General features: G+C 30.0%; 52 protein-coding genes and 1 other RNA gene. 25 read left to right on the forward strand and 28 right to left on the reverse strand.

What is annotated here, in order from left to right; translation table 11 throughout:
• Window positions 1-128 precede the first annotated feature (128 nt).
• From AC1XJX_RS09650 to AC1XJX_RS09660, 3 genes are all read right to left on the reverse strand, one after another.
• Complete coding sequence (locus AC1XJX_RS09650) at window positions 129-1,571, reverse strand: leucine-rich repeat domain-containing protein (protein ID WP_482003774.1); 1,443 nt, start codon at window positions 1,569-1,571, stop codon at window positions 129-131.
• Window positions 1,543-2,106, reverse strand: a complete 564-nt coding sequence (locus AC1XJX_RS09655) for a leucine-rich repeat domain-containing protein (protein WP_482003775.1) — start codon at window positions 2,104-2,106, stop codon at window positions 1,543-1,545. The genes AC1XJX_RS09650 and AC1XJX_RS09655 overlap by 29 nt, the downstream gene beginning before the upstream one ends.
• Window positions 2,107-2,196: 90 nt before the next feature.
• On the reverse strand, window positions 2,197-3,603 hold the full coding sequence (locus AC1XJX_RS09660; protein ID WP_482003776.1) for an Lcl domain-containing protein: 1,407 nt from the start codon (window positions 3,601-3,603) through the stop codon (window positions 2,197-2,199).
• Between the two features lie 279 nt (window positions 3,604-3,882).
• On the opposite strand from AC1XJX_RS09660, the gene AC1XJX_RS09665 reads away from it, so the two are divergent.
• The gene (locus AC1XJX_RS09665; RefSeq protein WP_482003777.1) at window positions 3,883-6,441 is read left to right on the forward strand and encodes a ligand-binding sensor domain-containing protein; all 2,559 of its coding nucleotides are present in this window, start codon (window positions 3,883-3,885) and stop codon (window positions 6,439-6,441) included.
• 106 nt (window positions 6,442-6,547) lie between these two features.
• Here the strand turns inward: AC1XJX_RS09665 and AC1XJX_RS09670 are convergent, their stop codons facing one another.
• Together AC1XJX_RS09670 and AC1XJX_RS09675 are read right to left on the reverse strand one after the other, a co-directional pair.
• Window positions 6,548-7,051, reverse strand: a complete 504-nt coding sequence (locus AC1XJX_RS09670) for a CIA30 family protein (RefSeq protein ID WP_482003778.1) — start codon at window positions 7,049-7,051, stop codon at window positions 6,548-6,550.
• Between the two features lie 90 nt (window positions 7,052-7,141).
• Window positions 7,142-7,768 carry a hypothetical protein gene (locus AC1XJX_RS09675; protein ID WP_482003779.1) on the reverse strand — a complete coding sequence of 209 codons (627 nt, stop codon included), beginning with the start codon at window positions 7,766-7,768 and terminating at the stop codon, window positions 7,142-7,144.
• Window positions 7,769-8,081: 313 nt separating this feature from the next.
• Between AC1XJX_RS09675 and AC1XJX_RS09680 the strand changes: the two genes are divergently transcribed.
• Both AC1XJX_RS09680 and AC1XJX_RS09685 read left to right on the forward strand, forming a co-directional pair.
• Window positions 8,082-9,272: a pyridoxal phosphate-dependent aminotransferase gene (locus AC1XJX_RS09680; RefSeq protein WP_482003780.1), complete on the forward strand. Its 1,191-nt coding sequence runs from the start codon at window positions 8,082-8,084 to the stop codon at window positions 9,270-9,272.
• Window positions 9,272-10,378, forward strand: coding sequence for an AEC family transporter (locus AC1XJX_RS09685; RefSeq protein WP_482003781.1), 1,107 nt, complete (start codon window positions 9,272-9,274; stop codon window positions 10,376-10,378). The genes AC1XJX_RS09680 and AC1XJX_RS09685 overlap by 1 nt, the downstream gene beginning before the upstream one ends.
• 131 nt (window positions 10,379-10,509) lie before the next feature.
• Here AC1XJX_RS09685 and AC1XJX_RS09690 read toward each other — a convergent pair whose 3' ends face one another.
• The 7 genes from AC1XJX_RS09690 to AC1XJX_RS09720 all read right to left on the reverse strand — a co-directional run bounded on the left by AC1XJX_RS09690 (window position 10,510) and on the right by AC1XJX_RS09720 (window position 17,169).
• A complete protein-coding gene (locus tag AC1XJX_RS09690; protein ID WP_482003782.1) occupies window positions 10,510-11,361 on the reverse strand; it encodes a dienelactone hydrolase family protein in 852 nt (283 codons plus the stop codon).
• A gap of 18 nt (window positions 11,362-11,379) precedes the next feature.
• Window positions 11,380-12,426, reverse strand: coding sequence for a glycosyltransferase family 9 protein (locus AC1XJX_RS09695; RefSeq protein ID WP_482003783.1), 1,047 nt, complete (start codon window positions 12,424-12,426; stop codon window positions 11,380-11,382).
• Between the two features lie 13 nt (window positions 12,427-12,439).
• Window positions 12,440-13,267: a DMT family transporter gene (locus AC1XJX_RS09700; RefSeq protein ID WP_482003835.1), complete on the reverse strand. Its 828-nt coding sequence runs from the start codon at window positions 13,265-13,267 to the stop codon at window positions 12,440-12,442.
• A gap of 16 nt (window positions 13,268-13,283) precedes the next feature.
• Window positions 13,284-14,198, reverse strand: coding sequence for an EamA family transporter (locus AC1XJX_RS09705; RefSeq protein WP_482003836.1), 915 nt, complete (start codon window positions 14,196-14,198; stop codon window positions 13,284-13,286).
• A gap of 29 nt (window positions 14,199-14,227) precedes the next feature.
• The gene (ppk2, locus tag AC1XJX_RS09710; RefSeq protein WP_482003784.1) at window positions 14,228-15,013 is read right to left on the reverse strand and encodes a polyphosphate kinase 2; all 786 of its coding nucleotides are present in this window, start codon (window positions 15,011-15,013) and stop codon (window positions 14,228-14,230) included.
• A 30-nt stretch (window positions 15,014-15,043) separates the two neighbouring features.
• Entirely contained in the window at window positions 15,044-15,496 is a 453-nt protein-coding gene (locus AC1XJX_RS09715; RefSeq protein WP_482003785.1) for a cold-shock protein, read from the reverse strand.
• 116 nt (window positions 15,497-15,612) lie between these two features.
• Entirely contained in the window at window positions 15,613-17,169 is a 1,557-nt protein-coding gene (locus tag AC1XJX_RS09720) for a DEAD/DEAH box helicase (RefSeq protein WP_482003837.1), read from the reverse strand.
• A gap of 166 nt (window positions 17,170-17,335) precedes the next feature.
• Between AC1XJX_RS09720 and mgrA the strand changes: the two genes are divergently transcribed.
• Complete coding sequence (gene mgrA, locus AC1XJX_RS09725) at window positions 17,336-18,349, forward strand: L-glyceraldehyde 3-phosphate reductase (RefSeq protein WP_482003786.1); 1,014 nt, start codon at window positions 17,336-17,338, stop codon at window positions 18,347-18,349.
• Here the strand turns inward: mgrA and AC1XJX_RS09730 are convergent.
• The 3 genes from AC1XJX_RS09730 to AC1XJX_RS09740 all read right to left on the reverse strand — a co-directional run bounded on the left by AC1XJX_RS09730 (window position 18,346) and on the right by AC1XJX_RS09740 (window position 19,794).
• The gene (locus tag AC1XJX_RS09730) at window positions 18,346-18,438 is read right to left on the reverse strand and encodes a hypothetical protein (RefSeq protein WP_482003838.1); all 93 of its coding nucleotides are present in this window, start codon (window positions 18,436-18,438) and stop codon (window positions 18,346-18,348) included. The two genes, mgrA and AC1XJX_RS09730, sit on opposite strands and share 4 nt — an antisense overlap.
• A 12-nt stretch (window positions 18,439-18,450) precedes the next feature.
• A complete protein-coding gene (locus AC1XJX_RS09735; RefSeq protein WP_482003787.1) occupies window positions 18,451-18,774 on the reverse strand; it encodes a T9SS type A sorting domain-containing protein in 324 nt (107 codons plus the stop codon).
• A gap of 345 nt (window positions 18,775-19,119) precedes the next feature.
• A complete protein-coding gene (locus tag AC1XJX_RS09740) occupies window positions 19,120-19,794 on the reverse strand; it encodes a hypothetical protein (RefSeq protein WP_482003788.1) in 675 nt (224 codons plus the stop codon).
• Window positions 19,795-20,395: 601 nt separating this feature from the next.
• Between AC1XJX_RS09740 and AC1XJX_RS09745 the strand changes: the two genes are divergently transcribed.
• Window positions 20,396-20,674 (forward strand): ExbD/TolR family protein, encoded by a 279-nt coding sequence (locus AC1XJX_RS09745; protein WP_482003789.1) that lies wholly within the window; start codon window positions 20,396-20,398, stop codon window positions 20,672-20,674.
• Between the two features lie 281 nt (window positions 20,675-20,955).
• On the opposite strand, the gene AC1XJX_RS09750 is transcribed toward AC1XJX_RS09745, so the two are convergent.
• A complete protein-coding gene (locus tag AC1XJX_RS09750) occupies window positions 20,956-21,300 on the reverse strand; it encodes a 3D domain-containing protein (RefSeq protein ID WP_482003790.1) in 345 nt (114 codons plus the stop codon).
• 104 nt (window positions 21,301-21,404) lie between these two features.
• A complete protein-coding gene (locus AC1XJX_RS09755; protein ID WP_482003791.1) occupies window positions 21,405-23,381 on the reverse strand; it encodes an alpha-ketoacid dehydrogenase subunit alpha/beta in 1,977 nt (658 codons plus the stop codon).
• Between the two features lie 151 nt (window positions 23,382-23,532).
• On the opposite strand from AC1XJX_RS09755, the gene AC1XJX_RS09760 reads away from it, so the two are divergent.
• From AC1XJX_RS09760 to AC1XJX_RS09790, 7 genes are all read left to right on the forward strand, one after another.
• Window positions 23,533-24,483, forward strand: a complete 951-nt coding sequence (locus AC1XJX_RS09760; protein WP_482003792.1) for an isopenicillin N synthase family dioxygenase — start codon at window positions 23,533-23,535, stop codon at window positions 24,481-24,483.
• A 4-nt stretch (window positions 24,484-24,487) separates the two neighbouring features.
• Window positions 24,488-24,817, forward strand: a complete 330-nt coding sequence (locus AC1XJX_RS09765) for a translation initiation factor (protein ID WP_482003793.1) — start codon at window positions 24,488-24,490, stop codon at window positions 24,815-24,817.
• A 4-nt stretch (window positions 24,818-24,821) separates the two neighbouring features.
• Entirely contained in the window at window positions 24,822-25,763 is a 942-nt protein-coding gene (locus tag AC1XJX_RS09770; protein ID WP_482003794.1) for a DUF1835 domain-containing protein, read from the forward strand.
• Window positions 25,753-26,631 (forward strand): nucleoside phosphorylase, encoded by an 879-nt coding sequence (locus AC1XJX_RS09775; RefSeq protein ID WP_482003795.1) that lies wholly within the window; start codon window positions 25,753-25,755, stop codon window positions 26,629-26,631. Before AC1XJX_RS09770 ends, AC1XJX_RS09775 begins: the two co-directional genes overlap by 11 nt.
• A 4-nt stretch (window positions 26,632-26,635) precedes the next feature.
• Window positions 26,636-27,490 carry a substrate-binding domain-containing protein gene (locus AC1XJX_RS09780; RefSeq protein WP_482003796.1) on the forward strand — a complete coding sequence of 285 codons (855 nt, stop codon included), beginning with the start codon at window positions 26,636-26,638 and terminating at the stop codon, window positions 27,488-27,490.
• Between the two features lie 69 nt (window positions 27,491-27,559).
• Window positions 27,560-28,606, forward strand: coding sequence for a TlpA family protein disulfide reductase (locus AC1XJX_RS09785; protein WP_482003797.1), 1,047 nt, complete (start codon window positions 27,560-27,562; stop codon window positions 28,604-28,606).
• A gap of 99 nt (window positions 28,607-28,705) precedes the next feature.
• Window positions 28,706-32,077, forward strand: coding sequence for a S8 family serine peptidase (locus AC1XJX_RS09790; RefSeq protein WP_482003798.1), 3,372 nt, complete (start codon window positions 28,706-28,708; stop codon window positions 32,075-32,077).
• A 45-nt stretch (window positions 32,078-32,122) separates the two neighbouring features.
• Here AC1XJX_RS09790 and AC1XJX_RS09795 read toward each other — a convergent pair whose 3' ends face one another.
• On the reverse strand, window positions 32,123-33,673 hold the full coding sequence (locus AC1XJX_RS09795; RefSeq protein WP_482003799.1) for an NAD(P)H-hydrate dehydratase: 1,551 nt from the start codon (window positions 33,671-33,673) through the stop codon (window positions 32,123-32,125).
• Between the two features lie 340 nt (window positions 33,674-34,013).
• Between AC1XJX_RS09795 and thrA the strand changes: the two genes are divergently transcribed.
• From thrA to AC1XJX_RS09840, 9 genes are all read left to right on the forward strand, one after another.
• Window positions 34,014-36,458 carry a bifunctional aspartate kinase/homoserine dehydrogenase I gene (thrA, locus tag AC1XJX_RS09800; RefSeq protein WP_482003800.1) on the forward strand — a complete coding sequence of 815 codons (2,445 nt, stop codon included), beginning with the start codon at window positions 34,014-34,016 and terminating at the stop codon, window positions 36,456-36,458.
• Window positions 36,459-36,461: 3 nt separating this feature from the next.
• Complete coding sequence (locus tag AC1XJX_RS09805; RefSeq protein WP_482003801.1) at window positions 36,462-37,382, forward strand: homoserine kinase; 921 nt, start codon at window positions 36,462-36,464, stop codon at window positions 37,380-37,382.
• Between the two features lie 85 nt (window positions 37,383-37,467).
• Window positions 37,468-38,760, forward strand: a complete 1,293-nt coding sequence (gene thrC / locus AC1XJX_RS09810) for a threonine synthase (protein ID WP_482003802.1) — start codon at window positions 37,468-37,470, stop codon at window positions 38,758-38,760.
• Window positions 38,761-38,794: 34 nt separating this feature from the next.
• Window positions 38,795-39,310, forward strand: a complete 516-nt coding sequence (locus AC1XJX_RS09815; protein WP_482003803.1) for a GNAT family N-acetyltransferase — start codon at window positions 38,795-38,797, stop codon at window positions 39,308-39,310.
• Between the two features lie 343 nt (window positions 39,311-39,653).
• Window positions 39,654-41,126 (forward strand): vanadium-dependent haloperoxidase, encoded by a 1,473-nt coding sequence (locus AC1XJX_RS09820; RefSeq protein ID WP_482003804.1) that lies wholly within the window; start codon window positions 39,654-39,656, stop codon window positions 41,124-41,126.
• A 360-nt stretch (window positions 41,127-41,486) separates the two neighbouring features.
• The gene (gene gcvT / locus AC1XJX_RS09825; RefSeq protein WP_482003805.1) at window positions 41,487-42,578 is read left to right on the forward strand and encodes a glycine cleavage system aminomethyltransferase GcvT; all 1,092 of its coding nucleotides are present in this window, start codon (window positions 41,487-41,489) and stop codon (window positions 42,576-42,578) included.
• Window positions 42,579-42,751: 173 nt separating this feature from the next.
• On the forward strand, window positions 42,752-43,582 hold the full coding sequence (locus tag AC1XJX_RS09830) for a sugar nucleotide-binding protein (RefSeq protein ID WP_482003806.1): 831 nt from the start codon (window positions 42,752-42,754) through the stop codon (window positions 43,580-43,582).
• A 52-nt stretch (window positions 43,583-43,634) separates the two neighbouring features.
• Window positions 43,635-43,928, forward strand: a complete 294-nt coding sequence (locus AC1XJX_RS09835) for a 4a-hydroxytetrahydrobiopterin dehydratase (protein ID WP_482003807.1) — start codon at window positions 43,635-43,637, stop codon at window positions 43,926-43,928.
• An 84-nt stretch (window positions 43,929-44,012) separates the two neighbouring features.
• Window positions 44,013-44,732 (forward strand): YebC/PmpR family DNA-binding transcriptional regulator, encoded by a 720-nt coding sequence (locus AC1XJX_RS09840; RefSeq protein ID WP_482003808.1) that lies wholly within the window; start codon window positions 44,013-44,015, stop codon window positions 44,730-44,732.
• Window positions 44,733-44,767: 35 nt separating this feature from the next.
• Here the strand turns inward: AC1XJX_RS09840 and AC1XJX_RS09845 are convergent, their stop codons facing one another.
• Window positions 44,768-45,505, reverse strand: a complete 738-nt coding sequence (locus AC1XJX_RS09845) for an NYN domain-containing protein (protein ID WP_482003809.1) — start codon at window positions 45,503-45,505, stop codon at window positions 44,768-44,770.
• Window positions 45,506-45,666: 161 nt separating this feature from the next.
• Here AC1XJX_RS09845 and AC1XJX_RS09850 point away from each other — a divergent pair, with 161 nt between their 5' ends.
• On the forward strand, window positions 45,667-48,258 hold the full coding sequence (locus AC1XJX_RS09850; protein ID WP_482003810.1) for a zinc-dependent metalloprotease: 2,592 nt from the start codon (window positions 45,667-45,669) through the stop codon (window positions 48,256-48,258).
• A 90-nt stretch (window positions 48,259-48,348) separates the two neighbouring features.
• On the opposite strand, the gene AC1XJX_RS09855 is transcribed toward AC1XJX_RS09850, so the two are convergent.
• From AC1XJX_RS09855 to AC1XJX_RS09885, 7 genes are read right to left on the reverse strand one after another with little or no spacing between them, the layout of a single operon-like run.
• Window positions 48,349-48,897 carry a 1-acyl-sn-glycerol-3-phosphate acyltransferase gene (locus AC1XJX_RS09855; RefSeq protein WP_482003811.1) on the reverse strand — a complete coding sequence of 183 codons (549 nt, stop codon included), beginning with the start codon at window positions 48,895-48,897 and terminating at the stop codon, window positions 48,349-48,351.
• A 1-nt stretch (window position 48,898) separates the two neighbouring features.
• Window positions 48,899-49,981 carry an iron-containing alcohol dehydrogenase family protein gene (locus AC1XJX_RS09860; protein ID WP_482003812.1) on the reverse strand — a complete coding sequence of 361 codons (1,083 nt, stop codon included), beginning with the start codon at window positions 49,979-49,981 and terminating at the stop codon, window positions 48,899-48,901.
• Window positions 49,982-50,022: 41 nt separating this feature from the next.
• Window positions 50,023-50,727, reverse strand: a complete 705-nt coding sequence (locus AC1XJX_RS09865; RefSeq protein WP_482003813.1) for an HAD family hydrolase — start codon at window positions 50,725-50,727, stop codon at window positions 50,023-50,025.
• Window positions 50,718-51,446 (reverse strand): 3-deoxy-manno-octulosonate cytidylyltransferase, encoded by a 729-nt coding sequence (gene kdsB, locus AC1XJX_RS09870; protein WP_482003814.1) that lies wholly within the window; start codon window positions 51,444-51,446, stop codon window positions 50,718-50,720. Before kdsB ends, AC1XJX_RS09865 begins: the two co-directional genes overlap by 10 nt.
• A gap of 17 nt (window positions 51,447-51,463) precedes the next feature.
• Window positions 51,464-52,096, reverse strand: coding sequence for a hypothetical protein (locus tag AC1XJX_RS09875; RefSeq protein ID WP_482003815.1), 633 nt, complete (start codon window positions 52,094-52,096; stop codon window positions 51,464-51,466).
• Between the two features lie 33 nt (window positions 52,097-52,129).
• Window positions 52,130-52,699, reverse strand: a complete 570-nt coding sequence (locus AC1XJX_RS09880) for a DUF4126 domain-containing protein (protein WP_482003816.1) — start codon at window positions 52,697-52,699, stop codon at window positions 52,130-52,132.
• Between the two features lie 19 nt (window positions 52,700-52,718).
• Window positions 52,719-54,143 carry an ATP-dependent DNA helicase gene (locus AC1XJX_RS09885; protein WP_482003817.1) on the reverse strand — a complete coding sequence of 475 codons (1,425 nt, stop codon included), beginning with the start codon at window positions 54,141-54,143 and terminating at the stop codon, window positions 52,719-52,721.
• 129 nt (window positions 54,144-54,272) lie between these two features.
• Here AC1XJX_RS09885 and AC1XJX_RS09890 point away from each other — a divergent pair, with 129 nt between their 5' ends.
• Genes AC1XJX_RS09890 through AC1XJX_RS09900 form a run of 3 tightly spaced genes read left to right on the forward strand, consistent with a single transcriptional unit; the run spans window position 54,273 to window position 56,354 of the window.
• The gene (locus tag AC1XJX_RS09890; protein WP_482003818.1) at window positions 54,273-55,007 is read left to right on the forward strand and encodes a hypothetical protein; all 735 of its coding nucleotides are present in this window, start codon (window positions 54,273-54,275) and stop codon (window positions 55,005-55,007) included.
• Window positions 54,955-55,812 (forward strand): DUF3822 family protein, encoded by an 858-nt coding sequence (locus AC1XJX_RS09895; RefSeq protein WP_482003819.1) that lies wholly within the window; start codon window positions 54,955-54,957, stop codon window positions 55,810-55,812. The genes AC1XJX_RS09890 and AC1XJX_RS09895 overlap by 53 nt, the downstream gene beginning before the upstream one ends.
• On the forward strand, window positions 55,812-56,354 hold the full coding sequence (locus AC1XJX_RS09900; protein WP_482003820.1) for an RsmD family RNA methyltransferase: 543 nt from the start codon (window positions 55,812-55,814) through the stop codon (window positions 56,352-56,354). The genes AC1XJX_RS09895 and AC1XJX_RS09900 overlap by 1 nt, the downstream gene beginning before the upstream one ends.
• A gap of 34 nt (window positions 56,355-56,388) precedes the next feature.
• On the opposite strand, the gene rnpB is transcribed toward AC1XJX_RS09900, so the two are convergent.
• Window positions 56,389-56,706, reverse strand: an RNA gene (gene rnpB, locus AC1XJX_RS09905) — RNase P RNA component class A.
• A gap of 257 nt (window positions 56,707-56,963) precedes the next feature.
• Window positions 56,964-57,368 (reverse strand): hypothetical protein, encoded by a 405-nt coding sequence (locus tag AC1XJX_RS09910; protein ID WP_482003821.1) that lies wholly within the window; start codon window positions 57,366-57,368, stop codon window positions 56,964-56,966.
• Between the last annotated feature and the right edge of the window lie 303 nt (window positions 57,369-57,671).

Raw genomic sequence — 57,671 nt, forward strand, 5'->3', positions numbered from 1 at the left:
TTATATTTTTGTTTTAAATTACTATAAGAAACATCATTTTTTAAAAATCTATAATAGCTTTTTAATATATTAAAAAAACCCAAAAGTGTGAGAGTACTTTTGGGTTAATAAAACACTGTTTTTATTTTTTAATTTATAGCAATCTTTTTAGTAATTGTTCCATTATCAAAATCAAGTTTTAAAATATAAATATTCGAAGCTAAAAAGTTAGTAGATAATGTATTAATTTTTCCTTTAGAAACTTCAGCACCAAAAATATTGTAAAGCGTATATTTTTCAAATTGAATAGTATCAGAATATATTATTTTAATTTCATTGGCACTTGTTATAACTTTTATGTTGTTATTAAATTCAAAATCTGAAGTACTTAATGCCGCATCTTCAGCTACCGAATTAAAGTTTATCCATAACGCACCAGGGTTTGTTACATAAACTCCTGTTGTGCCAACAGGTATGTGCAAATTAATGCCACTACGGTCTCCAGTAATATTGAAAGTATCATTTGTACCTGTAGTAATTGTTGGTGGTGTTGTTGCTAATGAAGTAACATCTGTTAATGGATTTGCAGCAAAAGCTATGGAGCCAATATTTGTAACACTACTAGGGAAAGTAATACTGGTTAAATTGTTATCTACAAAAGCACCAAATTCAATATTTGTAACATTATTACCTAGGGTAAGACTCGTTAAGGAATTTGTTACAAAAGCTTGAGAACCTATAGTAATTACACTATCCGGAATAGTTAAACTAGTTAGGTTATTAGTATTAAAAGCTGAAGTTCCAATATTAGTAACACCATTAGGAATTGAAACACTCGTTAACCCTTTGCTAAAAAAAGCACCATCTCCAATTTTTGTAACAGTATATGTTTCAGCAACATCTGTAATAGTAGCAGGAATGGTAACATTTGTTCCACTTACAGAATTATAGTTTGTAACCACAAGGTTATTAGTTGAAGTAATTATTTCAAATACCATTTTAAAACCTGTCCATAAAGCGCCAGAGTTTGTAACATAAGTATTTGTATTAGCATTTGGTATTATTAGATTAATATTACTTCGATCATTATTAAAAGAATCAATACTTCCTCCTGTCGTTATTGTTGGAGGTGTTGTAGCCAACGAAATAACGTCTGTTAATAATAGGTTATTTTGAAATGCAGATTCACCAATATTTGTTACACTAGCAGGAATAGTAATACTAGTCAAATCATTGGTGTTAAAAGCTAGATTTCCTATGGTGGTAACATTATTTCCAATAATCACATCTGTTAAGTCATTTCCTGCAAAAGCTAATTCACCTATACTCGTAACACTATTTGGTATCACTACATTGGTTAAGTTATTCTGAAGAAAAGCGTTAGCACCAATACTAGTAACTGAATTTGGTATAGTAACACTAGTAATATTATTATAACTAAAAACATGATCAGTCAAACTAGTAAGACTATTGCCAATAACTAAATTAGAAATAGCATTAGATGAAAAAGCATATGAACCTAAACTGGTAACACTATCTGGAATTGTAACACTAGTTAAACCACTAAAACGAAAAGCGTATACTGGTAACACTACTTCCTATAACCACACTAGTCATATTATTATTTTGAGAAAAAGAACCATCTCCAATACTAATAACGCTATCAGGTATTGTAACACTTGATAAATTATTAAATGCAAAAGCTGAATTACCTATACTAATTACACTGTTTCCTATAACCAAACTAGCTAAATTATTATTCTGAGCAAAAGCATTAGCACCAATGGTGGTAACGCTATTAGGAATTGTAACAGGAGTATTTATAGAATTATTAGAAAATGCACTTGCACCAATAGTAATAACACTATCAGGAATATCTACACTCGTTAGTTGATTGTTTAAAAAAGCATTATTTGCAATTGCTGTAACAGTATATGTTACAGAATTATAATTTACTGTGGCTGGAATATTTACCACAGAACCACCAGCTGTATCATAATCTGTGGCTTGAACGGTGTTATTTGTTGTTGATGTAATAGCATAGGTAACAAAATTATCTACAAACGTTTGCGAATAACCTATTGCAACTGTAAATAGAGTAATTAAAAAAAGTAATGTTTTTTTCATGATTATGGGTTTTATTAAATTATTAGATTAATAGGTTTTAAATAAAATAGCCACTCATAATTTAAATTATAAGTGGCTTTTAAATATTACTTAAAAACTTCTTACTGCTCTAACATACGAAGTATTTAACTTATTGTTAATACCTTGACTTCCACTTTGAAAAAACTGTATCCAAGCAACATTAGTATTACTAGTTGCTTGTGTAGATGACCAATAAAATATCGCAAACGAATTACCACCATTTGCTGTAGCTACAGTGTTTATTATTGGATTATTAATAAACATTTCATTTAGTTCATCTTTAGATGGTAAATACCAATCTGAGTAGCCATTTAATGTTAAATTATCACATAAACTTGCAGCATAATTACCAGCTCCTTGTGTATTGATAATAGCATTTGTGTTAGCTTGACCAGTTCCAATAGCTGTTGCATTCGCACCTGTAGCTTGATATTCTATACCATTACCCCATTGTATTTGTGCTCCGGAATTTAAATCACTTATGGTGCAAACTAATCCACCACCATTTCCATCTAGCCAAAAAATAACACCTCCATGGTTAAAATCTCCAATTTCATTAATATTATTAAGGTTTATAGTTAATGTCGTTGGATTTATAGCATCATCTGTGGTGATAGTAGCTGATACTGTTGTATTTGTTTCAAAGTCAAATAAAGCAGCGTTAGAGACAGTCAATTCTCCAGTATTTGCATTAATACTTACTGCTCCTGCTGGAGTTTGTGATGTTATACTAAAATTTAACGGTGTACCACCTGTAGTTTGAACCGTACCTATAGATTGACCATTTGATGGGTTTTCATCAATATTCAAATCTGAATTTTGAATGGTTATTTCATTTATATTAGTTAGGCTAATAGTAACAGTTGCTGGATTTACTGATTCACCATCTGAGATTGAAGCTGTTATTACTGGGTTTGTTTCAAAGTCAAATAAAGCAGCATCCGCAACGGTTAATTCACCTGTGGATGCATCTATACTTAAAGCACCTAAGGGTGTTTGTGTATATATGCTAAAATTCAAAATACTACTACCACTAGTTTGTATGGTACCCACACTTTGTCCGATAGTTGGATTTTCATCCATAGTTACTGATAAATCTTGAGTTGCTAATTCAATGTTTAAAAGGTTTATAGTTACATTGGCTGTATTTATAGCTCCTTCAGCTGAAACAGTTGCCACAAGTGTAGGGTTTCTTTCATAATCGAATAAAGCAGCTTCTAGAACAGTTAATTCACCTGTTGTTGCATCTATACTTAATGCCCCTTCTGGTGATTGAGAGGTAATGCTAAAAATTAATGATCCGCTTTCGCTAGATTGAATGGTTCCAATAACTTGACCAATAGATGGATTTTCATCAATGATTACTTCTAAGTCTTCAAGGCTTATCTGAATAGTTTCATCATCTTTATTACAAGCAGTAGTTGTAAGCAAAATTGAAAGCATTGATAAGTAGATTAATTTTAATGTTTTTTTCATGTTTTTAGATTTTTTGGGTTAAAAATTTGAAGCAAAATTATTTTAGTTTATCAATAAATTATTCTTAAAAAGAATGTTTGTGACCAACAGGGTATGAAATAGTGATAAACTATATTTTTGTTTTAATTATAAAATTCAGTTTTCAAAACCATCTTTAACCCCTCCTAAAACCTTACTGTAGAATAGTTTGTGACGAATTTGCTTATAATAGTGACGAACATAAAAAGCAATCTATTAGTCATAATTTAAATAATATTACATTTGTTAAAAACAATACTATTGAAATTACATAGTTACCTATTCGTTTTGTTTTTCACAGTTCAAATAAGTTATTCTCAAACGCATATTTACAAGCATTTTGGGGTAGATGATGGGTTACCTACCTCTGAAGTTTATGATACTTATCAAGACAAACAAGGTTATGTTTGGTTTGCTACAGATAAAGGTTTATCTCGATTTAATGGCTATGAATTTAAAAACTTCACAATACAAGATGGTTTACCTGATAACACTATATTAGATTTTTATCCTCAAGAAAACGGACAAGTATGGTGTTATGGCTACCAAAGCCAAAAGCTTTTTTATTTTAACGAAGTATTTGATGGTTTTAAAACCTACGCTTTTAATGATGTTTTAAAAACGCAACTAATTACAAAAAGCATTGTTAAAAGTGTTGTTTTTGATGGAAATGAAGATTTATATGTAGGCGGACATTACTTAAATGGTTTAATAAAAATTACTAACAAAGGTGATCTAGAGACTCAATTTGACTTAAATACAAATATTTTAAAACCAAAAGAAAAACACAATGTTGGTTTAGGTATAGAAACAAATAAAGGTGTCTTTTTTAATGTTTATGATAGTAACTATAAATCGAAAGAAAATATATTTATTTTTTTTCCTAACAACACTCCAACGTCTCGAGTTGACATTATATTCTTAAATGATAAACAAACTGTTTTTATAGATACCAAACTAGGTGTTCTATCAAAAAACGATGACATTAAATATTTTGAAACAGAGCAATATCCTATAGGTGTAAAACGAATTAACGACTCTTTATTTTTTGTAGGCTATTATAATAATGGTGCAGAAATAAGAGGAGCATCCGGACAAATTATTAAAAAATTCTTACCAAAAAAGTCTGTCACTGATTTTTTGATAGATGCAGAAGGTAGCTATTGGTTTACAACTTTAGATGAAGGTGTGTTTTACTTAAAAAACCCAAGCATAGAGGTTTATATGGAAGAGCATATGTCATCTTTAGTTAAGGATAATAACAATAAATTATACGCAGGATTAAATAATGGCAATATTGTCAGCATTTCAAAAATGAAAATAGACACCTTATATGAAGGGTTAAAAAATAGCAAAGCAACTGTTGAATTTGATAGAAAACATAACCATTTATATGGCTACAGTGACGGTTTATTCATTAATTACACGAAGCGGGAAAAGATGCCCGAAATGGATTTTATTACAAATATCCCTGAAGATATTGGAGACAACCAATTATTAGTCCCCAATAATAATTCATTTAGTGTAAAAGAAAATAATCAAATAAAGAAATATGACTTGAAATATAATGTTCATGACGTGTGTAGATATAAAGAAACCATTTTTATAGGCACTTCTTCCGGATTATTAGTTCAGAAAGATGGAGTTATTAAAACACATTATGAGTCATTAGATATTTTAAAGTATAGAATAGATGATTTAGATGTAAACACAAAAACCAATTCAATTTACATAGCCACTCAGGGCGCAGGTATTGTTGTTTATAAAGATGATAATTATTACAGCATAAATAAAGAAAATGAGCTAACTAACAATATTGTTAGCGAAGTACATATTGAAAATGATTCTGTTGTTTGGGCTTGCACCAACTCTGGCTTAAATAGGATTTCTTTTAAAACAAACAATATTTTTGATGTCACAACCATTACCAAAGAAGATGGTTTACTAAGTAACGACATTAATGATGTTGAGATTATTAACGATACTATTTGGGTGGCAACAAAAAAAGGTTTATGCTTTTTTAAGAAAGAATTTTTACTAGAAAAAAGAAAATCAAAAATTATATCACTCACATTAAAAGATATATCCGTAAACAATACTTCAATCAAGAGCGAACACAAAAAACTAAAACACAATCAAAATACTATAGATTTCACACTACAAGGAATTTCTCAAAGAAATACAAATAAAATTACTTATTTATACCGCTTAAAAGAAATAGATACTAATTGGACAACAACTAAAAATAGAAGTATTCATTTTACATCTTTATTACCAGGCAATTATACATTTGAGGCTAAAGCACAAATACTAAACTACGAAAATAATAACTTAATCACTTATTCATTTAAAATACTACCACCTTTCTGGAGAAGTTGGTGGTTTTACACTATTTGTGCACTCTTATTTATTGGTCTAATTTATTTGTTTTTTAAAATCCGTGTTTTAACATATAATAAAGATATAATAAGAGAGTTGATGCGATTGGCGATTAAACGATTAAAACGGAAAGAACAATTTTATAGTTTTAGATCTAATGGAGAAGATTTTAAAATTCCTACCCATCAAATTCAATATATTAATTCGCAAGGAAATTATTTAGACATCGTTACAGATAAAAAAACATATACTTTTCGCTGTAAAATAAATGATTTTGTTAAAACAACACCTGATAGTTTAGAATATTTAAGAGTGCATAGATCTTACATTATTAGAATAGACCAAGTTTCGAGTAAAGGCAAAAATTGGGTGGTTATTAAAGATCAAAAAATACCAGTAGGTGAAACTTATTTATATCAGTTAGAAAAAATACAATTTTAGGTAAACTAAATCTGTGTTGAAATTTAGTATTACTTTATCAATCACCTACTCTATTTTTTAAAACTAAAAATAAGTTATGACTGATTACAATTTGAATTTCAAAAACTTAAGCCTCCAAAAAAATACTTTCTATTTCTAGACTAAAGGATTCTTTGGTTTTATTTCCTATTAAGAAACCTATTTCTTCCATGGTATCACCAGAAAAATTAGGCATATCTAGTTTTTTACCCCTAAAAGTTGGGTAAAAATCATTTAAAGGAATTTTTATAGTTTCACATACTCCAGAAGTTTTAAAGGTTTTTACATAAGAATAACGATGCGATATATCATCTTTAATTCTGAACTGATAGCATTTTCCATCACCTTTTACTATTAAAACAAGATATTTAAACACTGAAATACCCCTTTTATTAGAGGTGTACTTAATTGAAGAAAAACCACCATAGTTATCGGTACTTACAAAACCTTTAAAAATGGTATTGCCGGTTTCACTACTACCTACATAACCCTCTGATAAACCACCCATAACACCATCATTTATAACTTGCCAATTGGTATTATCGGATAGGTTGCTTTTAGTATAAATAATAGATATGTCTTGTTTGTGCATATTTTCATTTAATGAGATTTAAAAGTATAAAAAAAAGAGCTATTTAATTTTAAATAACCCTTTTTTTGTAGTTTAATTTTGAATTTAATGTTATTGTAAATTCACTATATCTTTAGATAGTTTGATGTTTTTTTCTGCTACAAACATATCCCCTTCTTTATCTAATCTAAGCATACTTTGAACCGCTTTTGCACGACAAGCAAGAGTTAACTCTGGAATTAATGGATCGTTGTTAAAAAAGAAAGAACTTATTTCATATTCAGGTTTTCCTGGCTCTTTAATAACACGATGTATTTGTTTAAGTTCTTTAGAGCGTTCATATTTACCAGGTATAAACGTATATAACGTATAACGGCCATCATCATTCGTTTTTACCCAACCTCTGTGGTTAACATAACGCTTTTTAAGTTCATCTTTTTTTAAGTCGTAATCACCATTTTCATCAGGCTGACAAACATAAAGGATGACATCTTTAGCAGGTGTAACTCCATCTTCTTGATAAATAATACCTGTAATTTTTAATTTATTAGGTTTAGAATTAAAATCTGGAATTGTATCTGTGTTACTTAATTCAGTTTCTGAATAATCGTAAATAGCATGTCGTTTTTTATAATTGCTTGGGATTTTATCAAAAATAGAAGCGATTTCTTGAGCATTAATGATATTAAAATTATTGGTAAAGTAGGAAATTAATAGAATGGCGATTATTTTTCTCATGGGGTATTTTTTTTAATCATTTCAAAATTAATTAACTACACCCATAGTCCTTAATAAATTCGTTTTAACAGATGAATTCTTCGTTGAATAGATAAAACACACTAATAATAATGCTAATCAAAAAAATAGATTTCAATAAGGTTATTAACAAATGTTTAGAAGATATTCACTAAAAACTCATTATTACTTGATAATAATGAGTTAAAATCATATTTTATCTATAATTATTTAAAAATAAACCATAAATTAGAACCAACATTCTAATCAAATCAAACTATTATTGATTTTAACTAACCACAAAAAATTAAAAAAAATGAATACCTCACAAATTAGCAGAAGAAATTGGTTAAAAAAGGGTGCATTAACTATGGCTGGTATGGCTATGATTCCTCAAGATTTTTGGGCAAATGCAGTTGAACAAGCTCAATTAGAAAACCGTACGTTTATTTTTAAAACATCAAATACTTTTAATGAGTTTACACCTCCAATATTTGAAGAACCAAAATTAAAAGCTATTCTTAGAGCAAACGAGAATCCATACGGACCACCACCATTAGCAGCTAAAGCTTTTCAAGATGCTGTTTTTTCTGGTAATCGTTATGCTTGGGGGACTTTAAATAATTTAATAGAAATGATTTCTGAAAAGGAAAATGTGAAACCTGAGCAAATATTGATGGCTCCCGGTTCTTCTGATATTTTAGAGAAAGTAGCTATGGTATTTTTTCAAAAAGGTGGTGATGTTATAAGTGCAGATCCAAGTTACATGTCGTTAATGAATGTTTCAGAATCTGTTGGTGGAAAATGGAAATCTTATAAACTATTAAGTGATTCTCAACACGATTTGGACGCCATGGAGGCTGGAATTGACCAAAACACAAAACTCATATATATATGCAATCCAAATAACCCAACAGGATCAATAACTGATGCAAAAAAATTAAAAGATTTTTGTAGTAGAGTTTCAGAAAAAGTTCCTGTTTTTATTGATGAAGCTTATATTGAGCTTTCTACTAATGGTATTAGTGATAGTATGGTAAGTTTAGTTAGTGAAGGTAAAAATGTTATGGTTGCGCGTACGTTCTCAAAAATACATGGTATGGCAGGTTTACGTATTGGATATCTTGTTGGAAAAGAAGAAACCTTAAAAAGAATTAATGATATTACTCGTGGTGGTATGGGTATTACTGGCCCTTCTATAATGGCTGCTACTACCAGTCTTAAAGGAGAAGACTTTTTAACCATGTCTAAAACTAAGATAGCTGAAGCTAGGTCTTATACTAAAGCTTATTTAGATGCTAAAGGTTACGCCTCTTTACCATCAGAAACTAATTTTATAATTTTTGAAATTCCAATGGATGGAAAAGCTTTTTTAGAAAAAATTTATAACAAGCAAGTTGGCGTTAGAGCTTTTAATTTTTGGGATAAAAATTGGTGTAGAGTGAGTATGGGTACTATGGAAGAAATGAAGCTATTTACCAATGCTATGGATGAAATTTTTGCTTAATGGCGGATGGTTTTGTAAAAGCACTTTCATTTATTTTATTTATTGTTATTGGTATTTTACTCAAACGGAAATTCACTTCCAATGATGAAGTAAATGGTCTAAAAAAAATTATTTTACTACTTGCCTTACCATCTACAATATTTATTGCTCTATTAAAAATAAAAATAGATTTTAATTTATTTTTATTGCCATTAATAGCGTTAGGGTTTAACGTCTTTTTATACCTAGTCACACCAATAATTTTAGTGGTTTTAGGTATAACAGAAAAATCTCAAATTAATACAGCAAAACTTTTAATACCCTCTTTAGCTCCTGGTTTATCTTGTTTCCCTTTTATTCTTGAATTTTTAGGTGAAGATTATTTAGCTAAGGCTGCTATGGCAGATTTGGGTAATAAATTTTTTGTTTTATTCATTCTATATTTAATAGCCATAAAATGGTATTATAATAATCAATCTATAAGTAAAAAACCTATAGAAACAAGAATAACATCTTTAGGTAAAACCATGCTTTTTGAGCCTGTAAACTTATTTATAATTACAGCTTTAGTGCTAGTTTTTTTTGGAATGAAACTTAATAATTTACCAACATTTGCTCAAGAGATTTTAAATAGATTAAGTTATATTATGACGCCTTTAGTGCTTATTTTTATTGGTTTATCTGTTAAAATTAAAACAAAACAGTTTTCTAAAATATTTTCAATGCTCATGCTCAGAGCTTCATTAACTATTTTAGTAATTACAACAATTGCCACAGTTTTTAAATTAGGTATAAAAAATGATATATTATTTTATATTGTTTTTGCATTAAGTGCATGTAGTTTTTGGCCATTTGCCCATATTTGTAATGTCGCAGAGAAGGAAGCTCATGCAGTTAAAAATAAAACAACATTTAATATGGATTTTGCATTAGCAATATTGGCTTTATCACTACCAATATCTGTAATTATTATCTTAACTATTTTATCTGCTCGAAATACCTTTTCAGATACTAATAATTTGTTATTACTTGGAGTATTATTGTTTTTCTTAGGAATTCTGATACCATTATATGAGTGGTCTAAAAAAGGAGCTCAAATTAAAGATAGATTTAAAAACGCGAAGTAAATATAAATTAGTTTTTTACCTAAAAAATCAAATAAACTTTTAAGTAGAATACCATGAAAAAGTCCAGTATTTTTAATGCTAGACTTTTTTTTTATGAATTTTGTAAACTAAAATCTAAATATAAACTAAACCTATTTAGTTTTAAAAGTGTTGTGTAATAATTCTAATAAAGCTTCCCAGGACTTTGCATCCGCTTCCTCATTATACTCCAATGGTAAATTAAATTTTTCACCTAAAGCTGTTGCTCCCTTACTTGTGTATGCATGTTTTGCTCCTTGGTAAGAAATATATTGGTAATCTGCATGGATACTATCCATTTCTTTTTTAAAGTTAACTATAGATTCTGGAGACACAAACGGGTCATCAGCACCATTTGCTACTAATACCTTCGCTTTCAATTTATTGTTTGGCATTATAGGTAATTGTACACCACTATGAAAAGCAGCTACAGCATCTAAATCTTCACCTGCATTTGCCATCGTTAAAACCACGCTTCCGCCAAAGCAATATCCAATGGCTGCAATTTTAGTACTATCAACAGATGGGTTATTTTTTAAAACTTGTAGCGCAGCATCAAAACGTGCTTTTGCTACATCGATATTTTTCATAACCATTCCAGAAAATTTACCTGCATCTTGTGGGTGTAAGGCTTGTTTACCATCTCCATACATATCAATAGCTATAGCTGTATAACCTAATTCCGCAAGCATATTAGCACGTTCTCTAGTGTAATCATTATGTCCCCACCATTCGTGAACAACAATAATTCCGGGTCTTTTGGTAGTTATATTCTTATCATAAGCTACATACCCCTTCATTTGAGTAGTGTCTGTACTATAAGTAACCTCTAATCCTTCTACATTTATTTCTTGAGTTATGACATTTTCTACTTTTTCTTTTGGTTGTTTTTTACATGATACTAGAAAAGTTAATATCGTTAGAATTAGTATGATGCCATTGTTAAATTTGAATTGTGTTTTCATAGTTATTTTTATATTTAGTTACTTGAGAATTTTATCGATTGCTTGAATCCAATCGTCACTATTGCTATGATTTGTATGAAATGCTAAACTACCATTACCATAAGGTGCATAAATATTGGGATCGGTTGTTGAAAAGAATCCTATGGTTGGAGTTAAACTGGCACTAGCCAAATGCATTACCCCATTATCTGCTGCTATAAAGATAGCTGTATTTCTTATGATAGCGCCCATTTCTCTAATATCTTTACTGTAAAAATTAGGTGCTTTAAAACCAATTTTAGATATGTTTTCAATTGGAAGCATTTCTATAATATTATAATTTGGATATTCTTTTAATAAACGCGCATAAAAAGTTTCCCACCAGATTTCAGAATAACACTTGTCTCCGGTCGCATTTGTATATAAACAAATGGTTTGTTTATCATTTTTTGTAATGCTATCTAATATTTTTTTTCCTTCTGCTATTTCAATTTCTTCTAATTTAATATTTAGAGTAGGTGTGTCAGAGATATTTTTATCAAAACCAAATTTTTCTAAATACTGTCTTAAATTAAATACCGGGAATTTTGAAATATGTTTATAAGCTAAGTTATCAAATTGAGTTTCATCTTCAAGATCTCCAAAAACTTTAAACTTAGCCCGACTTAATTGAGTTAGTAATCTTCCAGATGAAGAGTTTTTATCACCATTAATAACCAAATCGTAACTTGTACTTTTAATTGAAAACCAGTCTTTTACATATTTGAACAAATGATTAAATGGCTTTTTAGGAAGTTGAATTATTTTATTTACTTCTTTGTAGTTTTGAAATACCGAATTTGCAACACCACCTTTTACAAAAAGATCAATTTTACAATCAGGAAATATGTTAATTACTTCTTGAACTACGGGTGTTAATAATAGTTGATTCCCTAAACGATGATTAGGTCTAATTATTAATACCTTTTTTATATCAGGCTTTTTAGAAGCATCAATTATTGGATTTTTATAGGATTTTCCAATATTTTTTGTAATGCTATGCATTACGCGTCTTCTTATATTGTTTATGTTTTTAGGGATCTTCATAGATGCTTCAAAATTAAAAATTTTTAGCTTTTATTGTCTCTTTATATAGTATATTCAAAACTAGTCCTATTATAATAAGAGCAATCCCAAAAACACTCCAAATAGTATAAATTTCTGCAAAAATAAAAACACCAAATAAAACTGTGAAAATTACTTCTAAGTATTTTAATGGAGCTACTTGATTTGTTGATGCTGATTGAAATGCCTTTGTCATAAATAATTGTCCAAAATACCCAAAAATTCCTAGGCTAAAAAGTAAGTACCATTCTTTGCCTATTGGATTTACCCAATTATTAATTGATAATAAACCACCAACTATGGTTGCTATTACCATAAAATAATTAACAACAACAACAGGATGATCTCTCTTCCCTATTTTGCTTATCAATATATATACTAATCCACTAAAAATTGAAGAAACAAAAACCAATATCAAACCATAACTACTTATTTTAATATCAAAACCCTTAATGATTAAAACACCAGAAAAAGCAATAGCAAAGAAAAACCATTGCCAAATTTTAATAGTTTCTTTTAAAATAAATACTGCAAAAATAGCGGCAAAAATAGGTGCCATGTATCGTAAGGAAACGGCTGTTCCAATTGGAAGATATTTAGTAGACATGAAAAAAAAGGTCATTGATGTAACGCCGACTAATCCTCTTAATATCAATAACTTTTTTTGATTTCCAAGAATAGGAATTTTGTTTTTTAAAAGAAATCCAAAGGTAAAAAATAAGGAGCCAAAAGATCTAAAAAAAACAATTTGATACGCATTAATATGAACAAGTTGTTTTACTACTCCATTCATACAAGCAAATGCTATAGTGCTAATAAGCATAAATTTTAAAGGTGCTTTAACGTCCAAAAGGTCTGATTTTAATTTTACGTTTTGTAGTAATAAAATAAACACCAGTTAATAAAATAGTAGCAGCTATTATGGTTTGCAAACTAATTACTTCATCTAAAACATACCAACCTAGTACGATTGCGATTACTGGGTTTACATATGCAGAAGTAGATACTTTTTCAGGTGAAACCATTTTTAGTAAATAATTAAACGAAGTAAACGCTACAACACTTCCGAAAAGAGCCAAAAGAATCATAGACCAAGCAACAGGCTCACTCCATTCTGATGGTGAAATCCAACTTTCACCCAAAACCATACTTGTTATTATTAAAAGTATCCCAGATGTTATCATTTGATAAGCAGCGCTAACAAAATAATTTTTAGGTAAATCTGCTTTAGATACAAAAACACTACCATAGCTCCAACTTAAAACACATGTCAAAATCATAAACATACCTAGTAATGTGCCTTCTTGTGTTACTAATTCTCGCTGACTTACTAAGATATACATACCAATGACGCCAAAAATAACTCCAATTATAGAGCTTGTTTGCATTTTTTTTCCATCAATAAGTTTCATTAATAATAAAACAAAAAGAGGCTGTGTTGACGCCTCTAAAGCACCAAAACCACTATCAACATATTTTAGTGCCCAAACAAAAACGCCATTCCCATAAACTAAAAATAATACACCAGCAATTGTACAGTTTAAAAATTGTTTCCTAGTAATAGCTAGGTTTAGTTTTAAAAATTTAGCAATTATAAAAATAATAATACCAGCTGTTAAAAATCGTAAGGAGGCTAAAAAAAAAGGTGGTAATTCAGTTACTGCAACTTTATTAAGTAGGTATGTAGAGCCCCAAATAACATAAATGGCAAAAAAAGCGATAATGATAAATACAGTCTTCTTAGAAATTGCCATAATTAGAGACATAGTAAAACAGGTTTTGTTTAATGTATAACCTTATATTTATTTAAACAATCTTTCAAAGTTTCTGAATCATATACCTCAGAAACAATCGAATTATCTAGTTGTAATCTTTCTCCAGTAGCGCCTTTTTTGTCGTATTCAAATCTATTAACCACGTATCTTATAACTTCTTTTCTAGCTATATCGCGCTCATTCCCGTTAATAACTATCCAAGGAGCTAGTGGTTTTCCTGTTTTTTTAAACATAGCCTCTTTATACTTAGTGAAATCTTCCCATTTAGATTGAGCCTCTACATCTACACTACTTAATTTCCATTGTTTTAATGGATTGTGAACACGGTCTTCTAAACGCCTTTTTTGTTCTTCAGAATTTATTGAAAACCAAAATTTAAATAAATGAATTCCATCCTCAACCAAGAGTTTTTCCAATTGTACAACTTGCTTATTGAATAAATTATATTGTTTTTTTGTGCAAAAACCCATGACAGGTTCAACAACAGACCTGTTATACCAACTTCTATCAAAAAGAACTATTTCTCCAGGACCAGGAAAATGTTCAATATACCTTTGAAAATACCATTGTCCAGATTCTTTCTCTGTAGGCTTAGAAAGGGCTACAACTTTAAAGAGGCGTGGGTTTAAAAAACGGATGAAACGCATAATAGCTCCTCCTTTTCCAGCAGTATCTCTACCCTCAAATAAAATAAGTACGCGTTGGTTTGTTTCTTTTATATGCTGTTGTAATCTTACTAATTCAGTTTGTAGATTTATATATTCTTCATCCTCTTCTAAACTATGTAAACTCATAACTAAGATGATTTGAAATAAAAAATCGTATTAGATTTTTTTAACTCTAACAGCATTCATGCCTTTAGCGCCACGTTCTAATTCGTAAGTAACTTTATCGTTTTCTTCAATAGTTTCTAGAATACCGCTAACATGAACAAAATATTTTTCTTGGTTGATGCTATCTAATATAAAGCCAAAACCTTTAGAGTGATCAAAGAAGGATACTTTTCCTTCTTTAGCAGTTGGCTCCTCTTCTTCTCTATCTTCTTTTTTGGGAATCCCTAATTCGATGCTATCTGCTTCTATTTTTTCGCGTAATGAAGGATCTGGTGGAGTATCGGTTAAATTTCCATTGAAATCTACATATGCAAATTGAATACCTTGAGGGTTATCTTTAGCTTCAGCTTTTCTAGCTTCTTTCTTTTTTTGCTTATCTTCTCTCTTTTTTAAACGTTTCTTTTCTTTTTCGATTTTGTTAAAGGTAACTTGTGATTTTGCCATAGTTTATAACGTATACTTGATGTACACTGCAGATTTATTTTTTGAATTTTCAGATGTAAAGATACGCCTTATTTTAAGGATGGAGTAATATTATAGCAGTAAAATACTAAGTTGTATTAATCTTCTGGTGGATATCCGTGAATTTCCTCAAAAAGGGTGTCAAAATTTGCTCTTAAATACGCATTCAATTTTTTTCTGTATTCCCCTTTTAACCATTCTACAAAATTGAAAGTACTTTTACTAATACATTTTGTATATCTTGCTATTCTGAAATCAATGTCGTCTCCTAGCATTTTAGCCAAAGCTAAAGCATCATAAACATCCTCACTGTTTTCAGTGCAAATTTTAGCATGCTGCTCGATAGATCGTTCTAAAACTACTTTTGAAGACTCCCCATTTCTAATAGAATCTACATAAGTTTTTTGTATGTCGAAATGAACGTTTTTAGACTTAGAAAATTCAGCACGAAGCTCATCAGGCATTTCATATCTAAAATTACTTTCTAAATCTTCATCGCTTAAAATAGAATCTAAATAATAATTAGGAGATTTAAATATACGTTGCCAATCTAAATCATCTCCCCATGGTCCAAATCTGTGAAAATTATTACCCAAATCAACAACTGTAAATGTTTTTTTATCCTTTAAAATTCGTGAGCCACGTCCAATCATTTGGTAATATAGGGTTAATGATTTTGTAGCTCTATTTAATATAATGCTATCTACAGTAGGTTCATCAAAACCAGTAGTTAAAATACTCACTGATGTTAATATGGCATCTGGTGTTTTTTTAAACCATTTTAAAATTAAAGCACGCTCTTTTTTTGTGTTAGTATTATCTAAATGTGCTACTGGATAACCTGCTCGTCTAAACGTGTCATAAACATGTAAAGACGTATTTATACCATTATTAAAAATAAGGGTTTTTTTATTTTTACAACGTTCTTCATAAGCTTGTAAAAGCTTAGTTAGCATATCGTTATCTGTATATAAGTCTTCTGATGATTTAACAGTGTAATCACCATTGGCACCCACTACTAATGATGTTAAACCCACATTATAAGTATACATTTCTGCACGTGCTAAAAAACCATTTTCAATAAGAGATTCTATGCTTTCACCTACAATTAATTCATCATAATTATCAGTCATTGGCAACTCAATACTAGAGCTTAATGGTGTTGCAGTAACGCCCAAAATAAATGATTGACTAAAAAATTTAAATAATTTTGTAAAGGAATTATAATGCGCTTCATCAATAATTACCAAACCAATATCAGAAATATCTAGTTTGTCATCATTTAATCTATTATTTAAAGTTTCAACCATTGCCACAAAACAGCTATAGTTAGATTGATCACTTAAATCTGCTTTACTATCAATTACTTTATTTACAACACCAAATTCTGTAAGCATGTTTGAGGTTTGTTTACACAACTCAATACGATGCGTCATAACCAAAACTTTCTTTTTATGATGTTTTAAGTATTGCCTTACTATTTCAGAAAAAATAACTGTTTTTCCTCCACCTGTTGGCAATTGGTAAAGTAAATGATAATCGTCTGGAGATTCTTCAAATGCCTTAAAAATTTTATCAATAGCCCCTTTTTGGTAACTATATAAATTTTTCCCTTCGTTTCTTTCTTCTAATTCAACAGCAGATGCTTTGGACATACTTTCAATTTTGTGACGTGCAAAAATAACATCTTTAAAGGGTTTAACTAGCATAATTGATACAAAAATTATTAGGTGATATTAACAAAGGGAATTGATGCTTGTATTTTTTGATTATAGCTTTACAAATTATTCATATTTTTACATAAAATAAACATCTATATCCATGCAAATTAATGAGAATTCAGAAAATTTAAACTACACCGCAAATCCAGAAAGATATAAATCTATGACCTACAAAAGAACTGGTAAAAGTGGTGTTTTACTTCCAGCTATCTCATTGGGATTGTGGCATAACTTTGGTTTTGTAGATGACATTAATAATGGTAGAGATATTTTAAGAACAGCTTTTGATCTAGGTATTGTGCATATAGATTTAGCTAATAATTATGGACCACCACCTGGATCGGCTGAGGAAAATTTTGGAACGATTCTGAAATCAGATTTTAAATCACATAGAGATGAGCTGTTTATAGCATCTAAAGCGGGTTATGGAATGTGGGACGGACCATACGGTGAGTGGGGCTCTAGAAAATATTTAATTTCTAGTTTAGACCAAAGTTTAAAACGAATGGGGCTTGAATATGTTGATATTTTTTATCATCATAGGCCAGATCCAAATACACCTTTAGAGGAAACTATGGGCGCATTGGCCGATATAGTTAGACAAGGAAAGGCTTTATATGTTGGTATTTCTAATTATCAACCAAAAGAAACTAAAAAAGCAGCAGAGATATTGAGACAGCTGAATGTACCTTTTATTTTACACCAAGCCAGATACTCCATGTTTGATAGATGGGTTGAAGATGGCTTATTAGATACTTTAGATGAAAATGGTTTAAGCTGTATTGCTTTTTCTCCTCTAGCACAAGGTTTATTAACAGACAGATATTTAAATGGTATTCCTCAAAATTCTCGTGCAGGTGGAGAGTCTGTTTTTTTAAATAAAAATTCAGTGGATTCTAATATTGAGAAAATTCAAAAATTGAATGAGATTGCGAAAAATCGTAGTCAAAAATTATCTCAAATGGCTATTTCTTGGATTTTAAGACAAAAACAAGTAGCTTCCGTTTTAGTTGGTGCTAGCTCATCAGAACAATTAAAAGACAATGTAAAGGCGTTAGATAATTTGAGTTTTTCTAAAGAGGAATTAATTGAAATAGAAAATATTATTGCTTAAATTTTTATAAACTTTTTTATGATTTTAATACCAAATTCATTTTCAATTGAAATAAAATAAATTCCCTGAGAGAGTTTTTCAACGTCTATTGAATTGTTATTTTATAATTCATAATTAGAACTATACAACTTGCCATTAATATCAAAAATTTTAATTTTAGACTTAGCTAAATTGAAAAATGATGATATAAGTATTTCATTTTTTACAGGGTTAGGATAAATAATTAATTCTAACTTATTATTTGGATTTTTCGCTGATAAAGAATTTAAAAAATATGTAGCATAATCTCCAAAATTATTAATAATAATTAACGTTTTTGGCTGACTTGATGTTTCATCTAATACTTGATAAGTGAAGGTTCTACCAAACGAATAATAATTATAAAAATTATTATATTTTGGAATTAATGAAAAGTATGGTTCCATTTCTTCTTTACAACCACCCAATGTTACATTAATAGTGGAAAAAGTAATTGTTGAACTGTCAGAATCTATGATAATTTCACCTGAAGCAGTATCACAGACGGCAGTACTAAAACTTTTTATATTTTGACTTTGATAGGAAAAAGATGCTATGATTGTTCGTCCAAAACCTGAAATAAGTTGCAGATGGTTTTCAGAACCAATGTTTAAATCAATTAAACTCCAATCACCATAATCTAAATCTAAAGTTTAGGAAAAAACACTAAAACTAAATGCTACAAGTAAAAATAAATTTAACGTGAACTTCATGAAATGAAGAAAAAAAGATATAAAAATAACATTACAAAGTTATTCCTTAACCACAATAATGGTTGCTTTAACACCAGTGGCTAAATTCCATTGATTGTGTGATACAATAAAACCATTATCATCAATCACCTGAAATTCTGCGGTATTGGGTCCTGATTCACCTTGGTTAAGCGCTACAAAATCTATTTTATTAAAACCTGGTTTTAAATCTAATTTAAATCCACTATAACCACCGGTTAAAAAAACTCTAGCATGAATGATATCATCATTAACTCTCACTTGAATATAATCTCCATCAACATAACCATGATCTCGGTATACTATATTTACAAATTTAGCATTGCTTTTAAAATCACCTAAAAACTGATCGGTTTTACTGCCGTTTCTCTGCTCGATTTCTTCAGGAGATAACTTTAAATTTTCTATGTTTCTATTTATTTTTTTTTCGTAAAGTTCTCCAGGGTTTCCAAATCGCTCTTCAGGAAACATTGAAAACTCTTTTTTGGGTAATTCCAAATTAGGTGAAACATTTGGTCTATTAAAACCAAAAGCTTTATTTTCAATTGGTTTTGATGGTTTTAAAATTATAGTTTCAGACGAATCTTTTTTACTCTCAACGACTGGTATAGCAACAGATTTCTTTTTACTATCTATTTGTGCATTCATAGACAGTGATATAATAATTAAAAAAAAACTAACAATAAATGTTTTCATCAAAATTATATTTTACCTAAATTATTTAAGCTTAGATATTTCAAAGATATTTTTTTATCTAAAACCAAACAAACCATTATTAATATTTAATATTGGTTTAACAATAATCATTCCTAAAATAATAGTTACAAATTTATAATACTGTTTTATCTATTTATTTGTTGTTTAAATGTTAAATATTGTTAATTTATTACTTTGTTATGCATAGTACTGTAACAAATAATATTTTTGATCGTCTATATAGTATAAATATATTATTAATCAAAAAACAAACAATCATGAGAACTTTAAACAACAATCATTTATCAGGAACTTTAAGCGGTACAAAAAGTAGCAAGTGGAATAGCAAAAGACGTTATAGATAATAGCGTCTTTTTAAACTTTAACTTTCATCAATCAAAAATGAACACAATAAATAAAATATCAAGACATTTTAATAACCTAACACAAGAAAATTTATTTAATAATAATCGTGTTATCAATTTTAATAATTCAAATAATGTTATTTGGAAAGGCTCCAAGCGTTATGCTCACTAATTTTTAATATCGTATGGTATTGTTTTTGTGATTGTAGTTTCTGTTAAACATTTAAACTATAATCATGAGACATTCAAAATTAGTACCAGATGTAAACGCAGGTTCTATGGCAGACATTGCGTTTTTATTACTCATCTTTTTTCTTGTAACAGCAACCATTTCTTCAGATGAAGGCATCAATAGAGTGCTTCCAAAAGATTGCTCAACTGGGGAATGTGATGCTAAAATTTCAGAACGTAATATTTTAAGAATTATTATTAATGGAAACAATGAAGTTATGATTGATAATAATATGGTTGCTATTGAAAATTTAAAAGAAATTACTAAAAAATTTCTTAGATAATAATGGTGATGGTAGTTGCAGTTATTGCAACGGATACAAACTTTCAAATGCATCTGATAATCCAAAAGAAGCGGTTGTTTCATTACAAAATGACAAAAAAACAAATTACAAAACCTATATTGCTCTTCAAAATGAATTGACAAAAGCTTATTACGAATTACGAAATACGTATAGTTTAAATTTTATTAAGAAACCATCAGACAAATTATCTACTTCAGAGTTGAAACTAGTAAGAGAGAGGCTTATCCAATCAAGCTTTCAGAAGCAGAAACTAAAAAATATTAATCATTTTTAAGAATACCATAATCGATGCAAACCCTCCTTCTACCCCAATTTTTTGCAGCTTTTACATCTATACCCATGTAAATATCGATTCTGTTTTTCCAACGAGCATGCATTTTATCTTTTATAAAATATATCCCTTCAAGACCTTCAATCTTTACAGGGATATTATGCTTTAGTCCTTTTCTTAATAAATCTCTTGAAACTGCTATATATTTTAAACCAGGTTTTAAACTATCTCCAAAAGCAGTTATATGTGGATTAGAATCTGTTTGATAGGCAAGTGAATTATAGGCTGTGGCAGTAACAGTCATAGAATTCCATAAATAGGTTTCCTCAAACAATTCATTATGATTTTTACAATTAAAAGAAAATAATAAAACAAGACACATAAGAATCCTCAAAACAACTAATTTTAATATTTTATTGAATAAAAGCATTTTTAAAATCAATAAGATAATAATTCGTTTAAAACTCTTTCAAATCTGTTTTTGGGTAAATATTGAGTTTCTAATTGGTTTGAAAAGGGAATTGGTGTTTCTAAACTAGCAACTCGTTTTACAGGAGCGTCTAGATATTCAAAACAATGCTCCATAATAAGTGCAGAAATATCACTTGCAATACCACCAAATAAGGAATCTTCATGTAAAATAATGGCGCGTCCAGTTTTTTTAACAGAATTAAATATAGTTTCTGTATCCAATGGTTGAAGGGTTCTTAAATCTATTAAATCAGCTAAAATATCAGAATTTCTATCTAAAGTTTCCAGTGCCCAATGGACTGCGGCACCATAACTGATGATTGTAACTTGACTACCCTTTTTTATAACAGAAGCCTTACCAAAAGGTAAAGTATAGTAATCAATTGGAACTTCCTGTCGGATACTTCGATATAAACCTTTATGCTCAAAAAACAACACAGGGTTGGGATCATTAATTGAAGTAGCTAGTAATCCTTTTGCATCATACGGAAATGCTGGATAAACTACTTTTAATCCTGGTGTTTTAGTAAACCATGCTTCGTTAGTTTGTGAATGAAATGGTCCTGCAGACACACCACCACCACAAGGCATTCGAATTACAACATCGGCATTTTGATTCCATCTGTAATGAGATTTTGCTAAATAATTAACTACTGGATTAAATCCAGAAGTAACAAAATCAGCAAACTGCATTTCTACAATGCTTTTAATACCAGATATTGATAATCCCATAGCTGCTTCAATAATAGCAGATTCGCAAATAGGAGTATTTCTAATGCGTTCTTTACCAAATAATTCTATAAAACCTTCTGTTATTTTAAAAGCACCTCCATATTCCGCTATATCTTGTCCCATAATAACTAAATCTTTATGGCGTTCCATATTTTGTTTTAAACTTTCAGAAATAGCATCAATAAAACGGATTTCTTTAGAGTTTGATTTTGAAATAACTTCTTGATATTCAAATTTTTGGTAAACATCATTTAACTCTAAACTTTCATTTGAAACAATAGCGTCTTCATTAAAAGCAACATCTAAATGTTCGTTTATTTCGTTAACAATTTGTTCTTTTATTTTTATATCGTCGTCTTCAGTTAAGAATGATTCGCTTTTTAAAAACCTTTGATAATTTTCAATAGGATCTTTTTCTGCCCAAGTTTCCATTAATTCTTTTGGAACATATTTAGTGCCACTAGCCTCTTCATGACCTCGCATTCTAAAGGTTATAAATTCTAATAAAACTGGTCTAGGATTTGTTCTTAAACTTTCAGCGAAATGTTTAACTTTATTATAAACATCTAAAATATTATTACCGTCAATGATATGAGATTCCATACCATATCCCAATCCTTTATCAGCAATATTTTTACAATTGTATTGCTCATTTGTAGGTGTTGATAAACCATATCCATTATTTTCAACGCAAAATAGAACAGGTAAATCCCAAACGGACGCTATATTTAAAGCTTCATGAAAATCGCCTTCACTAGTTCCACCTTCACCAGTAAAAACAGCTGTAACTTGATTTTTACTTTTTAATTTAGAAGCTAGAGCTATACCATCTGCTACACCTAGTTGCGGACCTAAATGAGAAATCATACCAACAATTTTATATTGTTGTGTACCAAAATGAAACGATCTATCTCTGCCTTTTGTAAAACCCGATGCTTTGCCCTGCCACTGTCCAAATAATCTGTAAAACGGAATTTTTCTGGTTGTAAAAACGCCTAAATTTCTATGCATTGGTAAAACATATTCTTCATCGTTTAATGCCATGGTAACTCCAACAGAAATAGCTTCTTGTCCAATACCGGAAAACCATTTACTAATCTTTCCTTGTCTTAAAAGCACGAGCATTTTTTCTTCTATTAATCTTGGTTTAAGCATGTTTATATACAACTGTATCAAAACATTTTTTTCAAGCTTTTCAGTATTATATTTCATATTAATAGAAGTTATTATCTTTATTTAGAATAATATAGTTTTGGTAATTTCAAATATACCATAAATGGAAATATCTATAAAAAAGTAATACATTAAACTTTACAATGTTTTTGTACATTTGTGGTTAGTTTATATTTTTAAATATCTTCTTATGAACAGTATTCCGAGTGTTAATTTAAAAGACTTTACTTCCCATAACCCAGAAATAAAGCAAAAATTTGTTGATGCTATTGGTAAAGCTTATGAAGAAATTGGTTTTGTAGCTTTAAAAGGGCATTTTTTAGATGATACTTTAGTTGATAATTTATACAAAGAAGTCAAAAATTTTTTTGATTTACCAACTGAAACTAAGCAGAAATACGAAATACCAGGAATTGGCGGTCAACGCGGTTATGTATCCTTTGGTAAAGAAAGTGCTAAAGGTAAAAAGGAAGGGGATTTAAAAGAGTTTTGGCATTTTGGTCAATATGTTGAAAATGATAATGAACTAAAAGTTGAATATCCTGACAATGTTATAGTTGAAGAGCTTTCTGAATTTAATAAAATTGGTAAAGAAGCATACCAAATGCTTGAAAAAACTGCTAAATATGTTTTAAGAGCTTTAGCTTTGTATCTAGGTTTAGAAGAAACATATTTTGATAATTACATACATAATGGAAATTCTATTTTAAGACCGATACACTATCCTCCTATTACAGAAGAGCCAAAAGAAGCCGTTAGAGCTGCTGCACATGGTGATATTAATTTAATCACTTTGCTAATGGGCGCTCAAGGTAAAGGTTTACAAGTTCAAAACCATCATGGGGAATGGATTGATGCCATTGCTGAGTCAGATGAATTAATGATTAATGTTGGTGATATGTTATCAAGACATACCAACAACAAACTAAAATCTACTATTCACAGGGTTACAAATCCTCCTAAAGAGCTTTGGGAAACTTCAAGATATTCTATTCCTTTTTTCATGCATCCTGTAAGTAGTATGGATTTAAATGTTTTAGAGGAATGTATTGATGAAAATAATCCCAAAGCTTTTGATGATATTACTGCTGGTGAATTTTTAACAGAACGCTTAATAGAATTAGGTCTTATTAAAAAGTAATTTGATGGATTTACAAGACCAATTAAAGAATTTATTTCCTAATCATATTTCTTTAGAACACCCTTCAAACGATAAAGAAACAACAGATATTTGGTTGCAAGATGATCCTATTATCTGCAAATACGAAAAACGAAAAGGGAAACCCATAACCATTCTTGAGGGTTATAATGGGGCTCCAGAAGATTTTAAAATTTTATCAAAAGAAATTAAAACCAAACTTAGTGTTGGCGGTAGTTTTAAAGATGATAAAATAATTATTCAAGGTGATTACCGAGATAAAATAATGCATATTTTAAAAGAAAAAGGCTTTAATGTTAAGCGTGTTGGGGGATAATTTTATGAGTAAACAACCACTTCATATTACAAACGGATCTGTTTTAACTAATATTTTAAATGACTTAAACGTTGAAGGCTATAAACTCACATGGCAAGAAATGCTTTGTGAAGGTCCAACTATTGAGGCTGTTTACTCAAACGATTTTTTAAATTTAAGACAATCTTTTTTTGATACATTTTATGATATTGATTTAGATGGAAAAAAAATCAAAAAAGAGTTAAAAAAATTAGATAGTACTGATGATTATTCTGAGATAGTTTTGTGGTTTGAATACGATTTATTCTGTCATATCAACATGGTTGCAGTTATTAGCTTAATTCAACAAAAAAAAATAGATTTACCGATATACTTAGTCTGTAGTGGTAGAGTTGAAGGAAGTAAAAGCTTAAAAAGTTTATCAGAATTATCAACAGGAGAATTATTAAAACATTACAAGAAAAAAGTACTACTTAATGAAGAAGATATAAATATAGCATCTTCTGTTTGGGGCATTTATTGTGGTATTGATCATAATTTATTAAAACCATTTATAGTAAAACCTTCATCCTATAAATACTTAAGTAATTGCTTAAAAGCGCATCTAGAAAGATTCCCAGATTCAACAGATGGATTAAATATTCTAGAAAAAAATATATTGGAGATAATTAACAAAGAAACTATTTCAACTAAACACCATTTATTAGGTTATGCACTCAATTACCAAGGATTTTATGGTTTTGGTGATATGCAATTATCAAGAATAATAGACGATTTAAGTATTTTTTATACCGTTGATAAAAATAGAATACTCCTTAATAGAAAAGGCCACGAAGCTTTGATTGGGCATCATAATTTTTCAATTGAAATTAATAATAATATGGCTTTTGGAGGTGTTAATAAGTATGATTTTCAATTTAGCAAATCAAAAAACCAATTAATAAAGTCTATTTTAAATGCTAATTAAACAATCGGAACTTATTTTAAATCCTGATGGCAGTGTTTATCACTTAAACTTAAAGCCTGAAAATGTTGCTGCTACTATTATTTTTGTTGGAGACCAAGATCGGGTAGAAAAAATTACCAAATATTTTGATTCGATTGAATGTACTATTCAAAAAAGAGAATTTAAAACTCAAACAGGCAGGTATAAAGGAAAACGAATAAGTGTTATTTCAACTGGAATTGGTCCAGATAATATCGATATTGTTTTAAATGAATTAGATGCGCTTTTTAATATCGATTTAAAAACAAGACAAGTTAAAGAAACACTCAGAAGTATCGATATTATTAGAATTGGCACCTCAGGATCCTTGCAAAAAGATATTCCTGTAGACTCATTTGTATTAAGTGAATATAGTTTAGACTTAAATGGTTTACTTCATTCATATAAAAATGAACATATTAGTAATCCTGAAATAGAAAACGCTTTTATTCTTCAAACTAATTGGTCTCAAAACAAATCAAAACCATTAATTATAAAAGCCAGCAATAAATTAAAAAAATCTTTTAAAAGCGATAAAACACATTTAGGTTTAACTGCTACCGCAGGAGGTTTTTATGGCCCACAAGGTCGTGTTTTAAGATTAGAGATTCAAGATCCAGAATTAAACCAGAAAATGGATAGTTTTAATTTTAAAGGGATAAAAATTACTAATTTAGAGATGGAAACATCTGCTATATATGGACTTTACAAATTATTAGGTCATCATGCACTTTCATTAAATGCAATTATTGCCAATAGAGCAGATGGAACTTTTAGTAAAAAACCTTCTCAAGTTGTTAGAGATTTAATAATTTATACCTTAAATAAAATTGTAGAACAAACCGATTGATTTAATGATTAAAATTAATATTGGCGGTGTACCAGAACACTTTAACTTAGCATGGTACTTAACACTAAAAGATGGAGAATATAAAGAAAATGGGATTAATTTACGCTGGATTGATTATCCAGATGGTACTGGTGCTATGTGTAAAGCATTAAGGAATAAAGATATCGATCTAGCTGTTATTTTAACGGAAGGGATTATTAAGGATATTATTGATGGTAACCCTAGTAAAATTGTACAAACATTTGTAGAAACACCATTAGTATGGGGTATACATGTTGCAAAAGATTCGCCATATAAAACTGTAAAAGACTTAAAGGGAAGAAAAGCTGCAATTAGCAGATATGGCTCAGGATCTCATTTAATGGCTTTCATTAATGCAGAGAATAATAATTGGGACTTAAAAAATGATTTAGATTTTGAAGTAATTAAAGATTTAGATGGCGCTGTTAAAGGTTTAACAGAAGGTGCTGCAGATTATTTTTTATGGGAAAAATTCACAACAAAACCCCTGGTTGATGATGGTGTTTTTAGACGCATTGGCAACTGCCCTTCTCCATGGCCTTGTTTTGTAATCGCTGTTAGAGAAGATTTTATTGATTCTAATAAAGAAGAATTGGAAACTATTTTAAATATTATTAATAATACAACTGTTGAATTTAAAGATATTCCAAGTATAGATAAAACAATTGCAAACCGTTATAAACAAAAGCTTGATGATGTTCAGCAATGGTTAAGCATAACAGAATGGTCTCAATCTCTAATTGATAAAACAACAGTAATGAAAACCCAAAAAGAATTGTTCGCTTTAGAAATTATTCCAGAAATAGTTTCTTATGAAAAGCTAACTCATAAACTATAAATGTTAAACTTTTAAAAAAATCAATTTGTATAATTCTATATTCATATTTTTAAAAAATTTTAAGACAAAATGAAAAAAATACTACTTCCAATATTAGCAATTGCTTTAATAGCTTGCAAACAAGAGCCAAAAGATTACGCTACGCTATCGGGAAAAATAACAAATAAAAACAGTGATTCTATAGTCGTTAGAACCCAAACATTTTCTAAAACTATTAAAGTAAATGAAGATGGGACCTTTAAAGATACTTTAAAGGTAGAAACTGGTATTCATACCCTTTATGATGGTGTTGAAGCCACTTCTGTATTTCTTAAAAATGGGTTTGATTTAAATATTTCTCTTAACGCAAAAGAGTTTGATGAATCCATTATTTTTGAAGGTTTTGGAGCAGAACACAGTAAGTTTTTAGCTGAAAATTCATTACTTCAAGAAGAACTTCTAGATTTAGATGTATTAAGTAACCTTGATATGACTGGATTGGAGAATGAATTAAATAGTATTGATGTCAAATTAACTCAATTTTATAATACTAACACACAAGTTGACACCTCTATAACCAATAGCTTAAAAAACAGCATTAAGCCCATGTTATCAGCTTATAAAAATTATTTAGCTGAAGGTATTATTCTTAAAACCGAACTTCCAAAAGGGTCAATATCACCAATTTTTGACAATTATGAGAATTTTAAAGGTGGAACTACATCACTGAGTGATTTAAAAGGAACATATGTATACGTTGATGTTTGGGCTACTTGGTGTGGACCCTGTATTGCTGAAATTCCATCATTAAAGAAATTAGAAAAAGATTTTCATGGAAAAAATATTCAATTTGTAAGTCTTTCTGTTGATGACGGTAGAGGATACAGAGCAGCTTCAAAAGAGGAAGCTAGAGTTTTAGCAAAAGAAGGATGGAAAAAAATGATAACAGAAGAAAAACTTGGCGGGATTCAAATACTTGCACCAGATGGATGGCAATCTAAATTTATAAGAGATTATAAAATAAATGGGATTCCTAGATTTATATTAATTGATCCTAATGGAAATATTGTAACTCCTGATGCACCAAGACCTTCAAGCACAAGTATTATCGAATTATTTGAAGAGTTAGATATTTAAAATATTTTTTCAAAACTTAATTAATTAATAATTTACCAGTTTATTATTAATTTTTATTAAATTTTAGTATTTTTCAAGAAAAATTTAAAAAAAATTGCAATGTTAAAAAACTACTTTAAAATTAAATTATGTGTTTTTTTATTCACATTTATTTTTTCATTCGGATTTTCTCAAACACCTAATGAAATCAAAAAGACTACTAAAAATTACAATAAAAGTAAATTATTTGAATTGGAAAGGTCTTTAAAAAACTCTTTTAATCAAGAATATTCTGATGCAGTTCGCTTAGCTAATCAAAACAATTGGCCTATTATTTATTCGGAAGGAACTACTGTTTATCAAATAAAAACGGTAATTAATGGTAAGCCTATTTATATAAGCTCTGATAATGTTGATGCAGCAATATCTACAAGAACAAACTATTTACACAATGGAGGTGGTTTAGGTCTAGATTTAGAAGGGCAAAACATGAATGTACACATTTGGGAAGTTGGAGGAGTTGCTCCAGTAAATCATAACGAATTTGATGGTGTTGGAGGAACTGATAGAGTTTCAATTGGCGATGGCACAACAGCAATAGAACCTCATGCTGGACATGTTACTGGAACCATAGTAGCATCTGGTTTAGATCCTTTAGCAAAAGGAATGGCTCCTCAAGCTAGTGCTGTGGTTTATGATACTACTAATAGATTAGCAGAAATAACTAATGCTGCAACAAATGGACTTTTATTATCAAATCATTCATATGGTATTCCCGCGGAAAGCCTTAAAGATGATCTTAGTTGGATAATGGGTGCTTACACTCAAGATTCTAAAAATTTAGATGACATCATGTTCAATGCTCCTTATTATCTATACGTTGGTTCCGCTGGTAATTCTGGAAATGATAATACTTCAAATTCCAATCCTTTAGGTGGCAATTCTGATTATGATAAATTATCATCAGAAAAAACTTCAAAGAATAGCTTAATTATTGCAAATGGACAAGATGCTACAATAAATCCTGATGGAACTCTTAATAGTGTCCTAAGAAATCTAAGTAGTTCAGAAGGGCCAACTGACGATTTAAGAATTAAGCCGGACATTATGGGGAACGGAACTGGAGTTTATTCTTCAACCGTTGTTTCAACAGGACGTTTTACAATTCATGAATATGCAACTTTCTCAGGTACATCTATGTCTGCACCTAATGTATGCGGTTCATTGTTGCTATTACAACAACATCATAATAATATTAATGGGTCATTTATGAAAGCTGCAACCTTAAAGGGTTTAGCTTTACATACTGCTGATGATGTTAATGGCTTAGGACCAGATGCAAACACTGGTTGGGGTTTATTAAATACTAAACTTGCAGCTGAAACTATAACTGATAATGGATTTTCATCTTTAGTTTCTGAGGAAACATTAGTAGAAGGAGAGTCTTTTTCAATTGATGTTGTTTCTGATGGCACTAATCCTTTGTTAGCTTCTATATCATGGACTGATAGAGGGGGGCAATTAAATCCAACTGGTGCTGTAAACGATGGAATAATATATTTTAATGATGATACGCCTGCTTTAGTAAACGATTTAGATATCAGAGTAACACAAACATCAAATACTTACACACCTTGGAAATTAACAGGTGTAGATACAAATGCTCAAGGAGATAATTTTGTTGACCCATACGAGCGAGTAGATATTTCTGGTGCTGCTGGTACATATACAATCACTGTAACACACAAAGGAAGTTTAGTAGGCGGTTCTCAAGATTTTTCATTAATTGTTACGGGTGTTACTTCTAATTTTAATTTTAATACAGCTACATCAGAGCAAACTATTTGCACTCCAAGTAATGCTTCTTATACCTTTGATTATCTTGAAACTGGTGGTGCAGCCACAAACTTTTCATTATTAAATGTTCCTGCAGGTGCATCAACAAATATAAGTCCTAATTCATTAAATGCTAACGGATCATTTGATGTGACTTTTAGTAATTTAACAAATGTTCTCGCAGATACATATGAGATAAGCGTGATTGGTAATGACGGTAGTGAAACTAAAAGTAAAAAAATTAAACTAAGAGTATTAAAACCTGATTTCACAAATTACCCTCAAGCATTAAGTTCTCCAAATAATGGAGCTACCGGAATGCCAAATTCTCTAACTTTATCATGGTCTGAAAACACCAATGCTGAAAGTTATTTAGTTCAAGTGTCTACTAACCCCTCTTTTTCTTCTATTGATTTTTCAAGTACAGAAACAGATCTAGACTTTGAACTTACAGGATTAAACAGTGAAACTGTTTATTATTGGAGAGTTCGACCAGATAACAATTGTAGTAATGGTGATTTTTCTCAAATTTATAGTTTCCAAGTCGGTGCTTTAAACTGTGGAAATGTTTATAGTGCATCCGATTTTAGTGATGCAAATATACTTACCACTGCTGGTGATTTAGCTTCCGTGCCGGTTACTGTATCAACTGGAGGATCAATTATAAATTCAATTGAAACTAGTTTTGAAATCAATCACACTTGGGTTAATGATATTAATATTACCCTTGAAGGCCCTAATTCCATTGGAAATACTCAGGTCCTTTTATTTGATAGTTCATGTACAACTGATACAGGTGGTAGTAGTACGAATCCTGGAGATGGTGATAATTTTAATGTTACTTATTCAGATCTAGGTTCCCCATTATTTTGTGATGATATAAATGTTCCAAGTATTTCTGGAACCATTTTACCTATTGAAAGTCTTTCTGCTTATAGTGGTTTAGCAGCTGATGGAGTTTGGACTCTTAGAATTAGTGACCCTAATAACGGTGACGGTGGAGATATAATTGCTTTTAGTATAAATGTTTGTACTGTGGATGATATAGCTTCAATTCCAACTTTGGTTAATAACGGTTTTAATGCTCCTCTAAATGCTACTTATACATTTTCATCTTCGGATATCGAGGCAACATCTGATTCTGAAACTGCAACTCAACAAATCTATACTATTGTAGAATTACCTAATATAGGTACACTTGAGAAAAATGCTGTACCTCTTAATGTTGGTGATTCATTTACCCAAGATGATATAAATACTGCAAAAATATCTTACAAAAATATTCAAACAGCAGCTTATAACGACTCATTTAAAGTAGATATTAAGAACGCTGCAAATGGATGGCTAGCTAATCAGATTGTTTCTATGGATAATGCGCTTTCATTAAAAGAATTAAACACCTATAATGTTAATATTTGGCCTAATCCAACTAACGAAAATATTAATGTTCAATTGGAAAATTTAATTTCTAACAATGATGTATCAATTAGCTTATATGATATTAGAGGTAGAATTATAAAAAATTATAAATACGAGGTTAACGCAACTAGTTTAACAAAATCAATTGAAGTGAATGATGTTATAAATGGTGTATATTTATTAGAAATTAAACAAGGAAACAAAAAAACTACTCATAAAATTATTATTAATAATTAAACAAGAACTAGTATAAATTAAAAAGCCGCCTAACAGCGGCTTTTTTTATGCGTTTTCGGAAGCACCTTCTTCTATAGGTTCTTCTTGTTGTTTAAACAAATCTAAATAAGCTTTACCTATATATTCAATAACATGTGTTGCGATTAAACTTTGATATCCAAAATCTTCTACAGCTATATCAGCAGCTTTACCATGCAAATAAACACCAAAAATACTCGCAACTAAATGATTATAACCTTGAGAAATTAATCCAGTGATAATACCAGTTAAAACATCTCCGCTTCCTGCAGTTGACAAACCTGGATTACCGGTAGTATTTACATATAATTTATCTTCAAAAACAGTGATGGTGTTAGCGCCTTTAATTATTAAAACTAGATTATGTTTTTTGGAAAATGTTTTTGCTTTTTTAAGTTTATCAAAATCATTTTTCCATACACCTATCAAACGTTCTAATTCTTTTGGGTGTGGCGTTAAAACGCATTGTTCTGGTAATAATTTTAATAATCCGTTATTTTTTGATAAAATATTTATGCCATCCGCATCAACTATCAAAGGTTTTTTATTGGTTTTCAAAAAATCTTCAAATGCGTCAATAGTTTTAATATCTGTCCCTGCTCCCATCCCAAAAGCAATAACCGCTGGCTCAATATCAAATTTTATGAACGTAATGTGCTCTTCATTTTCATCAGTAATCACCATGGCTTCAGGAAATGATGCTTGTAAAGCATGATAACCACAACTAGGAATATATGCAGTAACTAAACCAGCACCAGAAAATAAAGCCGCTTTACTTGATAGTGTAACTGCTCCAATTTTCCCATAACTGCCACCAATTATCAAACTGTGCCCAAATTGCCTTTTATGAGAAAATTTTTCTCGAGGAATATAATTAGGAAGTACTTCGTGTTTTCCTATCAATTCTATTTCTGTTTGTGTGGCATATAAATAATCTTTATCTAAACTAATATCCAAAACTTCCCACTGCAAGGTATATTTCGCTGTTTCAGGTAAAAAGAAAATCAATTTTGGAGATGCAAAACTTAAGGTATAACTCGCATAAACGGCAGCGTCTTTATCTTCTAAGTTTTTGTCTGTATACAATCCAGATGGAATATCGATAGATAAAGTAAAAGCCTTTGATGTTTTAAAATGAATAAATAAGTCTTTAACCCAATCAACAACTGGTCTATTTAAACCAATACCAAAAACAGCATCTACAATAATATCATCCTGTTTTATTTCAGGAAAATCATCTTTACATTTTAATAGCGTAGGCCATTTTTTTGTAACATTCTTAATCCGATCATAATTAATTAAAAAATCTTTTGAGCGTTTATCACCACAATTAACGATATAAGTATTTACATTATAGCCATCTAAAATTAAATGTCTTGCTAATACCAAACCATCGCCCCCATTATTACCAATACCACAAAAAACATATATGGGTACTTGAGCACCTTGAATACGTAGATGCATCCAATTAAAAATTTGGGTGCCTGCACGTTCCATTAAATCAGTAGAAGTTATTTTTTGACGTTCTGAAGTTAACTTGTCGCCTTCATAAATTTGTTCTTTTGAAAAAATTTTCATTTGTTTAATTATTGATTTTTCAATTCTTGAATGTATTCATTAGATATCTTAAAAGAAATTTACTTCAATATAAGAATACGTCAAAAAAAAATATTTAGTTTTTTTATTAGGTTAAAAGTAATACTTTTGAATTGTATATTTATTGACAAAATGAATCATTTAAACCAAAATATGTCTCTAATCATTACTTTTTTATTAAAGTTAATTACTTCTATTTTTGGTACTACTATAAATACTACAACCCTTTGGGGTTATTAATTATATATTCTTCAGGCTACTTTTGTAATTTTAAAAATTACATTTTTTCAATTATTTCTTTTAATTATCAATATATTAAAACATGAAGGTTTTAAAGTTTGGTGGGACTTCTGTGGGTTCTTCAAAAAACATAAATACTGTTATTAAAATTTTAGAAGATTATTCTAAGATAGATTCATTGATTTGCGTTGTTTCTGCGGTTGGTGGTATTACAGATAAATTACTTTTAGCTGGAAATCAAGCTAAAAATAAACAGAAGGCATATTCTGAATCGTTCGATATTATTAAAGATATTCATTTAAATATCATTAACGAACTAAATTCTAATGATGCTAATAACATTATCGGTTTTGTTGGTGAAAAATTAAATGAATTAAAAAACTTATTAGATGGTATTTATTTGATTAATGAATTATCACCAAAAACATCAGATAAATTAGTAAGTTTTGGTGAGATTTTATCTTCTTTCATCATAGCAGAAACTGTGAAAAATCGAGGCTTATTTGCAAATCGAAAAAACACTCAAGAACTTATTATTACAAATTCTAACTTTAGCAAAGCAGAAGTTAATTATAGTATTACCAATAAAAATATTCAAGATTATTTTAAGACAACCTCTGAAAAAATAACAATTTTACCAGGTTTTGTATCCAAATCTACTACAGGAGAACAAACCACTTTAGGTCGCGGTGGCTCCGATTTTACAGCGGCAATTGTGGCCGCAGCCTTAAAAGTGGAGCAATTAGAAATTTGGACAGATGTTAGTGGTATGTTTACTACCAACCCGAAATTGGTTAAACAAGCCTACCCTATTGATAAAATATCGTATCAAGAAGCGATGGAACTATCGCATTTTGGTGCTAAAGTTTTATATCCACCAACGGTACAACCTGTGTTAAATTTAAATATTCCTATACATATTAAAAATACATTAGAACCAGAATCTGTTGGTACAATCATTTCAAATGATGAAACAAATTCTATTAACCCTGTAAAGGGTATTAGTAATATTTCAAACATTTCGCTTTTAACCTTGCAGGGAAGCGGTATGGTTGGTATTCCAGGGTTTTCTAAACGATTATTTGAAACTTTATCACAGGAAAAAATCAATGTTATTTTAATAACGCAAGCCTCTTCAGAACATTCTATTTGTTTAGGAATTGATGATCAAGATGCTGAAAAAGCTAAATTAGCTATTGATACCACTTTTGAAAACGAAATTGCAGTACATAAAATAGACCCAATTATTGTTGAAAATGGCCTTTCTATTATTGCACTAGTAGGTGATAATATGAAAAATCATCAAGGTATTAGTGGTAAAATGTTTAGCACTTTAGGCAAAAACAATATAAATATTAGAGCGATAGCGCAAGGTGCTTCAGAAAAAAATATCTCAGCAGTTATTTTAGAAAAAGATGTTAAAAAAGCTCTCAATACACTTCATGAACAATTTTTTGAATCTAAAACGAAACAACTCAATGTATTTATTACTGGAGTTGGTAATGTTGGAGAGCGTTTAGTCGAGCAAATTAAACAACAACGAAAGTATTTAAAAGAAAACTTAAAAATTAATCTTCGTGTTGCTGGGTTATCAAATTCCAGAACTATGATTTTTAATGAAGAAGGCATCGATTTAAATTCTTGGAAAGATCAATTAGCTAAAGGTGAAAAAGCAACTTTAGAAGACTTTTTCGAAAACACAAAAGCTTTAAATTTACGCAATAGTATTTTTGTTGATGTTACGGCTAATGCCGAGGTTGCTAATTTATATGCTAATTATTTAAGACAAAGTATTGGTGTGGTTGCTTGTAATAAAATTGCGTGTTCTAGCGATCTAGATAATTACAAATTGTTAAAGCGTTTATCGTTAAAATATAATGCGCCATTTTTATTTGAAACTAATGTTGGTGCAGGTTTACCTATTATAGACACCTTAAGTAATTTAATTGCTTCAGGTGATAAAATTACGTCTATTCAAGCTGTTTTATCCGGTAGTTTAAACTTTGTGTTTAATAATTTTAATGACACTACTAAGTTTTATGATGTAGTAAAACAAGCTGCTGCTGAGGGTTACACAGAACCAGACCCAAGAATTGATTTAAGCGGTGTAGATGTAGCTAGAAAAATATTAATTTTAGCCAGAGAAAGCGGTGTTGAAATGAATTTAGATAATATTCATAATACATCATTTTTGTCAGATTCTGGATTAAAAAGTGATTCTGTTGATGATTTTTACAAAACATTAATTTCAGATGAATCGCATTATCAAAAATTATATACTTCCGCGAAAGCAAAAAATTGCCAACTAAAATATGTTGCACAATTTAATAATGGACAAGCTAGTGTTGGCCTAGAAGAAATTCCGCAAGGACATCCATTTTATAATTTAGAAGGAAAAGATAATATCGTAATGTTTTACACACAACGGTATCCAGAACAACCCATGATTATTAAAGGTGCTGGTGCTGGTGCTGATGTGACTGCTTCTGGGCTATTTGCTGATATTATAAGAATAGGAAATGATTAAAACATGAATGAAATAAAAATATTTTCTCCTGCAACTGTTGCAAATGTATCCTGTGGCTTTGATGTTTTAGGGTTTTGTTTAGATAGTGTTGGAGACGAGATGGTGATTAGAAAAACTGATAAAAAAGGGATTCATATTACCAAAATTGTTGGTTTTGATTTACCATACGAAACCGAATTGAATGTTGCTGGCGTTTCTGCATTGGCTATGTATGATGCTATTGATGTTGATTTTGGTTTTGAAATAGAAATTTATAAAAATATTAAACCAGGAAGTGGTATTGGCAGTAGTGCTGCAAGTGCTGTTGGTAGTGTTTTTGGTATGAATGAGCTTTTAGGAAACCCATTTAATAAAACACAATTAACCGAGTTTGCTATTAAAGGTGAAGCTTTAGCTAGTAAATGCGAACATGCAGATAACTTGGCTCCTGCTATTTTTGGAGGTTTTACATTAGTAAAAACAATAGCACCATTAGAAATATTAGAAATTCCAACGCCTCAAGATTTATATGCAACAATTATTCATCCACAAATAGAAATAAAAACATCTGAAGCGCGAGCTATTTTACCAAAAGAAATCCCTTTAAATGATGCCATAATACAATGGGCAAATTTTGGAAGTTTAGTACATGCTTTACATACAAATAATTACAACTTAATAGAAAGATCGTTACACGATCATGTAGTAGAACCCTATAGAAGTAAGCTAATTCCTCATTTTGATGCTGTTAAAAGTACGATGCTAAATGCGGGTGCTTTAGGAGCTGGAATCTCTGGTTCTGGACCTTCAATATTTTCATTATGTAAAGGTTTAAAAGTTGCAAAAAATGTGAAAGATGCTGTTGAAAAGGTGTATTCTGAAACAGGAATAAAATTTGATATTCATGTGTCAAAAATTAATAAAGAAGGTATAAAAATAATATAATTAAGTAAACCGTTTACAGTTGAAGCATACGGTTAAAATTAATAGAATACAAAAATATTCGTGAATTCGTGGCAAAATAAAATATATGAACTATTATTCATTAAACCATAAAGCAGCAAACACCAATTTTAAGGATGCGGTAATAAAAGGATTAGCACCAGATAAGGGATTATATTTTCCTGAATCAATAACACCTCTACCTAAATCATTTTGGAACAATATAGACAACTTATCCAATTCTGAAATAGCTTTTGAAACCATCAAACAATTTGTTTCTCCAGAAATTCCAGATTCTATTTTAAAAACAATTGTTGAAGAAACTTTATCGTTTGATTTTCCTGTAGTTAAATTGAATCATAATATATCCACATTAGAATTATTTCATGGTCCTACTATGGCATTTAAAGATGTAGGTGCCCGTTTTATGGCACGTTGTCTAGGTTATTTCAACAAAGACAACACCAACGAAGTAACCGTTTTAGTTGCTACCTCTGGCGACACTGGAGGTGCGGTTGCCAATGGTTTTTTAGATGTAAAAGGCGTTAATGTAGTGATATTGTACCCTAGCGGAAAAGTAAGCGATATTCAAGAAAAACAATTAACTACTCTTGGAAAAAACATTACAGCTTTAGAAGTAAATGGTACGTTTGATGATTGCCAAGCGATGGTTAAAACCGCATTTTTAGATGATGCGTTAACGAGCAAAATGCAATTAACCTCTGCTAATTCAATAAACGTTGCACGGTGGTTGCCTCAATTATTCTATTTCATTTTTGCTTACAAGCAATTGCATAAACAATTTAATGACATCGTTTTTTCTGTACCTAGCGGAAATTTTGGCAATATCTGTGCAGGTATGATGGCTCAACAATTAGGTTTACCTATAAACCATTTTATAGCATCTAATAATGACAATAATGTGGTAACTCGATATTTAATATCACAATTATATGAGCCCAAAAAGTCTGTTCAAACTATAAGTAATGCTATGGACGTTGGTGCTCCAAGTAATTTTATCAGAATTGAAGAGATTTACAAAAACAACTTCGAAAATTTAAAAAATAATTTAACATCTTATAGTTTTAATGATGCAGAAACAAGAGATGCTTTATTTGAAATTTATAACGATTTTAAATATGTAGCAGATCCGCATGGTGCAGTTGGTTATTTAGGTTGTAAAGTGTATTTAAAAGACCATCCAGAAGCACATTGTGTGTTTTTAGAAACAGCGCACCCTACCAAATTTTTAGATGTTGTAGAAGATGTTATTAAAGAAAAGCAACCACTCCCTACTCAAATACAAGCTGTTATGGGAAAAGAGAAAGTTTCAATGTTAATTGAAACTTATGATGAACTAAAATCGTTTCTTTTGTCATAAATTTTCAAACTATCTTTTTGTTACATTTCTTTTTATGATATCCATTATTAAAGCAACTTTAAAAGACGCAGCTTTGCTTACTTTTATTGGTAAAAAATCATTTGTTGAAGCCCATGGTAGAAGTGCTCCAGAAAATGATATAAAAACTTATGTAAATAAAAATTTTACAGAGAAAAAATTCAAAGAGGAGTTAGAAGACTCAAATAATATTTTTAATATTATTTACTTTAATAAGGAAGCTGTTGGTTATTCTAAAATTATTTTTGATTTTGAACATTCCAATATTCCTTTTAAAAACGTTACTAAATTAGAACGTTTATATTTAATTGAAGGTTTTCATGGTAACAAGTTAGGTTTTAAATTATTTAATTTTAATTTAAATACGTCTAAAAAGCATAATCAATCAGGAATGTGGTTATATGTTTGGGTAGAAAATCATAAAGCAATCAATTTTTATAAAAAAATAGGTTTTAAAATTATAGGAAAACATGATTTTAAAATTTCAATAACACATGCCAACCCAAACCACCAAATGCTATTAACTTTTTAAAATTAGTTATATGAATTTTATAGATTGGATTCGATTTTTAGAGGTTTTTCAAATTCTTTTAGCTTATATTTTTTGTTATCGCTAATATACATAACTCGCATTTAGTATTTATTTAACTCAATCTTATTGGTAAACTATGGCCTTTTAAACCTCTATACTTTTTAAACTATTGCCCTTTTATTGTATTAGAAAGTGCTTAGGTTTAAATGTTTTTAAATTCATTATTAAAATTCAAACCATAATCTACTAGTTTTCCCATAAAAATTTCAGAAATTGTGGAGCAATAAATTATAAAGATTTAATTTAAATTATTTTTCCTTTCAAAAAATTAAAACAATATAAAATGAAAAAAATATTTTTACTTTTTACACTAATAATTGTAGCTTTTAATTGTAAGCAATTTCAAAAAAACACTGAAAAGCAAAAAACAATTGAAAATTTTGATCCTAGAGGAATTGATAATATTGCTTACAAATGGGGTAAAATGGCATTAACTGCCACAGCGAATGATACCGAAAAGTTTGCTCCAAGACCAACCATTACCTCTAGATATTTAGGATTAATATTTGTTTCCATTTTTGATGCTTGGTCATTTTATGATAGTAAAGCCATACCAGTTTATCTTGAAGGAGTTGATAAAAGACCTATAGAAGAACAAACGCTTAAAAACAAAGAAATAGCTATAAGTTTTGCTGCTTTTAGAGCAATGAGTGAGTACTATTACTCAGATCGAGAATTGTTTGCAAATTTCATGTTGGAGTTAGGTTTAGATCCTAATAACGAATCATTAGATCCAAATACACCTGAAGGTATTGGTAATTTAGCTGCAAAAGCTACCATACAATCTAGAAAAGGAGATGGATCAAATCAATATGGTGAAGAAGATGTTTCTAACAACGAACCCTATTTTAATTATGTTGGATACGAACCTGTGAATTCCGCAGATAAGAATGTAGACCCTAATCGATGGCAACCTAAATACTTTGCAGATGGCAAAGGTGGCGAATTTGCTCCAGGTTGTTTAACACCTTTTTGGGATAAGGTTAAACCTATCGCATTAAAATCTGGTGATCAATTTCGACCAGGACCTCCCCCAATGATTGGTTCTGAACAACTAGAAAAAGAAGTTCAAGAAGTGATAGAAATGCAAGCAAATCTTACAGATTATGAAAAAGCCTTGGTAGAATTTATGAGAGATGGCCCTCAATCAGTTCAACAAGCAGGTCATTGGTTAAAATTTGCTCAAGAAATTTCTATTCGAGATCACCACACGATAGATGAAGATGTGAAAATGTATTTTTACAATCAGGTTGTAGCCATGGATGCTTTTATTGCTTCGTGGGATTCAAAAATGTTTTATGATTATGCAAGACCATATGCTTTGGTTCATCAATATTATGATAATCAAAAGATTAAAGCTTGGGGAGGTGAAGGAAAAGGAATTATTGAGATAGATGGAGGAAAATGGAGACCTTATTCTCCAGAAACTTTTTTATGTCCACCATTTCCTAGCTATGTTTCTGGGCATAGTACTATTAGTGGTGGTTGCGGTGAAGCTTTAAAAATTTGGACAGGAAGTGATGAATTTGGAGCTGAAGCCGAATTAGTTGCTGGAGCTATGACAGAACCAGATAATTTAGGAGATACCATAACTTTAAAATTTTCAACTTTCACAGAAGCTGCTGAAATGGCAGGAATATCAAGAGTATTAGGAGGTTATCATATTCAAGCTGATAATGTAGCTGGATTAGAATTAGGAAGAAATGTAGCTAGAGAAGTTTGGAAGTTCTATAAAAACCATGTTGGAGAGGAATAGAAAAAATTTAAATATTAATTTATACCTTAAGAATCTTGATGAGAACTAGTGATTTAAATGATATTCTTGAAACTTTTAATCATCAATAAATTTAGCAAAACATTGAGGATAAACAATTAGTTTAAATTCATAAGATAGCTATAAACCGAAAATTAAGATTTAATAACTTTTATGAAAATATTATTAAAAACCACACACGAATTGTCTTCTCATTATCATTATCATTATGAAACATTTCAGTTTTTGAAATAATTTTGCAGAATTATATCTTAAATTTAACATACGTTTTAAACTTTCGCCGAAAGCGATATCTATAAAATTTCAATACATTTGCGAAATAAAAAATTAAAGTAAAAATTGATGAAAAATACAGCCTTATATCAAACTCACGAAGCGCTTGGAGCTAAAATAGTGCCTTTTGCAGGTTTTAATATGCCTGTACAATATGAAGGTGTTAATATAGAACACGAAACTGTTAGAGATAGTGTTGGTGTATTTGATGTGTCCCATATGGGTGAATTTTTAATTGAAGGTGAGTTTGCTTTAGATTTGATACAAAAAGTAACAAGTAATGATGCTTCTAAACTTACTATTGGAAAGGCGCAATATAGTTGCTTACCTAATGATGATGGAGGAATTGTAGACGATTTAATTGTTTATCGAATAAAAGAAGATATATATTTACTAGTTGTTAATGCGAGTAATATTGATAAAGATTGGAATTGGATAACATCTAAAAATGATGTTGGTGCTACGATGCGTAACTTGAGTGATGATTATTCTTTACTTGCTATTCAAGGCCCAAAAGCTATCGAGGCTATGCAAAGTTTAACGAGTCATGATTTATCATCCATAAACTTTTACAATTTTGTAGTTGGCGATTTCGCTGGTATCGAGAATGTCATTATATCGGCTACAGGATATACAGGAAGTGGTGGTTTTGAAATTTATTGCAAAAACAACGAAGTAAAACAGATTTGGGATAAAGTTTTTGAAGCTGGATCTAACTTTGGTATTAAACCAATTGGTTTAGCTGCGCGTGATACTTTGCGATTAGAAATGGGTTATTGTCTATATGGAAATGATATTGATGATACTACTTCACCAATTGAAGCTGGTTTAGGATGGATTACAAAATTCACTAAAAAATTCAATAATTCTGAAGCCTTAAAAGCTGAAAAAGACCAAGGTCCAAAACGTAAACTTATCGCCTTTGAACTTGATGAAAGAGGTGTTCCGCGTCATGATTATGATATTGTTGATGATAACGGACAAAAAATTGGCATAGTAACTTCAGGAACTATGAGTCCCTCTCTTGGAAAAGGTATCGGAATGGGTTATGTACCAACTAGTTTTTCTGAAATAGGTAGCAAAATAAATATCCAGATTAGGAAAAATGCAATTCCTGCTACTGTTGTAAAACTACCTTTTTACAAAAACATATATGCCTGATTTTAAAGTAATTATAGAATCCATTTATAACGAAGTCATAAAGTCTAAAGATATTGGGGGCATTAAGTTTAATTTCTTTATTAACAAATATTAATAGTGATAATTTTATTTAATGAATTAACGTTTATCATTAATGTGCTCTATTTTTAAATATTGATGCTATTTTTTTAATAATGAATAAGGAAATTAAGCATAGTATTTTAATTTTAGGTGCCAGTGGCTTTTTAGGAGGTAACATTTATAAAGAGCTATGCTCCTATTTTAAAACTTTTGGAACTTATAATATTAACAACAGACAATTAGAAAAGAACAAACATTTTTTTCAGTATAATTTTGAAGAAGATGATATTTTTGAAATACTAAACATAGTAAAACCTTCAATTATAATTTCTGCACTTCGAGGCGATTTTTCTAAGCAAGTCTTATTACATCAACATTTATCTGAATATATTCTTATAAACAACACCAAACTTCTTTATTTGTCATCTGCAAATGTGTTTGACGCTTACAGTAAATATCCAAGTTACGAGCAAGATAAAACTTATAGCAATAGTGTTTACGGGCATTTTAAAATAAAAATTGAAAATATATTATTGCGCTTACCTAAAAAACAAGTTGTAATTTTAAGATTACCAATGGTTTTTGGTTCTCAATCACCAAGAATATCAGAAATTATTCAAAATATAAAAGAAAACATACCAATAGAAATTTTTCCTAATTTAATAATGAATGCTACTACTGATAGTAAAATTACACAACAAATTCATTACATTATAAATAGAAACAAATCGGGTATTTATCATTTAGGAAGTAGTGATTTAGTGCATCATGATGATTTTATTAAGGATATTATTAAAACATTGAACTTAGAATCCAAGGCTTTATACAAACAAGTTTATACCACAAATGATGATAGATATTTAGCCGTTTTGCCAAAATACAATCTGTTACCTAAAAATCTAAATTTATTAAGTCAAGAGATTTTAACTGAACTAAAAATATAATTGATTTTAAAACTTTAAATTACCTAAATTGTAAAAAATTAACATGTAAAATATGAGCAAATTATCTGAACAAGACATAGAAAAAAAACTTTTAAATTTTCCAGATTGGGAATATTATGACAATGCGCTTCATGCTGAATTTGAGTTTGACAACTTTAAAGATTGTTTTAGCGCAATGAGTAGAATAGCTTTTGAGTGTGAAGCTTTAAATCATCATCCAAATTGGTCTAATGTATATAATGTATTAACTATATCGCTATCAACTCATGATACTAATGGTGTTACAGATAAAGATTTTAAACTTGCTGAAGCTATAGAAAACATAGTTGAACCAGATGAAGAATAATTTGTAATTTTAAGATAGGTTGTTAACTTTGTTTTTTTTAAAATCATAGAATTTTCTTAAAAAAACATATTAAATAATAGAATTATGGGAAGAGCTTTTGAATTTAGAAAAGCAAGAAAAATGAAACGATGGTCTGCCATGAGTAAAGCTTTTACTCGAATTGGCAAGGACATTGTAATGGCCGTTAAAGAAGGTGGTCCAGATCCTGATAGTAACTCACGCTTAAGAGCTGTAATACAGAATGCTAAGGCTGTAAATATGCCAAAAGATAACGTAGAGCGCGCCATAAAAAAAGCAAGTGAAAAAGGGCAAGGCGATTATAAAGAAGTTATTTTTGAAGGATATGCTTCTCACGGAATAGCTGTTTTAGTAGAAACTGCAACAGATAATAATACCAGAACAGTGGCCAATGTACGAAGCTATTTTAATAAATGTGATGGTAGTTTAGGAACCTCAGGATCTGTTGTTTTTATGTTTGATCATACTTGTAATTTTAGAATAAATGCTGAAGGTTTAGACCCAGAAGAATTAGAGCTAGAATTTATTGATTACGGTGCTGAAGAAGTTTTTGCTGATGAAGATGGCATATTGATTTACGCTCCTTTTGAAAGTTTTGGAGCCATTCAATCAGAATTAGAAGCTAGACATATAGAGATTTTATCATCAGGTTTTGAGCGTATACCTCAAGTAACTAAAAAACTAACAACTGAACAAATTTTAGATGTTGAAAAGCTTTTAGAAAAACTTGACGACGATGACGATGTGCAAAACGTTTATCATACAATGGAAGAATCGGAAGAATAAAAAAAGAGCTATAAAGCTCTTTTTTTATGATATAATTAATCTTTATTCTTTACATAGATTAACTTGAACCTAGCATTAGGTTGATCGCGTTGTTCCATTAAAAATTGAGGAAGCGATTTAAAAAGAGGTGTTAATTTTTGAAAACCAAAATTACGAGAATCAAAATTTGGTTGTTTCTTTATTATTAAAGAACCAACATCACCTAAAAAAGCCCAGCCATCATCATCGGCAGCATCATCAACAGAATTTTGAAGCAGTTTAATTACTTTAGGAGTAATATTATAGAGATTTTCCTTTTTAGGTTTTTTTCCTTTTTCATCTTTTTCTAAATCATCATCATTTGCAAGAATTTCTAAATAAATAAATTTATCACAAGCTACTATAAAAGGATTAGGTGTTTTCTTCTCTCCCATTCCGTAAACAACCATACCAGCCTCACGTAAACGCGTTGCTAATTTAGTAAAGTCGCTATCAGAGGATACTAAACAAAAACCATTTACTTTCTCAGAATATAGAATATCCATTGCATCAATAATCATAGCAGAATCAGTAGCATTTTTACCAGTAGTGTAACCATATTGTTGTATTGGTGTTATGGCATTTTCGAGTAAAATATGTTTCCATTTGGATAAGTGAGGTTTTGTCCAATCACCATATATTCTTTTAATAGTTGGTGTTCCGTATTTTGTTATTTCTTCCATCATTTCAGAAATATACTTTGATGGAATATTATCGCCGTCTATTAATACGGCTATTTTAGTGTCTTTTATCATAATTTATAAAGGTACAGAATATAAATATAACGCTTCGATTCTATGGTTTAGAAGTAATAATTTTAACTTTTTCTTGTGATAAATCATCACTAGTTTATTTTTATTTTTACAAAAGACTATTCAATTAACTAGGGTAATTCCTTAAAAATCAAAAAGAAATTATGACGTTTAAAAAAAACACAATTAGATTTGCTAGTTTTATATTGGCAACGTTTTTTTTATTGGGAGCCAATAATTTAGAAGCTCAAACCACTAAAAAGAAAAGAAAAAAAGATCAAACTGAAGTTACTCCACCTCCGCCAAAAAAGGATAAAGAAAAAACTATTGAAGAACTCATAAAATCTAGCAAAGAAATTGATGGATTATTTAAAATTTATCAAGATACTGTAAACGGTTCTTTACAAATGATTATTAAAGAAGATCAATTAGGGAAAGAATTTATTCATTTTAGTCAAATAGCTGACGGTGTTATGGATGCTGGTGCTTTTAGAGGTGCTTATGGTGGATCAAAAGTTTTTAAAATTGGAAAATATTTTGATAAAATTGAGTTTATAACACAAAACGCTTCTTTTTATTTTGATCCTGAAAGCCCGTTATCAAAATCTAAATCTGCCAATGTTACGGATGGAAATATGGCAAGTTTAAAAATTGAAGCTCACGATAAAAAAAATGGATTGTATTTATTAAAAGTTGATAATTTATTTTTACAAGAAACATTTACACAAATCAAAAGTCCGGGGTTCCCTGGAGAATCACCAATGTCATTTAAATTGGGTGGTTTAAGTAAAGATAAAACTAAAGTAAATTCAATAAATAATTATGAAGCTAATACTGATATTGCTGTAGAATATGTATATTCTACACCTTCCGTTTTAAATGGTGGTTCTGAAGCAGTATCTGATGGACGTAACGTTAGTTTAAAAGTTTATCATAGTCTTATTGCCATGCCAGAAAATGATTATGAAATTAGATTAGATGACCCTAGAGTTGGATATTTTTTAGAACAAGTTAACGACCAAACTTCCACAAGTTCAACACCTTATCGTGATTTAGTTCATAGATGGCATTTGAAGAAAAAAAATCCAGCAGCTGCTATTTCTGAACCTTTAGAACCAATTACTTGGTGGATAGAGAATTCTACACCATTAGAATGGAGAGAAACTATTAAAAATGCTGTTTTACAATGGAATGTTGCTTTTGAAAAAGCTGGTTTTAAAAACGCCATGGTTGTGAAAGTACAGCCTGATGATGCCGATTGGGATGCGGGTGATATTAGATACAATGTTTTAAGATGGACTTCATCTCCTCAACCTCCTTTTGGTGGTTACGGACCAAGTTTTGTTAACCCCAGAACAGGACAAATATTAGGTGCAGATATAATGCTTGAATATGTGCATTTTACAAATAGAGTATTGTATGATAAAGTATATGATTTGGCAACTCTACAAAAACCATTTGAAGCTTCAACATATAACAAAAATGATGTTGCTTATTGTTCTTTAGGTCATGAGTTACACCAAGATCTTATGTTTGCTAGTGCTGTAGCATCTGCAACTGGTGTTTCAGATTTAGAAATGGAACGTGTAAAAAAAGAATCTATGACTGCTTTAATAATGCATGAAGTTGGACATACATTAGGTTTAAATCATAACATGAAAGCAAGCCAATTATATTCGCCAGAGCAATTAGCTGATGCTGATTTTATTCAAGGAAAATGTTTAACAGCATCTGTAATGGATTATGCTACTTTAAATATCACTAGAGACAGAAGTAAACAAGGTCAGTATGACGATGTTGCAGTTGGTCCTTATGATATTTGGGCAATCCAGTTTGGTTATACTCCTTTTAAAAATGAAGATGAGCGTAATACTTTATTAAGCGAATCAACAAAGCCTGAACATATTTTTGGAAATGATGCTGATGATATGCGTTCTCCTGGAAAGGCAATTGACCCAAGAGTGATGACTAATGATCAATCTAGTGATGCTATTACTTATTCTATTGATCGTATTGAGTTATCAAATGATTTAATGAAAACGGCAAAACAGAAATTTGTTAAGGATAACGAATCGTATCAAGAATTACGTCGTGTTTATTATTTACTAAGTTCTCAAAAAGCAGGAGCTGCTAATGTGATTTCAAGATATATTGGTGGTGTTTATGTAGATCGTTCAATGGCTGGACAAGAAGGCGGAACACAACCTTACACTCCAGTAAGTTTAGCTGATCAAAAAAGAGCGATGTTTGCACTAGGTAAGTATGTTTTCTCTCCTGATGCCTTTAATGCTCCAAACGATTTATATAATTACTTAGCTATGCAACGTAGAGGGTATAATTTTAGAACACCCGAAGATCCTAAAATTCATAGTCAAATACTAGCATATCAGACAAATGTATTGAGTCATCTATTACATTATAATACCTTACAAAGAATTACAGACTCTGAATTATATGGCAATCAGTATGATTTATCTACTTTTATGAACGATTTGAATAATGCTATTTTTAAAGCTGATATTTATGGCAATGTGAATTCATTTAGACAAAATTTACAATTGGAGTACACAAATACGCTTATTGAGATGCTTACAGGAAAGCAAAGTGATAGGTTTACACATAACGCTAAGTCTATGGCTTTATATAATTTAAATACTATAAGAAATATGGCTGCTACCTCTGGTAATATTTCCTCTAAAGCGCATAAGCAACATTTAAGAACGTTAATTGACAATGCTTTAAAAGAGATTAAATAGTAAGTAATTTCATCTTACAAAAAAGCTGCTTTATAAAAAAGTAGCTTTTTTGTTATCTCTCTTTTAATTTTCACTCCTAAATAAATAAAATTAAGAATATTCTGGAATTTTACCTTCAACGCCTTTAAAAAATTTATGTAAAATTTTAAAATCATCTTCCATATTATCAGTAGTAAAAAAAGGTTCTGATATCCTATTTTGTTTATTCTTAAAGTCAAAAGTTATCATAATGATAGGAACATTTGCTCGCTTAGCAATATAGTAGAAACCGGTTCGCCATTTATCAACTTTTTTTCTAGTTCCTTCTGGTGATAAAGTAATTCTTAATTCATCTTTTCCATCAAACAACTTGGAAATTTCTATAACAGTATTTTTGTTAGATGATCTATCTATTGGCAAACCTCCTAGTTTTCTAAAAAACCATCCCATAGGAAATACAAATAACTCTTTTTTCCCAATAAAATTGGATTTTAAACCAATTACAGATCTAAGAAGAACACCAATATAGAAATCGTGCCAACTGGTATGAGGCGCAGCTATTATTACTGCTTTTTTTATAGCGGTTTTAGAAAAATCTTTATTCCCTACTATTTTCCAGCCTAAAAGTTTAAAGTATATAAATCTAGATATTTTTTGCATGCTACATTTTTTGGTATAAATGCTTTAACTTGGCAGGAGTTATTATTTTTTTCCAGTTTTTACCTAAAGCATTTTCCCAAAGTGGCTCTAAACTTAAAGCAATTTTAATCATAATATCTAGTTCTGAATCACTTAAATCTGAGCAAATATTTTTAGGTAATTCTATATGATGTTTTGCTTTCATTTGTTTGAAAAATTTAACACCTTCAGGATAAAATTCTTCTAAGTGATCAAAAACAATACAGTTTCCTATGCCATGTTTTGTTCCAAGTAAATAGGACAAACCATAACTCATAGCATGAGCCACACCTACTTGCGAATAAACTATACTCATACCTCCATGCCACGAAGCCATCATGAGTTTTTCCTGAGATTCTTTATCAGATAGTGTGTTATCTAAGAAGATTTCTTTGCATAAACCCAAAGCCATGTTTCCATAACTTTCGCTAAAAGCGTTTAAATAAGTTCCTGATAATGACTCTACACAATGAATATAACAATCCATACCAGTATAAAACCATTGATCTATTGGGACGTCTTTAGTGAGTTCTGAGTCTAAAATAACCTGATCAAAAGGTGTGTAATCTGAATTTATACCAAGCTTTTTTTCTGGACCAGTTAGTACTGTGGTTCTAGAAACTTCTGAACCCGTACCAGATATGGTAGGAATGCCAACATGATAAATGGACGGGTTTTTCACTAAATCCCAACCTTGGTAATCTTTAGCGCTACCAGTATTTGTTAGCATTATAGATACTGCCTTGGCCAAATCTAAAAGCGTCCCACCTCCTATGCCAATTATCCCAGAAGGATTTTCTTTGGAAGTTAATATGATATCTTCAACTAGCGCATCAACTTGTTGTGTTTTTGGTTCTTCTTTGGAAGATATAAAAATAATTCTATCGTTATATGAAAGTTGGATTCTAGAAGTTAACCATACATTATTTTTAAATACATCATCAATTAAAAAAATAAAAGGCGCACTAACACTTAAGCGTTTTGGTGCTAAAACTTCATTTAATTGATTAAAACTACCTCGACCAAAAATAACTCTTGGTACCATTGGAAAGTTCTTGAATTTCATTTAATATTTACTATTTTAAAAAAGTTAAAAATACTATTATTTTAAGGTAATAGATTTAAAATATCTGTTAATCTATTTATGGTCCTATAATTTTTTCCATTAGTTTCTTTTTCAGTTACTTGCTCATGAGCCCAAGTTGTATGAAAAGGTATATGAATGGCATTTGCTTTTATATTCACTAAAGGTAAAACATCAGATTTTAATGAATTTCCTATCATCAAAAACTCTGAAGGCTTAATATCCAGATGGTTTAATAATTTTGAGTAATTGGCTTCCTTTTTATCACTCAACACTTCAATGTGATGAAAATACTTAGTTAATCCTGATTTTTCTAATTTTCGTTCTTGGTCTAATAAATCACCTTTGGTTGCTAATATAAGTCGGTAATTTTGTGATAAACTTTTTAAAACACATTCAACACCATCGAGTAATTCTACAGGTTTATCTAGCATATTTTTACCAATATGTAAAACACCTTCAATAATTTTAGACGACACGTTATAGTTTGATATTTCTAAAGCGGCTTCAACCATTGATAAAGTAAACGCTTTTACACCATATCCATATAAATCAAGATTATCAATCTCTTTCTTGTAAAGCTCTTGATCTATTTTATTAATTGTTTCATAATCTGATAATAATTTACCAAACTCAATTTCAGCATCTCGAAAGTAAGTTTCGTTTACCCAAAGCGTATCATCGGCATCAAAACCAATAACTTTTATATGCTTATAATCTATTTCCATAATTTTTTTGCACGTTCCAAATCTTCAGGAGTATCAATTTCTACACCTTGAACATCTGTTTCAACCATTTTTATACGTTTGCCATATTCTAAATACCTTAACTGCTCTAATTTTTCGCAAGATTCTAAAGGAGACATTGGCAGTTTATAAAAGTCTAAAATAGCTTGTTTTCTAAAAGCATAAACGCCTTTGTGTTTGTAATATTTTATATTAATATTTTGATCTCTCGGATATGGAATTGGACTACGGGAGAAATATAATGCAAAGTTAGATTGATCAATTACAACTTTTACAGTATTAGGATTGTTAATTTCTTCTTGGTCGGTAATATGCACCATTAAAGATGCTAAATCTACTTCTTTATTTGTGTCATTTTTAAAAGCCTCAATTAATTTTCTTAATGATTCACTATCCGTAAAAGGCTCATCACCTTGAACGTTAATAACAATATCAATATCTAAATCTTCAACAGCTTCTGCTATTCTATCACTTCCACAATCATGCTCTTTTTTACTCATGATTGCTTTACCACCTTTATTAACTACTTCATCAAAAATAATTTGACTATCAGTAACAACAAAAACATCATCAAATAAATTTGTTGCAACAGTTGCTTCGTAAGTTCTTATTATAACGGTCTTACCTCCAAGGTCTTGCATCAGTTTTCCAGGAAAGCGACTAGCACTATAGCGTGCAGGTATCATTGATATTATCTTCATATTTAGGTGAGTAATCTTTAATTCATTTCAACAAACCCATTTAATAATTTTTCTATGTTTTTATCATAAGTAGCCATCAAACCTTGGGATGTATAAATAATGATTTGAATAGTACCAGTTGGATTAGAATAATAATAACCTTTATAGCCAAATTTGATACCTGAAATAGTTCCGTTCATTTCTAGCATCAAAACTTTTATACCATTTACGGTTCGATATTCTTCATGATCAATTTTACTGTCTGGTGCAACATCTTGAGCGTTTGAGAGTGCAATATTTCTTAATGATTCTAATGGAATCTCTAGTCTTTCGGTAATGACAGTGCCATATAAATCTTGATTTTTAAGTTGTAATTCATACTCTGCATCATCATTATTATTAGCTTTGTTAAATTTCCACTCTTTAGTATCCAACCATATACCAACATTAAATATTGAGCTTTTTAATAGAAAAGTAGAGGTTTCATCTTTTTTAAATGGGTTAGGGTTTATTGGAATTTCTTTAATTTCAATATCCTTACCATCTATATATTTCCAAGTCCCATCATCATACAAAACAACACGATCTCCATAATCAGTTACAGCGTTAGTTTGTGAAAAAGTTGAAAATGAAATAATAAAAATCAAATAAGAGAAGATATTTTTTTTCATTTTAAGATTATAATTTAGTTTGTAAAAATATAATTATTTATGTTTATTTTTTTTTAACTTTTTATAAAGTCTAAAGATAATTAATAAAATAACGACAACTAAAATTATAGCAAGAATAGGAATGAAAATTGAAATAATAGACATTACAATAGATACGCCAGTTTCTAAAGCTGAAAAAAGTGGGTTTGCTAAACCTGCAGTTGTTGCTGTTGATGCTAATCTAGTAGTACTTGATGTTCCTGCAATTGCTGATGCCGAACCCCCTCCAGCTATAATGGCTAACGTCCAAGTAATTATTGGGCTTAAATCTGATACTGTTGATAACATTACAACTGTTCCTGCTAAGGCGGCTAATGGTAACGTTATACTATCTAATAAATTATCAATATAAGGAATAAAATAAGCAAATATCTCAATAATTGTTGCGATTCCTAAAGTAGTTAATGCTGAAGTGTTACCAATCCATTGCCAAGACTCATTAAGAGCCCATAGATCAAAATACGATGCCAAACTTAACGCAAAGAGAGGCAAAAATACTCGAAAACCAACAGAAGCTGCTAAACCAATACCTAGACAAATACTTATTATAGTTTCAAAAGTCATGTTTAAATATAATCAAAAACTATTCCTCAAAAAAGTCATCATTAAATCCTATGAGGTAAAGTTTATCTTTTGCTCTTGTAATTGCTGTGTATAACCAACGCAAATATTCTTTATCAATACCATTTGGTAAGTATGGTTGTTCTACAAAAACAGTTTGCCATTGGCCTCCTTGTGATTTATGACAGGTTATTGCGTAAGAAAACTTAACTTGTAAAGCGTTAAAATGCTTACTACTCTTTACTTTCAAAAATTTTTTGTAGTTACTTGTCTCGTTTTCGAAGTCTTTCATAACTTCTTGATACAACTTATTAGAGTCTTCATAAGATAAAGATGGAGACTCGGCATCAATCGTATCCAAAAGTAATACCGTTTCAAAAGGTTGCATTTTGGGGTAATCAACCATTCTCACTTTTACTTCGGCAAAACGAAAATCATAAAGTTCTATAATATTAAAAATTTCTAAAACTTCAATAATATCGCCATTAGCAATAAAACCAGCCTCCGTAGTAGGCTTAATCCAGAAATAATTATTCTTTACTACCATTAAAAAATCACCGGTAGTAAGCTCATTTTCGTTAAAAAGTATTCGGTTTCGAATTTGCTGATTGTATAAATTGGCTCGTTTATTACTTCTTACAATTATGGCAGTTTCCTCTTTACCCAAATCGCTATAAGCATCATTAATGGCGTCCATAATTTCTAGACCATCAATTAGCCTAATTATATCTTTAAAATTATTTAAATCAAATTTAAATGAATTATGAATTGAATGGTTTAAAGCTTCTCGTAAAACAGTTGCATTAACAAGAATACCTGAGTTTTGCTCTTGCCTAACTACTTCATCAAGCTCCATTTTAGTAACTTGTTTGTTATAATTTAAACTAAGTGTATCTTCATTTAAAGCAGGACTTAAATCTAATTTTACGGGTGGCAATTGAGCGGTATCACCAATTAAAAGTAATTTACACTGATGACCAGAGTAAACATATTGCATCAAATCATCTAACAACGATCCATTTTCAAATAATTTTGACTCTCCAGGCGTATCAGGTATCATAGAGGCTTCATCTACTATAAAAATGGTGTTTTTATGTTTATTAGGTTGTAGAACAAATTTTACACCACCATTTTTTTCTTTTTTAGGGAAGTAAATTTTTTTATGTATGGTAAAGGCTTCTTTTCCTGAGTAATTTGATATTACTTTTGCTGCTCTACCAGTTGGTGCCATAAGTACGGCACTTTTTTTAGCTTTCCACAAATTAGTCACTATTGTACCAACAATAGTAGTTTTTCCTGTTCCTGCATATCCTTTAAGTAAGTAGAGCGCATTATTTTCTTTACTAAAAATAAATTCAGAAAGTTGATGTAAAACAATATTTTGTTTTACGGTTGGTTGAAACGGAAACTGTTGTTTTATAAGTGAATAGAATTCGGATGCGGTCATTAAATAAAGTACCTTTTTAAAAATTATTCAAAGATAGAAATGATTTTTACTCTCATAGGTTTTTACGATTAAAAAAAAATTGTAGATTTGCTAAATACCTTTAATAACTTTTTAATTCAAAAACATACTATGTTAACATTTATTCTTATTGCAGTTGCAGTGATATTAGTTACAATTGGCCTAGTAAAGCTGGTTGACAAATTTATACCTTCTAAGTTTAAACCCATTTTAAACATAGTCCTTTGGTTATTAATTGCTTTCTTAGGTTACCAGACTTATTTGTCTATTTATGAGCCAATTCAATTTAATAAAGTAAAAAACAAGCGCTACGCAGAGGTTATTAAGAGTTTAATTGATATTAGAGATGCGCAATTAGCCCATAAACAAGTAACTGGTAAGTTCACAGACAACTTTGATAATTTAGTGAAGTTTCTTGATACTGCAGAATTTACTATTACGCAAAGACGTGATTCTACGATTCCCGATGTAGAAGCTACTAAGCGTTTTGGAGTAGATATGGTAAAAGAAATTACTGTGATTGACACATTAGGGTTTGTATCTATAAAAGATTCTTTATTCAAAAACTCAAGTCGTTATAAAACAATGATGAACGTTCCTAATACATCAGGTGAGAAATTTAAAATGCAAGCTGGATTTTTAGAACAAAATAATATTAAGATACCCGTTTTTGAAGCATCGGTTTTAAAAAATGTAATTTTAGCTGATCAAAATAAGGATCTTTTGACACAAGAAAATCAAGTAGTATCAGTTGACGGTGTAAACGGTGATAAATTAAAAGTAGGCTCTATGGATGAAGTTAACACTAACGGAAACTGGCCTAAAACATATGGCTCTGCAGAATAAATATTCTAATAAATTAACTAAACTAAAATTGTCCATTCAAACAAGTTTGAGTGGACTTTCTTTTTGTATTCTAAATTCAGAAACAAATACTATTACATATTTAAAAGATATTAATTTTGAAAAAAAATTAAATCACTTAGAGTTATTAGATGTTTTAAAAAAGCATTTTGAAACTGATTCTGACCTTAACAATAATTTTGAGGAAGTTATCATTATTCATGATAACCAATTATCTGCATTAGTACCAAAACCACTATTTAACGAAGATTGCTTAGCTGATTATTTAAAATTTAGTTCTAAAATCCTTAAATCAGATTTTATAGCATATGATGAACTTTTAATAAATGATAGCGTTAATGTTTATGTGCCCTATATAAACATAAACAACTTTATTTATGACATCTTTGGTGACTTTACATACAAACACCTATCAAGTGTTTTAATATCAAATATCTTACAAATAGAAAAACATTCAGAAACTGTTAAAGCTCACGTAAATATAAGTAAACATCAATTTGAACTTATCATTACAGAGAAAGCTAAATTAGTACTGTATAATACCTTTAAGCATAACACTAAAGAAGATTTTATATATTTCCTTTTATTCACTCTTGAGCAATTAAACTTAAACCCAGAAACACTTAATTTAGTTTTTATAGGAGATGTAAATAAGGATGATCAAATCTATAATATAGCTTATAAATACATACGAAATATCAGTTTTGGTAATAGGCACGATACTTACAAATACATCAATATACCCAAAACAGCATATTCAAACTTTACTTTAATAAATAGCTTTTAATGCGCATAATATCAGGATTATACAAAAGTAGAAAAATTGTAGCCCCTAAAAACTTACCCGTTAGGCCAACTACTGATATGGCTAAAGAATCTCTTTTCAACATCATCAATAACACATATTATTTTGATGATATTTCGGTATTAGATTTATTTGCAGGTACAGGCAATATAAGTTACGAATTTGCATCAAGAGGCACTGAAAAAATTACATGTGTAGATCAAGATTTTGGATGTGTAAAATTTATAAACCAAACTTCAGAAGCTTTCGAGATGCCTATAGATATCATAAAAAGCGATGTATTTAAGTATCTAGAAAAAGCAACCCAACAAGCCAATATTATTTTTGCCGATCCGCCTTACGATTTCTCTGACACGCTTTTTGCTAAAATTCCAGAATTAGTATTTCAAAACAATCTGCTGTTGCCAGATGGTCTTTTAATCATAGAGCACTCAAAGCACACCAATTTATCCGCACTACCCTATTACGACTATTCAAAAAGTTATGGCGGTAATATGTTTAGTTTCTTTAAAAATATGCCTTAAAAACAAAGCTCTTTGCTTTAACAAAGAGCCTGTTTAAATAAGTAAATCTATAAGCCGAATTCTGTACTCTTTCTTAAAAAAGAAAAAGCCCTTATCATTTATCTCAGTACATTGTTACCAATACACTTTAGCTGCCTACCCTCCAACAATCGAGCGTGCAGCCCTCAAACGTTGGTATACATGGCATTGCACCACATAGAGTTTACCTGGTTTCACTACAGCATGACCTGTACATACTTTCTGTTGCACTTTTCCTAACCTCACGGCTGGTGGTTATTAGCCACTATGTTGCACTACGGTGTTCGGACTTTCCTCCCGAAGCTAAACTTCGAGCGATAAGGCGTTTTACTTACCGCAAAGTTACAACAAACAAAAACTAAAAACATAGTTTATTTTAATATTTGGGCGTTACCCTTTGGGTCAGGCTTTCACTACTTGCTACCTCCTTGCGTCGGCGAGCTCAAACAAACGGTTCAATCCTTAACGCAAGTGATTGATATACTGTTATTTAAATAGAATGGTTATTTGGTTTTAGAATGGTTCGTTTAACGGTTTTCGGAGTACGAAACCTCGCTTTTGGGGTAGGTGCTGTTTTAGCCAATGGTTATTCTAATCATTTTCATTTTTTTTGATTTTATAAAATCTCAATCCTAAACCTACGCCTATGTGCCATTTTCCGTTGTCTGTATTTGTTTTTGTATTGTAATACAAGGGTAATTGAAATGACCAAATTTTGTAACTATAAGTGAAACCTAATCCAAGATTTGGTGTAATTAAGCTGTTTTTTGTAAGACCATTATCTTCTCTAATACGAAGTGAAGGCAGCATTCCAATAGCAAATTTTGACTCCTTGAATGAATAATTTATGTTTGGCCCTGTAAAGTTGATGAAAGCACCATTATCAACATATCCTGCAATTATGTATCCATCAAATGCTGAGAATTTTACTTTTTCTGATTGAGAATAGCATTTTAAAGAGAATAAAAAAAGTATAGTTAAAATGTAAATCTTCATTATGCTGTGATTTTTATTTAAATTTATTTCTACACCTACTCACTAAGATTTTCGGTTATCTCCTTTGAAATGTATGGTCATTTTTGCTTGTCGGTATTTTGTCCTATAATTGGCTGCCTTGTTGTATATGGTTTGTTGCTTGTTTAAGCACCTAATTTAGCAAATACAAACGAAATAAAAAAAAATTCGAGAGGATTTTCGTAAGTAGGCTAGAACTAGCAATAAATCATATACGGTGTTATGTGCAGTCGTTTTCACGATTTTTAATGGTATCCAAACTTCTTCTTTAGTGTTTTCATCGGT

Source organism: Flaviramulus sp. (assembly GCF_982512915.1).

Bases quoted from the DNA above. Each gene is read 5' to 3' on its own strand.
- AC1XJX_RS09655 (WP_482003775.1), bottom strand. From the start codon at position 2,106: ATGAAAAAAACATTACTTTTTTTAATTACTCTATTTACAGTTGCAATA.
- AC1XJX_RS09660 (WP_482003776.1), bottom strand. From the start codon at position 3,603: ATGAAAAAAACATTAAAATTAATCTACTTATCAATGCTTTCAATTTTG.
- AC1XJX_RS09670 (WP_482003778.1), bottom strand. From the start codon at position 7,051: ATGCACAAACAAGACATATCTATTATTTATACTAAAAGCAACCTATCC.
- AC1XJX_RS09675 (WP_482003779.1), bottom strand. From the start codon at position 7,768: ATGAGAAAAATAATCGCCATTCTATTAATTTCCTACTTTACCAATAAT.
- AC1XJX_RS09680 (WP_482003780.1), top strand. From the start codon at position 8,082: ATGAATACCTCACAAATTAGCAGAAGAAATTGGTTAAAAAAGGGTGCA.
- AC1XJX_RS09685 (WP_482003781.1), top strand. From the start codon at position 9,272: ATGGCGGATGGTTTTGTAAAAGCACTTTCATTTATTTTATTTATTGTT.
- AC1XJX_RS09690 (WP_482003782.1), bottom strand. From the start codon at position 11,361: ATGAAAACACAATTCAAATTTAACAATGGCATCATACTAATTCTAACG.
- AC1XJX_RS09695 (WP_482003783.1), bottom strand. From the start codon at position 12,426: ATGAAGATCCCTAAAAACATAAACAATATAAGAAGACGCGTAATGCAT.
- AC1XJX_RS09700 (WP_482003835.1), bottom strand. From the start codon at position 13,267: ATGCTTATTAGCACTATAGCATTTGCTTGTATGAATGGAGTAGTAAAA.
- AC1XJX_RS09705 (WP_482003836.1), bottom strand. From the start codon at position 14,198: ATGGCAATTTCTAAGAAGACTGTATTTATCATTATCGCTTTTTTTGCC.
- ppk2 (WP_482003784.1), bottom strand. From the start codon at position 15,013: ATGAGTTTACATAGTTTAGAAGAGGATGAAGAATATATAAATCTACAA.
- AC1XJX_RS09715 (WP_482003785.1), bottom strand. From the start codon at position 15,496: ATGGCAAAATCACAAGTTACCTTTAACAAAATCGAAAAAGAAAAGAAA.
- AC1XJX_RS09720 (WP_482003837.1), bottom strand. From the start codon at position 17,169: ATGTCCAAAGCATCTGCTGTTGAATTAGAAGAAAGAAACGAAGGGAAA.
- mgrA (WP_482003786.1), top strand. From the start codon at position 17,336: ATGCAAATTAATGAGAATTCAGAAAATTTAAACTACACCGCAAATCCA.
- AC1XJX_RS09735 (WP_482003787.1), bottom strand. From the start codon at position 18,774: ATGGAACCATACTTTTCATTAATTCCAAAATATAATAATTTTTATAAT.
- AC1XJX_RS09740 (WP_482003788.1), bottom strand. From the start codon at position 19,794: ATGAAAACATTTATTGTTAGTTTTTTTTTAATTATTATATCACTGTCT.
- AC1XJX_RS09745 (WP_482003789.1), top strand. From the start codon at position 20,396: ATGAGACATTCAAAATTAGTACCAGATGTAAACGCAGGTTCTATGGCA.
- AC1XJX_RS09755 (WP_482003791.1), bottom strand. From the start codon at position 23,381: ATGAAATATAATACTGAAAAGCTTGAAAAAAATGTTTTGATACAGTTG.
- AC1XJX_RS09760 (WP_482003792.1), top strand. From the start codon at position 23,533: ATGAACAGTATTCCGAGTGTTAATTTAAAAGACTTTACTTCCCATAAC.
- AC1XJX_RS09765 (WP_482003793.1), top strand. From the start codon at position 24,488: ATGGATTTACAAGACCAATTAAAGAATTTATTTCCTAATCATATTTCT.
- AC1XJX_RS09770 (WP_482003794.1), top strand. From the start codon at position 24,822: ATGAGTAAACAACCACTTCATATTACAAACGGATCTGTTTTAACTAAT.
- AC1XJX_RS09775 (WP_482003795.1), top strand. From the start codon at position 25,753: ATGCTAATTAAACAATCGGAACTTATTTTAAATCCTGATGGCAGTGTT.
- AC1XJX_RS09780 (WP_482003796.1), top strand. From the start codon at position 26,636: ATGATTAAAATTAATATTGGCGGTGTACCAGAACACTTTAACTTAGCA.
- AC1XJX_RS09785 (WP_482003797.1), top strand. From the start codon at position 27,560: ATGAAAAAAATACTACTTCCAATATTAGCAATTGCTTTAATAGCTTGC.
- AC1XJX_RS09790 (WP_482003798.1), top strand. From the start codon at position 28,706: ATGTTAAAAAACTACTTTAAAATTAAATTATGTGTTTTTTTATTCACA.
- AC1XJX_RS09795 (WP_482003799.1), bottom strand. From the start codon at position 33,673: ATGAAAATTTTTTCAAAAGAACAAATTTATGAAGGCGACAAGTTAACT.
- thrA (WP_482003800.1), top strand. From the start codon at position 34,014: ATGAAGGTTTTAAAGTTTGGTGGGACTTCTGTGGGTTCTTCAAAAAAC.
- AC1XJX_RS09805 (WP_482003801.1), top strand. From the start codon at position 36,462: ATGAATGAAATAAAAATATTTTCTCCTGCAACTGTTGCAAATGTATCC.
- thrC (WP_482003802.1), top strand. From the start codon at position 37,468: ATGAACTATTATTCATTAAACCATAAAGCAGCAAACACCAATTTTAAG.
- AC1XJX_RS09815 (WP_482003803.1), top strand. From the start codon at position 38,795: ATGATATCCATTATTAAAGCAACTTTAAAAGACGCAGCTTTGCTTACT.
- AC1XJX_RS09820 (WP_482003804.1), top strand. From the start codon at position 39,654: ATGAAAAAAATATTTTTACTTTTTACACTAATAATTGTAGCTTTTAAT.
- gcvT (WP_482003805.1), top strand. From the start codon at position 41,487: ATGAAAAATACAGCCTTATATCAAACTCACGAAGCGCTTGGAGCTAAA.
- AC1XJX_RS09830 (WP_482003806.1), top strand. From the start codon at position 42,752: ATGAATAAGGAAATTAAGCATAGTATTTTAATTTTAGGTGCCAGTGGC.
- AC1XJX_RS09835 (WP_482003807.1), top strand. From the start codon at position 43,635: ATGAGCAAATTATCTGAACAAGACATAGAAAAAAAACTTTTAAATTTT.
- AC1XJX_RS09840 (WP_482003808.1), top strand. From the start codon at position 44,013: ATGGGAAGAGCTTTTGAATTTAGAAAAGCAAGAAAAATGAAACGATGG.
- AC1XJX_RS09845 (WP_482003809.1), bottom strand. From the start codon at position 45,505: ATGATAAAAGACACTAAAATAGCCGTATTAATAGACGGCGATAATATT.
- AC1XJX_RS09850 (WP_482003810.1), top strand. From the start codon at position 45,667: ATGACGTTTAAAAAAAACACAATTAGATTTGCTAGTTTTATATTGGCA.
- AC1XJX_RS09855 (WP_482003811.1), bottom strand. From the start codon at position 48,897: ATGCAAAAAATATCTAGATTTATATACTTTAAACTTTTAGGCTGGAAA.
- AC1XJX_RS09860 (WP_482003812.1), bottom strand. From the start codon at position 49,981: ATGAAATTCAAGAACTTTCCAATGGTACCAAGAGTTATTTTTGGTCGA.
- AC1XJX_RS09865 (WP_482003813.1), bottom strand. From the start codon at position 50,727: ATGGAAATAGATTATAAGCATATAAAAGTTATTGGTTTTGATGCCGAT.
- kdsB (WP_482003814.1), bottom strand. From the start codon at position 51,446: ATGAAGATAATATCAATGATACCTGCACGCTATAGTGCTAGTCGCTTT.
- AC1XJX_RS09875 (WP_482003815.1), bottom strand. From the start codon at position 52,096: ATGAAAAAAAATATCTTCTCTTATTTGATTTTTATTATTTCATTTTCA.
- AC1XJX_RS09880 (WP_482003816.1), bottom strand. From the start codon at position 52,699: ATGACTTTTGAAACTATAATAAGTATTTGTCTAGGTATTGGTTTAGCA.
- AC1XJX_RS09885 (WP_482003817.1), bottom strand. From the start codon at position 54,143: ATGACCGCATCCGAATTCTATTCACTTATAAAACAACAGTTTCCGTTT.
- AC1XJX_RS09890 (WP_482003818.1), top strand. From the start codon at position 54,273: ATGTTAACATTTATTCTTATTGCAGTTGCAGTGATATTAGTTACAATT.
- AC1XJX_RS09895 (WP_482003819.1), top strand. From the start codon at position 54,955: ATGAAGTTAACACTAACGGAAACTGGCCTAAAACATATGGCTCTGCAG.
- AC1XJX_RS09900 (WP_482003820.1), top strand. From the start codon at position 55,812: ATGCGCATAATATCAGGATTATACAAAAGTAGAAAAATTGTAGCCCCT.
- AC1XJX_RS09910 (WP_482003821.1), bottom strand. From the start codon at position 57,368: ATGAAGATTTACATTTTAACTATACTTTTTTTATTCTCTTTAAAATGC.